The sequence below is a fragment of the Flavobacteriales bacterium genome (assembly GCA_029248105.1).
Taxonomy (GTDB): domain Bacteria; phylum Bacteroidota; class Bacteroidia; order Flavobacteriales; family UBA7312; genus UBA8444.
In genome coordinates this window covers 1-49,471 of the sequence record JAQWJZ010000009.1, presented here as the reverse complement: position 1 = coordinate 49,471, position 49,471 = coordinate 1, and the positions used below count along the sequence as shown (strand labels likewise).

The window sequence follows — 49,471 nt, the reverse complement described above, 5'->3', positions numbered from 1 at the left end:
TGGAAAAATCATAATCGATTCTCTACCTACCAACACTTCTTTAGTTGTAGAAGTATTAAAAAAGGAAACTGTAATTCTCAGAACAAAAGGTACATTTCCTACAATTATAGACTCTTTAGTTGCTGGCACTTATTATATTAGAGTTATTGAAGATGAAAATCAAAATGGTATTTGGGATAGCGGCATCCTTTCTGAAAAAAAACAAGCAGAACGAGTTAGGCTATACCCTAAGGAAATTGTTGTAAGAGAAAACTGGGACGTCTTAATAGAATGGGACACTAATTAATTGTGAAAGAATCCATGTCTTTTAAAAATGGCAATCTTAATCTGCCTTGAGCCAAATCATTTTTATCAATAACTAACGTTTTTACTTGCTCTTTTTCTATTCCCCTATATATAATGTGTCCATTATAGTCTATTAGCGAACTATGACCGCTAAACTCAATATCATTAATATCTTGTCCTACTCTATTTACACCAACAACGTAACATTGATTTTCTATTGCTCTAGCTACTAATAGCTTGTCCCAATGGTCAATTCTTTTGACTGGCCAGTTAGCAACGTAAAGCATAAGGTCAAAGTTTACATTATTTCTACTGAACACAGGAAATCGTAAGTCATAACATATAAGTGGACAAATTTTCCAACCATTAAAATCTACAATAAGCCTGTTTTGACCTGCTTTGAAATAGGACTCCTCTTGCATCATTCCAAATAAATGACGCTTATCGTAATACTGATATGTGCCGTCGGGATTCATCCATATTAAACGGTTGTACTTGTGGTTATTTTCTGAAATAATTAAAGAGCCTACAACACTCGCTTTCTTTTCTTTTGCTAACGAAGACATCCATTTCATAGAATCGCCATTCATAGGTTCTCCATTACAACTAACACTAAAGGCGGTGCTGAATAATTCTGGTAAGATAATAAGGTCAGTCTGTTGGGTAGCTGATAAAAGTAATTCGAGGTGTTCTCTGTTTTTTTTAGGATTTTCCCAATACAGATGACTTTGTACTAATGTTAGGCTTAGTTTAGTCATCTATTAAAACATAAAATTACTTTTTGGATTTTACTGAAGCTGATAAATACTCTCTATTCATTCGAGCAATATTTTCCAGAGATATCTCTTTAGGGCATTCCACTTCACAAGCTCCTGTATTGGTGCAATTACCAAAACCTTCTAAATCCATTTGGTTCACCATATTCACAACTCTTTCCTCACGTTCTACTTGACCTTGTGGCAAAAGTGCCAATTGAGATACTTTAGCTGAAACGAATAACATAGCAGAAGAGTTTTTACACGTTGCTACGCATGCTCCACAGCCAATACATGTAGCTGCACTAAACGCATCGTCAGCATCTTCTTTTGGTACAGGAATAGCGTTAGCATCAATGGTATTTCCTGAAGTATTTACAGAAACATAACCTCCTGACTGCATAACTCTATCGAAAGCGCTTCGATCAACTATCAAATCTTTTACCACAGGAAAGGCTTTGGCTCTCCATGGCTCGATATAAATTGTTTCGCCATCTTTAAACTCTCTTATGTGTAGCTGACAAGTTGTTACAGCTCTTGCTGGACCGTGAGCTTCTCCGTTGATATACATTGAGCAGCTTCCACAAATGCCTTCTCTACAATCGTGGTCGAAAGCGACAGGCTCTTCTCCTTTGTTGATGATATCCGTATTGACAACATCCATCATTTCTAAAAAGGACATATCTGGGCTGATATTTGTAGCCTTGTATTCTACAATTTTACCTTTATCGTTAGCGTTTTTTTGACGCCAAATTTTAAGCGTTAAATTCATATCGAATTATTTATAACTTCTTTGTTTTAATTCTATGTTTTCAAACTTCAGCATTTCCTTATGTAAAGTAGATTCAGAAGGTTTGTTGGCATATTCCCAAGCTGACACAAAAGTAAAATCTGCATCATTTCTTAGGGCCTCGCCTTCTTCTGTTTGTGATTCTTCTCTAAAATGACCACCACAAGATTCTGCTCTTTCCAAAGCATCTTTACACATTAGCTCACCTAACTCTAAAAAGTCTGCCACACGACCTGCCTTTTCAAGCTCTTGATTTAACTCTTTAGAATCACCAGGAATCATAACATCATTCCAAAACTCTTCTCGCAATGCAGTCACCTCATCAATGGCTTTCAACAAACCTTCTTTGTTTCGTGACATACCGCACTCATTCCAAATAATCTTTCCAAGTTTTTTATGGAAATAATCAACAGGCTTAGTGCCTTTATTATTGATTAATTTTTCTATTCTTTCTTTGGCATTATTTTCAGCCTCAACAAACTCAGGTAAATCCGTAGGAATTGAGCCCGTTCTAATATCATCAGCTAAATAATCTCCTATAGTATAAGGTAGTACGAAGTACCCATCTGCTAAACCTTGCATAAGAGCTGATGCGCCTAAACGGTTAGCGCCATGGTCAGAAAAGTTTGCTTCACCACAAGCGTATAAGCCAGGAACATTAGTCATTAGATTATAATCTACCCATAAACCACCCATAGTATAGTGAACGGCCGGATAAATTTTCATAGGCATCTCGTACGGATTGTCATCTGTAATTTTTTCATACATCTGAAAGAGATTACCATACTTAGCTTTGACGACTGCTTTACCTAAAGTATCAACCAATTTAGCGTCATTTTCATCAAGACCTTTTATGTTAGCTTGTTCTTTCCCGTAACGTTCTATAGCGGAAGCAAAATCTAAGAATACAGCTTCTCCTGTTTCGTTAACACCAAAACCGGCATCGCAACGTTCTTTAGCCGCTCTACTGGCTACATCTCTTGGCACTAGATTACCAAAGGCAGGGTATCGCCTTTCCAAATAATAATCCCTTTCATCTTCTTTTAAATCAACAGCTTTCTTTTTGCCTGAACGAATAGCATCTACATCTTCTTTATTTTTGGGCACCCATATACGACCGTCATTTCTCAAAGACTCTGACATCAGAGTCAATTTAGATTGGTATTCTCCAGAAACAGGAATACAGGTTGGGTGAATTTGAGTATAACAAGGATTGGCAAAAAATGCTCCTTTCTTGTGTGCCTTCCAGGCAGCGGTCACATTACTCCCCATAGCATTGGTAGAAAGGAAGAATACATTTCCATAACCCCCTGAAGCTAATACTACAGCATGAGCAGAATGACGCTCTACCTCTCCTGTTACCAAATTCCTAGCTATAATACCTCGAGCTTTCCCGTCAACGATAACAACATCCAACATTTCATGTCGATTGTACATGGTAATTTTACCCTTGTTAATTTGACGTGACATTGCTGAATATGCTCCTAATAAGAGTTGTTGTCCTGTTTGACCTTTGGCATAAAAGGTTCTAGAAACCTGAACCCCACCAAATGAACGGTTATCTAATAAGCCACCATATTCACGAGCAAACGGGACGCCTTGTGCAACGCATTGATCAATAATATTGGCACTAACCTCAGCTAATCGATATACATTAGCCTCTCTGGAGCGGTAATCTCCACCTTTTACAGTATCATAAAACAAACGATAAACAGAATCTCCATCGTTTTGATAATTTTTAGCGGCATTAATTCCACCTTGTGCAGCAATTGAATGAGCTCGTCGTGGTGAATCTTGAAAACAAAAAGACTTCACATTGTAACCCATTTCAGCTAAGGATGCAGCAGCAGATCCTCCTGCCAATCCTGTACCTACTACAATGACATCTATCAATCGCTTGTTAGCAGGGTTGACTAACTTAATGTCGTTTTTATGTTTAGTCCACTTATCTTTTAAAGGACCTTCAGGGATTTTAGCGTCTAATGTGCTCATATATATATGTCTTATCTAAAATAAAGGGCTAAGGGAATGATAGCAAATGCAAAAGGAATTAAAATTCCGAATGCGTAGCCTATCTTTTTAATAATAGGTGAATATTTTGGGTGACTAGCTCCAATGGTTTGGAATGCACTAGAAAAACCATGCGACAAATGGAAAGCGATAGCTATCATGCATAATACATAGAGCAAAACATACCATAACTCTTGAAAAGCAGAGGTAGTAATTGAATATAAATCTTTTACGTTTTCTCCGTCAATTAAAACTTTAGGAACTTCACCAAAATGCATCTCGTACCAAAAGCTTCGCATGTGAATGATAAGAAACAATAATAATACCGTTCCTAAAAGCCCCATATTTCTGGATGCCCAATTAGAATTTGCACTAGGCTTATTGTAAGCATACTGAACAGGTCGGGCTTTTTTATTTTGCACAACCAACAAAATACCGTCAATTGCATGAAACAAAATACTGAAATATGTGATGTATGAAAGTATTTTAACAACAGGATTTGTTGTCATAAACTGTGCATAAAGGTTAAAAGAATCCGATGCCGTTTCAGAAGGTAATAAAAGCTGTAAATTACCTAGTAAATGCCCCACTAAAAAAAGACAAAGAAAAAGACCTGTTCCGGCCATCCAATACTTTTTTGCTAGTGAAGATTTTATCAAAACCGATTTACTCATTTGGTGTGTTTTTTTAAGGAGGTACAAATTTAATACCCAAATTACTTAAAAACAACAGATTTGCAACTAAATGTGCCGAGTTTAAAATGATTCTAAATATATAAGGATAAGTGTATATCTTTACGCCAAATTTAAACGATATGAAATACCAGCCCATTTCTAAAAAATTATTCGAAAACAATAGAGCAAATTTTAACAAACAAGTCGTCACAAAGTCCTTGTCTGTTTTTTGCTCAAACGACCAAATGCCAACAAATGCAGACGGTACGATGCCTTTCAAACAAAATAGCGACTTGTTTTGGCTAAGCGGTGTAGACCAAGAGGAAAGTAAACTTATTCTATTTCCAGACTGCTCAAACCCCAATCACAGAGAGGTCTTGTTTTTGAAAGAAACCAATGATTTAATAGCAATATGGGAAGGTGAAAAACTCAGCAAGGATAAAGCGTTTGAAACATCAGGTGTTAAAACCGTTTATTGGAATTCTCAATTTGAAAGCATTTTTAAAGAATTAATGGAAGAGGCCACAAGCGTGTATTTGAATTCTAACGAACACGCCCGAGCAACATCGGAAGTCCAAACACAAACAGATAGATTTAATCAATGGTGTAAGGCTGAATTTTCAGGGAAGGAATATCTTAAATCTGCGCCAATAATGCACGATTTAAGAGCGGTAAAACACCAAATTGAAATTGACTTATTACAACACGCTTGTAACATTACAGAGAAAGGGTTTAGACGTGTGCTAAACTTTGTAAAGCCAGGCGTTATGGAGTATGAAATAGAAGCCGAATTTATGCACGAATTCCTTATTAATCGCTCTAAGGGCTTTGCCTATGAGCCTATCATTGCATCGGGAAGGAATGCCTGTGTTCTTCATTATATAGACAATAATAAGACTTGTAAGGATGGCGATGTCATTCTTATGGATGTAGGTGCAGAATATGCTAACTACGCCTCAGATATGACACGATGTATTCCTGTTAGCGGAAGGTTTACGCCAAGGCAAAAAGATGTTTATAATGCTGTTTTGAGAGTAATGAAGGAAGCAACATCTATGTTAAGACCTGGGGTCATGCTAAGCGAATACCACAAAGAAGTGGGCTTAGTCATGCAATCTGAACTACTAGGATTAGGGCTAATTGATCAGCACGATATCGACAAACAAGACCCTAAAAACCCAGCGTACAGAAAGTATTTTATGCATGGAACGAGTCACTTCTTAGGACTAGACGTTCACGATGTAGGTCACTTTGACAAACCCATTAAAGAAGGTATGGTTTTTACTTGTGAGCCTGGCATTTACATACTGGAAGAAAACTTAGGTATCCGATTAGAAAACGACTTAGTTATCACAAAAGACAAACCATTTGACCTAATGGACAACATTCCATTGGAAGCGAATGACATTGAGGATTTAATGAACTAGTCGTTACTGATAAATACACGACCTCTTTGAACTTCACCATCCTCAAATCTGATATGGAACACATAAATTCCATTAGATAAACCATAAGTAGGAATTTGCTTTTGATTACCTTTATAAACTAACTTTCCGTTGATGCCGTAAATGGAAACATTATCTAACGTCTTTAAGGACTGTATTTGTATGCTTTGACGTTGATAAAAAAGCCTAAAATCGATGTTTTGTTTGCTTTGCACACTTAAAGGCTCAAGAATATAAATATGTTTTACATACTGGTCAGAGGTAAACATAAAATCGCCTAAATTTTCATCATTGAGGACTGGCCATACAATTATCATATTATCACCAACATTGAAATTTCTTTCTTCATGAACTTCAATAAATAAGTCGTCTAGGATAATTTCGTAAGTGTTTGAATTAAAATAAAAGCTATCTTATGTAAGCACAAATATTGATGTTGAATTATTACTCAAAAAAAGAAAAAAGAACCGTAAAGAAACAAATAGAATACAAGAGGTAGATGATGTTCTTGCTGCATTGAACTACAGGCTAAAAAAATCTCAAAATTATAGCTCTAAAAACGATGAAGCATTGAGAATACTTGAAAAAACAGCAAATGAATTTGTAGAAGACGCTAAGTTGATGGAAAATGTGAAAATGAAAATCTATCAATCGATAAGTAGCATATTACTGCAGAAACATGACTTTAAGTCCTTAGAGTATTATCTAGACCACACCTATGATAATTTTCTCAAAAGCAATGTATTCAACAAAAAAAATCATAACGCAAAACTTCAAATGCTTACCTATCACATGAATTGTTTGTGTAAAAATGAAAAGTACAAACAATCTCTTCAAAAAGCAAAAGAGCTTAAAAAAGAAATGGAAAGGTTTGATAGAATTCATTATGACAAATATTTGTTTTACTATTATAACGGACTAGCCATTAATTACAATAAATTAGATAAAGAAAAGGCTATAGAAGTGTTAATGAAAGCTGAAAATGAAGAAGTAATAGCCAACTCCGATTACAATTACTTTTTTGTATGCTCTAATCTTGCGCTTCAATACTTTGATGTTCAAAAATTCAAGTCTGCAATCAAAACCTTAAGTCGAATAATTCTACACCAAAGTTTTTTGAATTTTAATTCTTCATTTCGTATAAAAATCATCGCTGCTGAACTGATTATTCGTTATGAAATTGGCGACTTCGATTACCTTGAGGAAAGAATAAAACAAGTGAAAAGAAGGTATAAAGACACCCTAAATAATACCAGAAATATAAGAGAGTTTTTACTATTAAAAATCATATAAAAACTTATTTATACTCAAAGAATAAAACAAGACCAAGAGTTAGTGGACGACATTATGTTACTATTGTCAAAAATACCTGTTGAACAAGCCGAAGATGATGACGTAGTCAACTATAACAGATGGTTATTAAAAAAATTAGCTTAACGCATTCCAACCTTGAGCAGTCAAAGGTTGTTGATTTTCATCTTTGGTAACCAATACAGAGCCCATACTATTATCTGTAATATGACCAATAATTGTTAAATCAGGATCATCTTTTATGGAGTCGTAATGGGATTGACAAATCGTAAATAACAATTCGTAATCTTCGCCACCATTTAAAGCACAAGTAGCTGCAGATATATTAAATTCTTCAGCAGTAGATATTGCCATAAAGTCAAGAGGTAATTTTTCTTCATAAATGGCGCATCCTACTTTAGAAGAACTACATAAGTGTAGTAACTCCGAAGAAAGGCCGTCAGAAACATCTATCATAGAAGTTGGTACAATTCCTTTAGAATGGAACAGCTCTACCATATCTTTTCTAGCCTCAGGCTTAAGTTGTCTTTGAAGGACATAGTCTTTGTTTTGTAAATCGGGTTGCGTATTGGGGTCAGCTTCAAACACTTGTTTTTCCCTATTGAGTAACTGTAAACCTAAATAAGCAGAACCCAAATCACCTGAAACAACGATTAAATCGTGTTCTTTAGCACCGCTTCTGTAAACTATTTTGTCTTTGTCAACCTCTCCAATAGCCGTAATACTTAAACATAAACCGCTAGTTGAGGAAGTGGTATCGCCACCCACCAAATCGACATTATATGCTACACAAGCTAAACGAATCCCTTCATAAAGCTCTTCGATAGCTTCTAATGGAAAACGATTGGACAAAGCTATACTTACTGTAATTTGCTTTGGCAAACCGTTCATTGCATAAATATCAGAAAGGTTAACAACCACAGATTTATAGCCCAGATGCTTCAAGGGAGTGTAAGTCAAATCAAAGTGAACCCCTTCAACCAACATATCTGTTGTAACGAGCTGAAAATGCTCGCCAGCATCAATAACGGCGCAGTCATCACCGATTCCGAAAGTCGAGGTATCGTTTTTTAACTCAAAATTTTTGCTAATATGCTCTATCAATCCGAATTCGCCAAGCTCAGACAAAGGCGTTCGTTTTGGGGTTTTATCTTCTAATAAACTCATGCTACAAATGTAAGGCGAAATATAACATAAACGATACGCAATAAATATATGATTTAACGCATATAATTTTGTAATTTTGTACTCTAATTTTGAAATATTATAAATAAGGTGATTCAGGTAACAGATGACGCAAAAACAAAATTGCTGTCTTTAATGAAAGAGGAAGGTAAAAATTCCGATGCTTTTGTTAGAGTAGGAGTTAATAGTGGAGGTTGTTCAGGTCTTTCATATGACTTGGGTTTTGACACTACTGAAAATGAAGACGATAAATCTTTTGAAGACAACGGTATAAAAATCGTAGTTAACAAGAAAAGCTATCTGTATTTGATAGGTACGGTTTTAGAATATTCTGGAGGATTAAATGGCAAGGGCTTTGTCTTTAACAACCCAAATGCATCACGAACATGTGGATGTGGTGAAAGTTTTGCAGTTTAAATTATAACAATTAGCATTGACTGAAGAAGATAAAATATTAGAAGAAGTAACAGGAGCAGAATATAAGTATGGCTTTACTACTAACGTAGAAAGTGATACCATTCAAAAAGGGCTTAACGAAGATGTTATTCGCCTTATTTCCAAGAAAAAAGAAGAGCCACAATGGTTACTAGAGCACCGTTTGAAGGCTTTCGAGTCGTGGAAAAAGATGGAAGAACCCAATTGGGCTAATATCAAATACCAAAAGCCTAATTATCAAGACATCATCTATTATGCTGCGCCCAAACAGAAGAAAGAACTTAAAAGTTTGGACGAGCTAGACCCCGAGATGAAAAAGACTTTTGACAAGCTTGGGATTTCTCTTGACGAGCAAAAAAAATTAGCTGGAGTAGCCGTTGACTTCGTTATGGATAGCGTTTCAGTAGCTACCAGTTTTAAAGATAAACTGGGCGAATTGGGAATCATTTTTTGTTCCATCAGCGAAGCCGTTAAAGAACACCCTGAACTCGTAAAAAAATACTTAGGAACCGTTGTTCCTACTACCGATAACTTCTTTTCAGCACTTAACTCGGCTGTATTTACCGATGGTTCGTTTTGCTACATTCCAAAGGGTGTCAAATGCCCTATGGAACTGTCCACATACTTTAGAATAAATCAGGCCGGAACAGGACAATTTGAAAGAACATTAGTCATTGCCGATGAAGGCAGTTATGTCAGCTATCTGGAAGGTTGTACTGCCCCTATGCGTGATGAAAATCAACTGCATGCTGCCGTAGTAGAATTAATCGCTATGGACGATGCAGAAATCAAATATTCTACTGTACAAAACTGGTATCCTGGTGATGCTAATGGTGTGGGTGGTGTTTTCAATTTTGTTACTAAAAGAGGCGTTTGTCATAACCGCTCTAAGATATCTTGGACGCAGGTAGAAACAGGCTCGGCAGTAACATGGAAATACCCTTCTTGTATTCTAAAAGGAGACAACTCAATCGGTGAATTTTATTCGGTGGCCGTAACCAACAATTACCAGCAAGCGGATACAGGAACAAAGATGATTCATCTTGGCAAAAACTCAAAAAGTACTATTATTTCAAAAGGTATATGTGCCGGTAAAAGTGAAGGTAGTTACAGAGGCTTGGTGAAGATACAAAAGGGTGCAGAAAACGCTAGAAATTTCTCGCAATGCGACTCCCTCTTAATGGGTGATAAATGCGGTTCGCATACTTTCCCCTACATAGAAGTAAAAAATAAAAGTGCTAAAATAGAGCACGAAGCAACCACCTCAAAAATTGGAGAAGACCAAATATTCTACTGCAATCAAAGAGGGATAGGAACGGAAGAAGCCATTGCACTGATTGTGAATGGCTATTGCAAAGATGTACTTAATCAATTACCAATGGAATTTGCCGTTGAGGCGCAAAAGCTACTAGCCATTAGTTTGGAAGGTAGTGTTGGATAAAAAAGAATTATGTTAGAAATAAAAAACTTAAAAGCCTCTGTAGAAGGCAATAAAATTTTAACAGGTATCAACCTAAAAGTTAATGCTGGAGAGGTTCACGCTATTATGGGTCCTAATGGCTCAGGAAAAAGCACCTTGTCTTCCGTTATTGCTGGAAGAGAAGAATACGAAATAGAGGACGGAACTATCGACTTCAATGGTAGCGATATTATGGAATTATCTCCTGAAGAGCGTTCGCACAAAGGGATATTTTTATCCTTTCAGTACCCTATTGAAATTCCCGGTGTATCGGTATCTAACTTCCTAAAAACATCGCTTAACGAAAGTAGAAAAGCGCAAGGACTTGAGCCTATGCCAGCTGGCGATTTGTTAAAGATGATGAGAGAGAAAATGGAGCTTCTTGAGATAAAGAAAGGCTTTCTTAGCCGTTCGCTGAACCAAGGGTTTTCTGGTGGTGAAAAGAAAAGAAATGAAATCTTTCAAATGGCGATGCTAGAGCCTAAATTAGCTATCCTCGATGAAACCGATTCAGGCTTAGATATCGATGCTCTACGTATCGTTGCTAATGGTGTAAACAAACTAAAGTCAAAAGAGAATGCTACTATCGTTATTACTCACTACCAACGTTTGCTAGACTATATAGTACCTGACTTTGTACACGTATTATACGATGGTAGAATTGTAAAATCTGGCAGTAAAGAATTAGCTTTAGAACTAGAAGAAAAGGGTTACGATTGGATCATTAAAGAAGCGGAAGGAAAGTGAATTTAAAAGACAAACTCATACAAGCATACAAAGACGGAGCTACACGAGGTCTTTCTTTTGAAACTGAAAGGGCAAAACACATTCAGCGATGGGACGAAATGGGTTTCCCTACAATAAAAGACGAGGAGTGGAAATACACCAATCTTTTACCTATTCTGAAAAACGACTATCAGCTGTCGGAATCCAAAAGTGAAATCACAGCAAAGTCTCTTGAAGAATATATTTTGACAGACACAGATACACATTTAATGGTATTTGTAAACGGTCAGTTTTCAGAAGAATTATCATCCATTGATGATAAGTATGCTACCGTCTGTTCACTTGCTGAGGCAGAACAAAAAGAATCAGAAATTTTAAAGAAATATTGGGGAACTTGCATTTCTGAAACGCCCGATACTTTAGTTTCTCTAAACTCTGCCTTATCTAAAGAAGGAGCATTTATTTATGTGCCCAAAAACAAAGTCGCTGAAAAGCCCATTCAGATTGTATATGTCACCAATGGAGTGTCTTCCGACTTATTTTTACAAACACGAAACTTAATTGTAGTTGAAGAAAATGCCCAAGTACAAATTACTGAAAGACATCAGAATTTTGACGGAAAAGAAGTCTTTACCAACGCCCTAACAGAAATTCATGCCGCCGATAATTCTGTAGTTGATTTTTATAAAGTTCAAAACGATAAACGCAGTTGCTCTTTGATAGACAACACTTGGGTAAAGCAAGGCAAAAACTGCAATTGCACCGTAGACACCTTTAGCTTTGGTGGTAAATTTATTCGCAACAACCTCAGCTTTTTGTTAGAAGGTGAACATTCTGAAAGTAATATGCGAGGTATAACACTTATCGGACAAGACCAATTAGTTGACCACCACACTATGGTGGACCATGCCGTACCCCATTGTCAAAGTAATGAAATGTACAAAGGTATTTTTGACGATAATGCTAAAGGCATTTTCAATGGAAAGGTTATGGTAAGGCCTCACGCTCAAAAGACCAATGCCTTTCAATCCAACAACAATTTATTGCTAACCGACTCAGCATCTATTGACACCAAACCTCAACTTGAGATATATGCCGACGATGTAGCTTGTAGTCACGGTTGTACTATCGGACAACTAGACGATGAAGCACTATTTTACCTGCGCTCAAGAGGTATTCCTTTCAAAGAGGCACAAGCTATGCTAATGTATGCCTTTGCTAATGACGTTCTTTCGAATGTTAAAATTCCCGAACTCAAAGAGAAATTAAACCGTATAATCGCTGAAAAACTAGGTGTTGAATTGAATATAGAAGTATAAATGATAGCTATTAATGACATACGCAATCAATTTCCTACACTTCACCAAGAAGTGAATGGTCATCCTTTGGTCTATTTGGATAATGGAGCAACCACTCACAAACCCCAAGTGGTCATAGATGCTATCAGTCATTATTACGAAAAACAAAACTCCAACATACATCGTGGCGTTCACTACCTTAGTCAATTAGCTACCGATGCTTACGAGGCCTCTAGGGAAACTATTCGCCAACATTTTAATGCCGAGCACCTTCACGAAATCATTTTTACTAAAGGCAATACCGAAGCTATTAATTTAGTAGCCAACGGTTTTAGACAAATCTTAAAACAAGGCGATGAAGTTCTTGTTTCAGCTATGGAGCACCACTCCAATATTGTGCCTTGGCAAATGACCTGTGAAAGTGCATCAGCAAGCTTAAAAGTTATCCCTATGGACGAAAAAGGCGTCCTAGATATAGAGGCCTACAAAAACCTTTTATCGAACAAAACAAAAGTCGTTGCTGTTAATCATATCTCAAACGCTTTGGGAACAATTAATCCTGTTAAGCAAATGATACAATGGGCTCATGAGGTCGGTGCTGCAGTCTTGATAGACGGGGCACAAGCGGGACCACATTGCAGCATTGACGTTCAAGATTTAGACGCTGACTTTTACTGTATTTCGGGACACAAAGTCTATGGTCCAACAGGTATTGGCGCACTGTATGGCAAAGAAGAATGGCTCAAGAAATTACCCCCCTATCAGGGTGGTGGCGAGATGATAGCTACCGTTAGTTTTGACAAAACAACCTATGCCGATTTACCACACAAATTTGAGGCAGGGACACCCAATATAGCAGGAGGGATTGCTCTCAAAACAGCCATTGATTGGCTCAACGAAATAGGCCTAGAGAATATCGTAGAATACGAAAAGGGATTAGTGGACTATGCCACAGAAGAACTCGGTAAAATCGAGGGTATTCGCTTCATTGGTCAAGCGCAAGAAAAAGCAGGGGTTATCTCCTTTTTAGTAGGCGATATTCACCCTTACGATATGGGTATGATTTTGGACAAATTAGGTATTGCTGTTCGTACTGGTCACCATTGCGCACAACCTGTTATGGATCAATTTTGCATACCGGGTACTGTAAGAGCCTCTTTTGCCGTTTACAATACCAAAGAAGACATTAACCGATTGATTGAGGGTGTTAAAAAAGCCCAAATGATGTTATCCTAATTATGGCAAGTATTCAAGACATACAACAAGATATCATTGACGAATTCGACATGTTCGAAGAGTGGATGGAGAAGTACGAGCACGTCATTGACTTGGGGAAATCATTACCCTTAATTGAAGAGCAATTCAAGACCGATGACAACCTCATTAAAGGCTGTCAATCTAGGGTATGGCTACACGCTCAACAAGAAAACAATACCGTTGTTTTTACTGCCGATAGCGACGCCATTATGACCAAAGGCATTATTGCCCTTTTGGTACGTACTTTTTCAGGACAAAAAGCTCAAGAAATTGTAGATGCCGACACCGAATTCATCAATCAAATCGGACTGAAAGAGCAACTATCGCCAACAAGAGCCAACGGACTCCTATCGATGGTTAAACAAATGAAACTTTACGCTTTAGCGTTCCAATCACAAAACTAAGTACTATGAAAACAGATGCTGAATTACAAGCCATAGGCGAAAAGATAGTAGAAAGAATTTGTCAAATATATGACCCTGAAATTCCTGTAAACATTTACGAACTTGGATTGATATACGACATTCAAGTTAGTGAAGAATGCGATGTGGAAATAGAGATGACTTTAACCTCGCCAAACTGCCCCGTTGCCGAAACCTTACCAGTAGAAGTAGAAGAAAAAGTTAAGGTAGTTGAAGAGGTTCGCAATGTCAAAGTAAACATCACATTTGATCCCCCTTGGGATAAAGATATGATGAGCGAAGAAGCCAAACTCGAATTGGGAATGCTGTAAGATGAGTGGTGAAATTGTCAATAAAGTAGCCAATAGCGGCTTAGTCAATTTTGACTTGGAAGAACATTATCCAAAAGGTCAACGCCTACTCATTGATCTCAAAGATTGGCTTTTTGAAGGCCTAATCCTAAAAGAAAAAGACTTCAGACAGGCCGTCAATGATTACGATTGGTCACAACACCAAGATCAGCACGTTACGATCGATTGTAGTGCTGACGCCATAGTGCCCGTATGGGCTTATATGCTAATCGCTTCATCACTAATGCCACATGCCAAAACCGTTGTAAGAGGCTCCTTAGAGCAATTAGAAAGTTTTCTTTTTCAGCCCATAATTATGAATCTAGATGTGACCCCTTACAAAGATAAAAGAGTTATCATCAAAGGGTGTAGCGATTTGAAAATTGTGGAGTATGCTTACATTGCTATTACCTACAAATTAAGACCTGTAGTAAAGAGTATCATGTATGGAGAAGCCTGTTCTTCCGTACCCATTTACAAGAAGAAATGAATCCAAAAATAAGCGATATAAAAGAAGGTATTTTACCCCTTAGACAGTTGTTATTAGAACATCCTGTTTACCAACAATTGCGCCACCTCAACGACCTTAACATTTTGATGGAACAACACGTTTTTGCGGTTTGGGACTTTATGGCTTTATTGAAAGCTCTTCAATTTGGATTGACCAGCACCAACGCCCCTTGGATGCCTATCGGCAACCCTAAGACGCGCCGACTCATCAACGAAATTGTACTTGAAGAAGAAAGCGATATGGACATTGAAGGTAATCCATCTAGCCATTACGAAATGTACTTACAATCCATGAAGCAATGCGGTGCTGACACCGAACAGGTGGAACGCTTTATTGCTCGTTTGATTTCAGGCTATTCGCACAAAGAATTGCTCAAATTCAATGTGGAACAGCTGAAAGACTACACCTTGGAATTTGTCAACACTACTTTTGAAATTATACACCGAGGCAAATTGCACGAAATAGCCGCCGCCTTTACCTTCGGTAGAGAAGACCTCATACCCGACATGTTCCGTTCTATTGTAAGTGATTTGGATAAGAATTTCCCCGGAAAATTGGACACCTTTCGCTACTATCTAGACAGACACATTGAGCTAGACGAAGAAGTGCATACTCCTTTAGCCCTTCAAATGATTGAAGAACTTTGTGGCGATGACGAAAACAAATGGCAAGAAGCCAAAATCGTAGCCATGGACTCTTTGAAAGCTCGTATTAAACTTTGGGACGGGATAGAGCAGAGCATTAAAGAACGAAAAATAGAAGAGGCCATTCAATAAATGTAGTCTGTTTCAAAGCTAAACAAGAATTGTAAGTTTTTCTACATTAAATTGTTCATTAGTTTATCAAAACATTTGCCTTTGAGAAAGTCTTTTTTTCTTTATTTGCATCAAACCCAATATCTCTAAATAAAACAATTATGTTCAAAAAACTATTTACCATTACAATGGCACTTTGCTTCGGTTTGCTTTCTGTCAAAGCAGACGAAGGTATGTGGTTGCCATTATTACTTTCTGACAACGAAGCCGATATGCAAGCCTTAGGCTTAACACTTACGGCTCAAGACATTTACGATATTAATAATTCTTCTTTAAAAGATGCCGTAGTTTCTTTAGGTGGTTTTTGTACCGCCGAAATGGTTTCTGACCAAGGTCTTTTATTAACCAACCACCACTGTGGGTTTGGACAAATACAATCGCATTCAACTGTGAGCAACGATTATTTGACCGATGGCTTTTGGGCTATGGATAAAAGCGAAGAATTAGAGAACGAAGGCTTATTCGTATCCTTTTTGGTAAAAATGGAAGACGTTACAGAACGAATCAACGCAGCTTTAGATTCTGTTTCTGACGAAGAACGTTCTGGTGTTATCCGCAAACTATCTGCCGAAATAGTGGCAGAAGCTACAGATAGCTCACATTACAACGCTAGAGTAAAATCATTCTTTGGTGGCAACGATTTCTATCTTATGGTATACGAAACGTTTAACGACGTTAGATTGGTAGGCGCACCCCCATCATCTGTAGGAAAATACGGTGGAGATACTGATAACTGGATGTGGCCAAGACACACTGGTGACTTTGCTTTGTTCAGAGTTTACAGTGGACCTGATGGTAAGCCTGCCGAGTATTCGGAAGACAATATTCCTTACACACCTAAGCACCACTTCCCTATTTCTTTGGACGGTGTGCAAGATGGTGACTTCTCAATGATTATGGGTTTCCCTGGTTCTACTGACCGTTACCTATCTTCTTGGGGTGTTCAACAAGCTATTGAGCAATACAACCCAACAGTAGTTAAGATTAGAGATAGAAAACTAGAGGTTATGCGTGCTCATATGGATGCTAAAGAAAAAGTGCGTATCCAATACGCTTCAAAATACGCTAGAACAGCAAACTATTGGAAGTACTACATCGGACAAACTAAAGGTCTAAAGCGCATGAAAGTTTATGACCAAAAGAAAGCCTTAGAAGATCAGTTTACTGCTTGGGTAAATGTTAACGATGAAAGACTAGAAAAATACGGTGAGGCCTTAGATTTATTAGCCGATGCTTATTACGATAATGAGAAAATCAACGAGGTACGTATCTTCTTTAACGAAGCTGTATTCCAAGGTGCCGATGTATTCTATTTTGTATATCAAGTACAAGACGCTATCAAAAATTTACCTGAAGACCCTAAAGCTAGACGTTTGGCTATCAACGAATTGAAAGATCTAGCTCGTGAGCACTTTAAGGATTACAACAAAGATTTGGATCAAGATTTGTTTGCAGAGCTAATGGAATTGTACAACGATAACGTACCTTACAGCAAACAACCAGACGCTTTTGAAAAGGTAAGAAAGCACAACTACACTAAAGGCGATTGGCACAAGTTTGCCGCTTACGTTTACAAAACCTCTCCATTTGTGAGTCAGAGTAAGTTCTTTGCATTCTTGGAAAGACCATCGGTCTACAAAATGGAAAAAGACTATGCCGTGCGTATGTTCAACTCCATTATGGACCATTACATGGACAAAATCAGCTCTAAAAGAAAAGATGTTAGAGCCAACCTTGCTAAAGGTGAGCGTTTATACATCGCAGGTTTGAGAGAGATGTTACCTAACAAGAAATTCTACCCCAACGCTAACTCAACCATGCGTTTGACTTACGGTCAAGTAGGCGATTATACCCCTGGTGATGCTATGCACTACGACTTTGTAACTACTTTCGATGGTCTTATGGATAAAATGGACAACTCAGACGATGAGTTTATGGTACCTGAGCGATTGGAAGAATTATACCAAGCTAAAGACTATGGCAGATATGCCGATGAAAACGGTGAGCTTATCATTAACTTCATCAGTGGCAACGACATTACGGGTGGTAACTCTGGTAGTCCGGTGCTGAATGCTTACGGTGAGCTTATAGGTACAGCTTTCGATGGCAACTGGGAAGCTATGAGTGGAGATATCGCTTTTGAAAACGATATTCAGCGCACTATATCGGTAGATGCTCGATACATACTGTTCATCATAGATAAGTTTGCTGGTGCATCTCACCTTATTGACGAGATGACTATTGCGCCGAACAGACCTCGACCATTGACTGCTGAGGAACAAGCCGCTAAAGATGCCGAGGACGCTATGAACGACCCGCTAACCATAGTAAATAAACTATCAACCATTAACTATTTAGGGCAAGATATCCCTGTGATAGTGATGCACTCATTCGGTTCAGCATTTGATTTGGCAGTAGCTCAATTTGGTAGCGACTCCAATACCTTATTCTACTGGAGAGGAACAGTTTATACCACAGAGAAAAGATAATTTACTTCCTCTAATACTTGTTAAAACCCTCGCCAAAATTGGCGGGGGTTTTTTATGTTCTGGATACATTTCACCAGACACACCCCTTGATTAGCTATGCTAATCTTACCCCCTCTCAAGAGGGGAGGATTGTGAAACCATCAGGGGTGTGTCAAATCCTAAATTTAATACGAGGCGAAAACACCATAAAATGCTGCCACCTTTGGGTTCTATAATGACTTGCCTTCCAAACAATATAATTGTCAATATGAGCCATGCCTATATTGAAACCCACTGACACTTTCTTTCCATAAAAAACGCCCACATAAGAAATAAAGCCTCCAAATGTGCTATCAATTATTGTAGTCGCACCCATGTCAAGATGAAAATTATAGTCTAACAAAATGGAATGAGAAATGTATGGGCCGAATTCAATTTCTTTTTCTGAATTTTCAGTTTGTAACACTGGAAACATCAAGTTTCCCATATTGGCACCCACATTCAAGTAATTGCCTTTTTGGTTTTTGTATTTTATGCCAATTGAAGGTAGCCCCACCCCTTGTTTAATTTCAAAAAATAGCTTTCTGGGTTTTTTGTCTTCTTGTGCCAATAATAGGCTTGGCAGTAGCAATAATAGAAGTAGTCTTTTCATTGCTTTAGTTTATTTAAGTTAATAATTAAACAAACTTGCTTTATAAGTATAACAAATATAATGTTTTTGTGTTATATGTCGCTTTTCTGTACTTTAGACCAATGAAACTTATAACCATAGATGACTTTATAGATGTCTATTCTAAAAGTAAACAAAGAGGAATAGATTATCTGATTTCTAAATTGACATTCAGTCAAATATCAAGAACTAAAAGTGCCTTCAATCAAAGCAAAATAATTCACTCCAATTGGTGGATTGTCCCTTTAGTCAGAAAGCGGTGGAACAAGCTTATAAGTGGCGATGAAAACAAAACTTACGAGGAGTATATGATGACTGAACTCCTTCATAAAGAAAAAAATCTGAAACTTTTATCCATCGGTAGCGGCGTATGCAGTCACGAATTAGCTCTAGCTGAATACCCTCAATTCAAAGAGATAGTATGTGTTGATTTAGCTCAAAATCGATTAAATGAAGCCAAATCAAAGCTATAAATGATGCATTGAAAATTATCCCTAAAAAATTTAAACCCCGTTTTAAAACTGGGCAACTGAAAAATAATTTTTACGGCTCTGGAATTATACGTATGATACTCGCCGACCCCTCAGAATGTATCGATTCAGCTAGTATTATTCCTAGCTTACACAAGGACTTTAATCCTATTGTTGAAAAAGGCTTTGGTGGGAATATTTTAATGAATGTTTTAAAGGATTTATCACACCATTTTGTAGATACAAATGAAGAAAAAATAGAAATACTAAATGCCTTGTTTGAATTTGAAGACGATTACTTAAAATCGAATTAATCCGACTTTGTTTTCGGAATATATCAGAAGAAATAGACTTTAATAAGCCCTTTCGTTTCTTCCCTCTACGTAATTAATAAAAGATTTATTGACGACCCTATTACCTCCTGCAGTAGGGTAATTTCCGGTAAAGTACCAATCGCCTTGGTGGTTAGGGCAAGAAGCGTGTAAGTCGCCAATCTTCTGATAAATAATATTGACCTTAGCGTTAAGGTTGTCTGGTGTCAATAATTCGGCTATCTTCTTAGAAATCTGAACTGCTGTAAAAGGAGAATAAATGGCTTGTACGTGATTTTCGACTTGTTCCTCATTCTCACTACTCTTCAAACATTTTTGGTAAACCTCATCAATAATGTGCTCTTGCCCACTTTCTTTGAGTAAAGTAATGGCGGCTTGAAAAGCGATGAAGTCGCCCAACTTAGCCATATCGATACCATAACAATCGGGATAACGTATTTGTGGTGCTGAAGATACAATGATGATTTGCTTAGGATTAAGCCTATCCAAAATGCGCAAAATACTTTGCTTGAGTGTCGTTCCTCTAACGATACTATCGTCTATCATTACTAGATTGTCATTAGCTTTAACAGTACCATAGGTAATGTCGTAAACGTGAGCGACCAAATCGTCTCTACTATCGTCTTGAGTAATGAAGGTTCTGAGCTTAGCATCTTTTATAGCAATCTTTTCGGCACGTATGCTGGTAGACATTATGCTTTTTATCTCTTCCTGATTGGGGTTTTCTAAAGCAAGTATAGCTTTGGTTTTCTCAATATTCAAAGCCTCATTCATCCCTTTCATCATACCATAAAAAGAAACTTCTGCCGTATTGGGGATAAAAGAAAACACCGTATTTTCTAAATCGTGGTTTATGGTTTTGAGAATAGTAGGACACAAACGCTTACCTAAATTCATACGCTCTTGGTAAATGTCTTTATCGTTACCTCTTGAAAAGTAAATACGCTCAAAAGAACAAGCCTTACGCTCCAATTGTGGTTTGACAGAAGCCATTGAATAACTGCCGTCTTTTTTAACAACAAGGGCGTGGCCTCGCTCAATTTCTTTTATGCTGTCTGCTGGTACATTAAAAGCGGTTTGTATTACTGGTCGCTCAGAAGTAGCCACTATAATTTCGTCATCGGCATAATAATAGGCTGGTCGAATTCCTGCCGGATCTCTGAGAACGAAAGCATCACCATGACCAAACATGCCACACATCACATAACCGCCATCCCAATATTTAGCTGAGTTGGTCAGTACCTCTTGAACGTCTAGTTCCTCGGCAATAACCTTAGAAATTTCTTTCTTGCTATACTCCTCTCGCTTATCGTAATAAATTCTGTCGTTTTCTTCATCTAAAAAATGACCTATCTTTTCTAAGATGGTCACGGTGTCGGCTTTTTCCTTAGGGTGCTGTCCTATCTCTACCAACTGATTGAAGAGTTCGTCTACATTGGTCATATTAAAATTACCTGCCAAGACCAAAGAGCGTGTTCTCCAATTGCTTTGACGTAAAAAAGGATGGCATTGCTCTATGCTATTACCACCATAAGTACCGTAGCGCAAATGCCCTAAAAGTAACTCGCCAGTAAAGGCTACATTTTCTTGCAACCATTTAACGTCATTCAACTTTTCTGGGTGCGTGTTGGCTAAATCTACAAATCTACTGTTGACGTATTCAAATAAATCTTGAATGGGTTTGTTGGCATTGGAACGGTGTCGGCTGATATAGCGACTACCTAAAGGAACGTCTAAATTTATAGTGGCTAGTCCTGCACCATCTTGTCCTCTGTTGTGCTGCTTTTCCATAAGCAAACACATTTTATTAATTCCGTAAAGGGGAGTGCCATACTTTTCAGCGTAATACTCAAGAGGTTTTCTTAACCTTAAAAAAGCTATTCCGCATTCGTGCTTGATGGCATCACTCATAGAGGTATATATTTGAAGGGCAAATGTAAGTCATTTCTTACAAAAAATCAGATTTTTTCATCCCCAACCAATCGAGCACATTTTTGTGCCAAATATCTTTTCCTTCCTGCTCACTTAGTACACCAATCTCTACGGCGTAATCTAGAACTCTTCCAGGGTATGAAGTTCCTACACCTTCCATTTCTCCTAATGGATAGGGGTCGTCTAAGCCCATCATAATTTGACTTGCTCCCACCCGTTTTTTTAGTAAATCGAGAGTGTAAGAATCGTGTACCAAAGTATCGAAAAATAAGTTTTTGTGTCCCAATGTTTTTCTAGGGTCTTCTAACTCTTCGAAGATATCCGGGCGGCCATCAAAACCTTGTATTCTTCTACCATAATTGGCGATACCTAACATACCACCATGAGCAAAACTTGTTCGTATATTGGGGTATTTATTGGGCAAATCTCGCAGAGTAAAAAGGTGCAAGGTGTCCGCACATTGCGCCATCATCCAAACTAAATGAAATCTCCAATACTGATTTTTTAAAGCAATCATTTTCTCACCATCGTAAGGGTGAATTTGAAGAGCTAAGCCGTATTTGTTAGCTAATTCGAATATAGGGTCAACATCCGATTCAGCAGTAGATAGCCATTCTCCTTGTGCGTTTAAAAAATGAGTAGGCAAACAAAGGACTTTTAAACCAAGTTCATTAACGCAGCGTTCAATCTCTTTGAGGGCATGATCCATATATAGGGGTTGAACCACAAATCCACACGTAAACTTATCGGGGTGTTCGCTCTGAACAGAAGCATTGAAGTCGTTTTGAAAACGAATACCATCAGCACAGTCTTGTTTTTCCCAACCGTTACAATATAGCTGCGACAAACACAACATCACGCTATGGTCAATGTTGTATTGATTCATCCATTCTATTTTGTCCTGTATAAAAAAACTAGGATCGTTTATTGGTCTTGACCAATCGCCTTGCCTCATGAACTTTTTGTTGTCATCAATCCAAAACAGTTTCTTGTCCTTCATAAACTTAGGAATCTGAGAAGGCTCCGGCAAGATATGTCCATGTCCGTTTATTCGCATCGTATAATTTTATAAGTACCTGTCATCTACTTCCATTACCTCGCCTGTGGCTGGGCATGTTCTTAGTTTTTCATTAGTGTAAAAGCGTTTAAACACAGGTAAAAAATCTTTCTCAATATTAGTCAAATGAAAGTATTCCTCGTACAGAAGTTCATTAGCAGTATCAGAAAACCACATTAAACCGTCTTTGTCATTTTCGCCCCTTTTTCTTTCAATAACTAAACCTACAGAACCTTCCGACCTAATAGGAGAGTGTGGAATTTTGCTTGGCAAAAGAAACATTTCTCCCTCTTTAATAGGGATTTCAACCGCCTTTCCTTCATGCTGAATTTTAACGATAATATCTCCTTCGATTTGATAAAATAACTCTTCTGTTTCGTTGTAATGATAATCTTTTCTGGCGTTTGGGCCTCCAACTACCATAACAATAAAATCTCCGGCTTCTACGTATAAATTTTTGTTCCCAACGGGTGGCTTAAGCAAATCTCTATTATCTGCTATCCACTGATGTAAGTTAAAAGGTGCTTTGAATGACATAAGTAATCGTTTTGTTTGTTCAGCAAGTTACACAAATTTGGCTATTTTTGGGGCTATGGATTTAGACTTATTAGGAAAAAACGCCCTTGTTTGTGGTAGCACTCAAGGAATCGGAAAAGCTACTGCTCAGGCACTTGCTAAAATGGGCGCTACTGTATTTCTTTTGGCTAGAAATGAAGAAAAACTCCAAAAAGTAAAGAGCGAACTAGATGCAAGTAAAGGTCAAAAACACGATTATTTATGCGCTGATTTTTCTGACGTGAATAGCGTAAGAGATGTGGCTCTAGAGCTAGAAAATAAAGACATACATATACTCATAAATAATACGGGTGGACCAGCTGGTGGACCTATCACCTCAGCCCAAAGCGATGATTTTGAAAAAGCATTTAAAATGCATGTGGTTTGTAACCAAATCTTATCTCAAGCTGTAGTAGAAAGTATGAAGAAAGCTTGTTTTGGCAGAATCGTAAATGTTATTTCTACATCTGTAAAAGTCCCCATTAACGGCTTGGGCGTTTCTAATACCATTAGAGGTGCTGTTGCCAGTTGGGCCAAAACAATGGCCAACGAATTGGGGCAATATGGCGTTACAGTCAATAATGTTTTGCCCGGTTTTACCAATACCAACCGACTCAAAACGCTGATTGGCAAAAAAGCACAAAACCAAAAGGTGAGCGAAGAAGAAATAGCCAACACGATGTTGTCTTCCATTCCTGCATCTCGCTTTGGTGAGGCCGATGAAGTGGCAAATGCTATTGCCTTTTTATGTTCTCCTGCTGCTGCCTACATCAACGGAATTAACGTCCCTGTAGATGGCGGACGTACTGGCACACTATAAAATTACTACTATGAAAAAAATACTCAACTACATTGATGGTCAGCTACAAGAGGCTCTATCCAAACAATTCATTGAAAATGAAAGCCCTGTAAATGGCCAGGTTTTTTCCCATATAGCTGATAGCGACAAGGAAGATGTTGAGTTAGCAGTTGAAGCTGCCAAAAGAGCCTTTCCGTATTGGAGTGGGTTAAGCAAACAAGAACGCCACGACCATATGATGCATTTAGCTGACGGAATTCAAGCTCGTTTTGATGAGATGGTAGCGGCTGAAAGTCAAGATAATGGTAAACCAGAATGGTTAGCCAAACAAGTGGACATCCCTCGTGCATCAGAAAATTTACGTTTTTATGCTACCGCATCCTTGCATTTTGCCTCGCAAATGCACGATATGGATGGCAAAGCCATAAACTATACTGCTCGTGAACCTATCGGAGTGGTAGGCTGTATATCCCCTTGGAATTTGCCTATCTATTTGTTTACTTGGAAAATAGCCCCTGCCCTAGCAGCAGGTAATACCGTTGTTGCAAAACCTTCAGAGGTAACCCCATATACCGCTTATCTACTTGGTGAAATTTGTCAAGAAGTAGGCTTCCCAAAAGGTGTGCTCAACATTGTTCATGGTTATGGCCATAAGGTTGGTGCGGCTATAAGTAGTCATCCCGATACACCCGTCATTTCATTCACAGGCGGAACAGTAACTGGCGCTAAGATTGCCGAGGTAGCAGCACCTATGTTTAAAAAGCTATCCCTAGAATTAGGTGGCAAAAACCCCAACATCGTCTTTGCGGATGCTAATTTTGAAGACGCTTTAGATATGGCCGTAAAAGCCTCTTTTAGAAATCAAGGGCAAATCTGTTTGTGTGGCTCTAGGCTATTTGTTGAGGAAAATATTTACGAAAAATTCAAAGCCGCTTTTGTAGAAAAAACCAAACAGCTGAAAGTGGGTAACCCTAAAGAAAATAACGACCTCGGTGCGGTAGTCTCCAAAGAACATATGCACAAAATTCTTGAGAAAATAGAACTCGCCAAAGAGGAAGGCGGTCAAATTTTATGTGGCGGTGAGCGTGTGATTTTAGATGGGGAATTAAGTCAAGGCTATTATATTGCTCCTACAATTATTGAGGGGTTAGACCATCTGTGTCGCACCAATCAAGAAGAAATATTTGGGCCTGTGGTAAGCATTATGCCTTTCAAAGATGAGGATCATGTAGTTGAGATGGCCAATAGTACACGTTACGGTTTAGCCGCTAGTATATTCACTCAAGACATTAGCAAAGGTCATAGAGTAGCCGCTAAGGTTAGCTCGGGCATAGTGTGGATAAATACGTGGATGATGCGTGACTTACGCATCCCATTTGGTGGTATGAAAGACTCAGGCGTAGGACGTGAGGGAGGCTTCAAATCCTTAGAGTTTTTTACTGAACCAAAAAATGTCTGTCTGAAACTATAAGATGATTTAAATCATATTCGTTTATCTCTGTGATTTCTTAACTTAGTTGCAGATACGCACCCCCTTAGCCTATCCATTTCATTTATGATTAACGCATTTATTAACTCATATTTAAAATTGAAAACAATGAAAAAAAGAACACCCATTTCAAAGATTATGTCTAACGACATCATTACTGTAAACAAAACTCAATCCATTCAAGAAGTAAGCAACATCATTAAAGATAGAAAAATCCGCCATGTACCTGTAGTGTCTGGGGAGAAAGTGATTGGTATGCTTAGTAAAGTAGATTTACAAAAAATCTCTTTCGTTAATACAGTAGATGGAGATGAGCTCACAACAGCCCTATATGATGGATTAAATATAGAGCAAGTCATGACTAAAAACGTTAAAGTGGTTCAAAAAAACGATACCATTTACGATGTGGCTACCATCCTATCCCAAAATGAATTTCATTCTCTACCTGTTTTAGAAGAAGATAAATTAGTAGGTATAGTTACCACTACTGACCTCATCAAATATTTAGTTGAACAGTACTAAAAGAATGCATAAGATAAGGGCTGTTTAGTTTAAACAGTCCTTATTTTAAATATGGATCTACGTATTTAATGTCTTTTTGACTTAATACCCACATACTATCATCAGAATTTCCAGAAGTTCTAAAGTGCAATTGCATGCCTTCATTAGTTTCTTCAATATCCAAAATAGTTCCTACCTGTCTTAGGTTGTTTCTTAATAATAATTCGACTTGGTTGCCTACTAATTCTTTCCAAAGTCGCTTCCCGTATGAGTTCTTTTGATACAGGGCATCGAGTTCATCTTTCCAATACATTTTTATAATTTTTTACATTACAAAAGTGTTTCAATAGTGTTACTAGAATGTTGAACCAAGATTAATAAATGGTTAAATAACTACTTGATGATAAGTTCATCGGCAAATAGCCAAGTGACACCTCCTGCTCCTAAATGCCAATCTGGACATACCCCATAATTGTTGGCCTTGACCTTTACATATCGAGCGGATACATTTACTTGAGTAGCAAAATCTTGATGAAAAGAACCGTATTCTTCATCCGAAAAAGTGTTGTTTATTATTCCAATAGAACGAAAATCTTGACCATCTTCAGAAACGAGAAACTCCACTTGAGGAGGGTAAAAAATCCAAGATTTAATATCTTGTAAAAAACCAATAGCCAAGTAATCAATAGGCTTGATCGTTCCCAAATCTACCGTAGCTTCCAAATTTTCTCTATACCCTTGCCAACTACCTGTTCTATAACTGCCCGTTCCTCGCAAATAATCGATTAAGGTCTTATCTCCTGCCGCAGCATACTGATTGGCGTATTCGCTTTGTATGCTTATACTTCTGCTACCATCAATTTTATAAAAAGGTGCCGACACCTCTTGACTTTCACCATTAGAAGAAAAGGCTTTTGACTTAATCAGAGCGTCTTTAAATAAAACAATAGGCGAACTGTATATAGGTGACTCCAAAGTAGGCTGACTGCCATCCAACGTATAACGAATAATGGCTTCTTGGGCTGTGCCTAATTCAACCACAAGACTATCCGTAAAGGTCTGACTCTCTGCCATAAAGAATGGCACAGGTGTTAAAGGGGTGTTGGTAATGGATGAGGGCGGAATACTTTGGCTACCCCAGTCGCTAGGCTCATCACCCATCAAGAAAATCAACTCACCACCAGTCATAATATCACTGTGTTGAATATAACTCATAGCATAATTCTGTCCGTTTAAAGTGGCCGACTGTATGTATTTATTTCTAGGACTAAGTTTATCGGCTCTCACTACAAAGGTTTGACCGTTTTCTAATTTAATTTGAGCTTGATCAAACATGGGTGTGCCTATTGTATAGTAATCTAATCCGGGCGTAACGCTATAAAAACCCATAGCACTCAACACATACCAAGACGACATCTGTCCACAATCTTCATTGCCTGAAAGTCCATCGGGATAGACGCTGTATTGCTCTTCCATAATCTGGCGCACTCTTTCTTGTGTTTTATGAGGCTTGCCTACATAATTGTACAAATAAGCCATGTGATGACTCGGCTCGTTGCCATGGGCATATTGTCCAATAAGTCCTGTTATATCTACTTGTTCTCGTCCTGAGGTTTGACTGTCGGCAGTAAATAAACTATCTAGGTGTTTTTCTAAATTTTGTGGTCCTCCCATCAGCTCAATATGCCCTTGAATATCTTGGGGTGAAAAAGTGGAATATTGCCAAGCATTAGCTTCGGTATAATTGAAATTTACCTCATCGGCTAAAAAAGGACCAAACCAATTGTTATTGACTTTAGCTCTTAAAAAACCTGTTGAAGGGTCGTATAAATTTTTATAATATTGACCTCTTTGATAAAAGTCATTAGCAACATCCGTTCTACCTAAAGAGTCTGCCATCATAGCAATACACCAATCGTCATAAGCATATTCAAGCGTTTTTGAAACAGATTCAGGTTCATCACTTGCAGCGATAAAGCCTTTGTTTTTATAAAATTCTAAGCCATCAGTATCCAAATTAGCGCTGTATATCATAGCATCCATAGCTCTTTCTACATCATAATCTCGAATGCCTTTAGCATAAGCATCGGCAATAACAGGTATAGCGTGATAGCCTATCATACAATTGGTGTAATTGGCTGCTAATTCCCAAATAGGTAATTTCCCCCCCTGCTGATATTGTCTTAAAAAAGTACGGATGAATTCATTCGTTTTCTCTTGTTCTATAAGTGTGAATAATGGGTGGGTAGCTCTAAAGGTGTCCCAAAGTGAAAAAATAGTGTAATGATTATCGGTAGAGTCTTGATGAATGTTCATATCCATGCCTCTATATCTTCCATCCACATCAATGTAAATATTAGGGTTCAGTAAAGAATGGTACAAGGCGGTATAAAAGACCGTTTTGTGATCTTCATCTCTTCCATGCACTTGTATTTTAGAAAGGTTGCTTTCCCATGCATTCTGTACAGTGTGCTTGGTTTTATCAAAATCCCAATGGGGTATTTCTTGCTCTACATTCTGTTGAGCCCCTAATATATCTACTGCCGAAATGCCCACTTTTACTAGTAGTGGATTGTCTAATTTGCCAAACTTCAAGCCTACAACTAAACTATCCGAACGGTATGTAACGTCTTGAATAGGTGAAGAAAATTGAGCGTAAAAATGAATGCGCTGATCGGTCGCCCATTCGTGCGAATAACGATACCCTTTAAACGTGACACTATCAACTTGTTCAAGGTAGACGTCTGTTAGCTTATCTCTATGGTCTAAGTCCAACACCACTTGTGCCTCGTCATCATTAGGAAAAGTATATCGATGAAAACCTGCTCTTGGGCTAACGGTTAGCTCAACCTCAACTCCGTAATCCTCCAAATGGACCTGATAAAAACCTGCTTGGGCAATCTCTTTGTCATGAGAAAAAGAGGAATTATACCCTTGACTTCCATCTGCGCCATTTGTAAGTAAAAGTTCTCCTGTAGTTGGCATCAATAGCACATCGGCATAATCTGAAATACCTGTACCGCTAAGATGGGTATGCGAAAAGCCGTAAATAACACTATCCGAATAATGATATCCGCCACATCCGTCCCAACCTTCTAGTCTTGAGTCAGGGCTTAACTGAACCATTCCAAATGGAGAGGCTGCTCCAGGATAAGTATGCCCATGCCCTCCTGTTCCAATAAAAGGGTTTACATAATCTATAAATCGTTTTTCTGTAGGCTGACAAGCTACAAATAGGACAAGGGTTAAAAAGTAAATTTTTTTCATCTTTTTAGTTGATTTCTTTCCACACTAAAGCACTAGCTCCCAAGATAGCAGCGTCAGCACCATCTAGTGAAGAGGGTAAAATTTGGACTTTGTTTTTATATATACTCAATAAATTATCTTCCATGTATTGTTTAGTAGGCTTGAACAAAATATCTCCTGCTTGAGCTAATCCACCAAAAAGATAGATTACTCTAGGACTAGTTATAGCCACAGCATTAGCTAATGCCATTCCAAGCTTTCTAGCCGTAAAATCAAAAGCCTCTAATGCCCATTGTTCTCCATTATTAGCCGCCTCAAATACTTGAGATGAACTGTACTCTTTAGACGTTAATTCTTGAGCGGTTCTGCTAATTGCCGTAGCAGAAGCATAGGTTTCCAAACAACCTTTGCGCCCACAACCACAGTTTCGTCCACCTTCCTCAACAATCACATGACCTAACTCACCTGCAAAAGCATCGTGTCCATATACTACTTGACCGTTAGTAACAATTCCACTTCCTAAACCTGTACCAAGAGTAACCATAATGAAGTTATTGACTCCTTTTGCACTTCCATAAACCATTTCTCCAATGGCCGTAGCGTTAGCGTCATTGGTGACAATAACAGGCATATCAAAATAGTCGTGGAAATAATCTTTAAGAGGTACGAAGTTAGGCCAATCCAAATTGGGGGCAAATTCTACAGTCCCTTTATAGTAATTGCCATTGGGCGCACCAATACCAATACCTATAGCTTCGTTTTCTGCCAAATTTTCTAGCAACTGTTTTGACACTTGCTTAACCAATTCTTGAGGGTCTTTATAATCTGTCGTTTTAATGCTTCCTCTCCATAGAAAATCACCGTTAGACTCCACCCAACCAAATACAGTGTTTGTTCCCCCAATATCTATTCCTGCGCTTACTTTTTTCATTATTGCGAATTTATCGAATCATTATTTCATCTACAAATAACCAGGCTTGTGAACCTGCTGCTGGATGCCAATCGGGCAAGATTCCAAAGTTTTCTGCTACAAGACGAATATATCTCGTTCTTGCCGAACACAATAGACTGTATTGGTGCCTAAACTGCCCCTCTTTTTGTGGCGAAATGGTATTTTGGAAACTTACTAATTTTTCAAAATTTATACCATCATCTGAAGAATAAATTCGGATACTTTTTGGCATTAAAATCCACGATAGGTTGTATTGAAAACAACCTACATCGATGGTATTAATAGTTTGTTCTTCTTCTAAATCTATTAGTACATCCAAAGACTCACCATAAAAACCTTGCCAACGCCCATCTCTGAATTTAGTATTACTACCTACTAGACCGTCGGTCAGAGTAAGCTCTTCTTTGGCTGGATAATTGGGGCTAAAAGGAACGGCATAACTCACCTTCTTACCATTAGCTATATGCTTGTTTACAGACTGTTTATATTCGCCATAAGGCTTTCCATTTTTAAAGCCTCTAGCTTCAACTAAAACACTGTTGGAAACAAAAAAGGATTCTGAATAACTTTTCCAATCCGAATTGTCGAGTCTATATTCTAAAGTTATGTCAGGTGTAGCCGAAAATAAACGGTATTCAAATTGCCCATTTTTGTATTCACAATGAGAGGTAATTGGCACACTTTCGTAACCATAATCTACTCCAAAAGCATCAAGGATATCGTAATGTTTTTGCACTTTTTTATAAAAATTAGGGTAGTCCTTGGGGGCTGTAGTCCATAAGACCTCAGACATAGCCAATAGCCTTGGAAAAACCTTACTGTCGACTAAATCTTGCGGAGCTCTTTCACTCCACATATTACATTCTCCACCTAAAATAAATTGAGCTTCTTCCTCTGATAAAACCGATGGAATTGGTTCAAAAGAATAGACCTTCTGTAAATCAATAGCGTCTAAATCGTAATCAAAATAAGCGTGTGAAGTGGGTGACATAATAGCGTAATGCCCACTTTTTGCGGCTGCTATCCCTCCGTCCATACCTCGCCAAGATTGAACTGTGGCAGATGGTGCTAAGCCGCCTTCCAAAATTTCATCCCAACCAATAATCTGACGACCTTTACTGTTTAAATAACGTTCTATCCTAGTAATGAAATAGCTTTGTAATTGATGAGAATCGTCTAAGCCTTCATTTCTCATTCTTGCTTTACATTTATTGCAATTATCCCACCTATATTTTGGGGCTTCATCACCTCCAATATGGATATACTTAGAGGGGAATAATTCCAAAACCTCATCTAGCACATTTTCCAAAAACATAAAGACAGAATCGTTACCTGCACAATAGATGTCTTTAAAAACACCCCAATCGTTTTCAACCTCAAAAGGTCCGCCTGTACAAGATAGCTGGGGGTATGATGCTAGAGCGGCAAGAGAGTGTCCGGGTAATTCTATTTCTGGCACAACTGTGATGTGCCTTTCCTTAGCATAAGCAACTATTTCTCTAATATCTTCTTTGGTGTAAAAACCACCATAAATGCTTCCATCTTTTTGAGTACGCCAAGCCCCTATTTCAGTTAGTTTAGGGTATTGCTCAATTTCTATTCGCCAACCTTGGTCTTCAGTCAAATGCCAATGCAAAACGTTCATTTTATGCAATGCCAATAAATCAATATAACGCTTGACAAAATCTTTTTCCATAAAGTGCCTTGAGCAATCTAATAACATCCCACGCCAAGAAAAACGAGGATAATCGTGGATGGATAAGGCTGGAATATATGCCGACTTTTTTTGAAGTGGCAAAAGCTGTCTTAATGTTTGTATGCCCCTTATAATTCCTTCTGAAGTAGTGGCAGAAATAGCTATAGTATCTTCACTAATGTCCAATATATATTCTTCATCTGAAAAAGCCCCTTCATAAAGCAAAGCTATAGTCGTTGACTCTCCGTTCAAAGGTTGAGAACTGATACTTTTTAAATAGGGTATTTGCTCGAAAAAAACGGAATCGGCAAATACACCTGTGGACGCATCAAATAAAAATTTTCCTTCTTTTAATTCGAATTGTTGTGGACTTGGCAGAATATTAACTCCTATATTTTCTGGAGGAATACAGGCGCACAAGAACAAAGAAAGTAAAAGTAAATACTTCATTATTTGAGATGAGATGGTGAGTCTATTAGCTCATTTTTTCCGCCCTGATGCAAGGCATAATTAAACTGAGGGTGAACTGCGAAGGCTCCGTGTTCTCCTTTTTTGTTGATGGCTAAATAACCAATTTGCATATCCTTATAATTTTGGTTTTTTACAATTCTAGCAATGGCTTCTTCACAAGCCTCTTGTGGGGATGCTCCTTGTCGCATCAACTCAACCACTAAAAAAGAACCTAAGGTTTTCATTACTGCCTCGCCCATTCCTGTAGCACAGCAACCACCTACTTCGTTGTCTACAAACATCCCTGCTCCTATAATGGGCGAATCGCCCACACGACCGTGCATCTTAAAGGATAGCCCAGAAGTCGTACAAGCTCCCGATATATCTCCATTTTTATCCAAGGCCAATAAGCCGATAGTGTCGTGATTTTCAACATTAACGATGGGTTTGTATTGAGAGTCTTTTTTCCATTCTTCCCATTTTTCTCTGGCTTTATAAGTCAATAAATCTTCTTTGGGAAAGCCCTGTTCAATAGCAAAATCAAAAGCACCTTTTCCTGAAAGCATAACGTGAGGGGTGTCGTCCATCACTTTTCTAGCTACAGAAATAGGGTGTTTGATATGTTCTAAAAAAGATACAGCACCGCAATTTCCGTTATGATCCATTATACAAGCATCTAAAGTAACATACCCATCTCTATCAGGCAATCCACCATAACCAACGCTCATAGATTCCGGATCGGCTTCTGGCACCATTACTCCTTTTTCAACGGCATCGATGACTTTTCCTCCGTTTTGTAAAACTGCCATAGCTGCGTCATTGGCTGGTAAACCGTGATTCCAGGTTGAAATAACCATAGGAAAACCAGATTGTGAATGAGGATTGGTCTTTTTCGATGTTGATGCAGTAAATACTTTTGGTAGTAATAAAGCACCCGTTGCTCCTAGCAAAGTGCCTTTCAGAAAGTGTCTTCTATTTTTCATTGTCTTGTAAATCGTATAGTGACCAAATTAATAATTTATTTTTTTCAGACTCCTTGCCTTTAAAGATAATGCGCTTTTCAGTATGTGGTAAAAGGGTGAAAAAGTTATCTGAAAAATGACCTTGTACATTATGCAAATACAGCTGATGAGCAGCCACGTCCGTACTAAGGGCAAGAGTATCCCCATGCCAAGAGAATTCTATGTTTGGCGACTTAAAATTACACTCCTTTGGCAAGGAGGTGAGTAGTTCTTTTGAGCTTGTTTTATTATCCACTAATCGAGCTATTACGATTTGATGCTCAGAAAAATTAGAAAGGCTTTTCAAGTCAGTTGAGGTATTGGCTTGAATGCTTACTCCTTCACGAGAAGTAGATAACAAAAGTCCGTCTAAATTGTAAATAGAAATTTCTAAAGTGTCGTCAATTTCATAGGCTAATTCAGACATAGCAGACACTTGAAGAAGATTGTTTTTGTCCAAACTCAAGGATAATGCTAATGGGGCAAAGACTTCTTTTACAGCATAATGTAGGGCTTTCCAATTGCCATAATAGTCTATACTGCTCCAAGATGCTACTGGCCAACAATCGTTCAGTTGCCAATACAATGTGCCCATACAATGGGGCTGACTACGGCGGTGAGCCTCAAGTCCAATTCGTATTCCCTCGGCTTGTAAAATTTGACTAGCATAAATTAATTTATCAAAAGAAGATGGCACATTGTATTCTCGTGCCATATATTCCAAAATAAGAGCATTGCCTCGTGGATGTTTTTGATGGGAACGCATTACTTGAGAATCCAGACTCCATTGGCTACTGTCTGCAAACTGTGCTATAGTTGAAAGTGTAGGGAAAGACTGAAAGCCAAATTCGCTCATAAAACGAGGCACTTTTTCTTCTAATATTTCAAACGGTTCAGCATCGTGCCATACACCCCAATAGTGGGCATCGCCTTCAAACTGATGTTGAGGGTCGCCTCTTCCTAACTGGGGTGAACTTTCCCAATAGGGCAAATTGGTATATTCATCAACAACTGAAGGTAAAATGGTATTGAATAAGGCATTGTATCCTTTTTCTATTTCTTCTTTCTGTGTATCATCAAAAACATCTTGCCAACCCCAACGTTGCCAACCCTCCGAATTTTCGTTATTGCCGCACCACAATACAATGGATGCATGATTACGTAAGCGTACAACATTGTCAATCGCTTCTTGTTTTACTGACTGTAAAAAGCTCGTGTCTGAAGGATACATAGCACAAGCAAACATAAAGTCTTGCCACACCAATATGCCCAGAGAATCGCATAGATCATAAAAGATGTCTTCCTCATAAATACCGCCCCCCCATACTCTAAGCATATTCATATTTGCAGTGCATACATCGTTAAGCAAGCTACGGTAGTGACTTTCAGAAACACGATTTTGGAGGTGGTCTTGTGGGATATAGTTGGCCCCTTTCATAAATAGAGCTTTGCCATTGACTTTGAAATAAAATTCCGAGCCTTGATCTTGCTTATCAGTAATTAATTCTACCTCTCTCAAACCAAATTTAGTGGTGTTTTCATCAATCAGATGACTTTCTTTCTTCACCGAGCAGGTAAAGGTATAGCGGTATTGCTCACCATAACCAATGGGCCACCACAGTTGAGGGTTCTTAATATGTATAGGTATGGAGACGGTCTGACTTCCTTGCTTCAAAAGGTGTGTATGATGACTACCATTAATTGACACTACATATTCGCCTGAACAGACAACATCCATTTCTACTTGGGCTTCAACAATAGCTAAGGTGTCGCTTAAAAATACTTGTTCATAAAAAACATCCTTGAGTTTAGCATCTGACCAGGCTTCAAGAGTTACATCTCTCCAAATTCCAGATGGTGTTATTTTTGCGCCCCAATCCCATCCGTAATGAAAACCTGCTTTGCGACTATATACTCTGCTACCACCAGGCAAGTCATAACCCAACGCATTAATTTTTTGGTTTTCTAGCTCACCGACAGGCTGAAAAATTACTTTCAATTGGTTGGCTTTCTCTTGGAGAATACCGTCTGCCATTATAGACCAAGTTCTGAACATATTATCGGCTTGCAAAATCAGTGAATCGTTGAGGTAAATGTCAGCGTAGGTGTCCAAACCCTTAAAGAGCAATTGTTTTTTAGTATGCTGAAATACTGAAGGCAAAACATCAAAGGTCGTTTGATACTCCCAAACTTGATTGGCTATCCATTGTATGGAGTCTTCATTAGAAGCTATAAAAGGGTCAAGAATAAGTCGGTTTGCTAATAAATCTGAAATGTTATTTGACGGTATGCTAACAGCAATTTCATTGCCATGGTGTAACATCTTCCAGTCCGATAGGTGTTGTGTATTTATGTTTTTTTGATCTTGGCAAGACCAAAGAAATAAAGACGCTATTAGGATTAGCCTAATCAAGCCCCTCTAGATTTTCAAGGACTTCTTCTATCTTTTCTACCTTAGTTTGTGTTATTTCTTTATCCTTTTTATTAGTCCCTGACAAATGAAATTCTCTGACACCAATAGGGTAAAATTGTAGCACATTACCAGCGTGTAAACCGCCTCCAGCCATAATAGAGATGCGCCCATCGGCCTTTGTCACTAATTCTTTTATTTGATTAATTCCCTCCGTAGCACTAGTGGCTTGTCCAGAGGTTAAAATACGTTGGCAACCACAAGCTATAATAGATTCCATAGCCGCGTATGGGTCGTTCGTTTTATCGAAAGCTCTATGAAAAGTCACTTGCATAGGATAAGCCGCTTTGACCAGGGCTTTGGTTTGTTTTTCATTAACTGTAGAGTCTGTATTTAAAGATCCTATAACGACCCCATCACAACCAATTTCTTTACAAAACTCAATGTCTTGTATCATTTCTTCCACTTCCAAATCGGTATATATAAAGTCTCCAGCTCGTGGTCTAATAAGAACAAATAAGTCCACTTCAAGGGCTTCTCTTGCCATACATATGGCTGCTGCTGAAGGTGTAGTGCCCTCCAGTTCTAAGTTTGAACATAGCTCAATACGTTGTGCGCCTCCTGCCTGACCGTTTATGGCAGATTGTACAGAGTTTGCACAGCATTCCACTGTTAATTTTGTCATAAGGTAAAAATAAAAAAACCCTCCATATTTGAAGGGTTTTAAATGTATTGTTTAGAATTCACCGCCGCCACCGCCGCCGTCTTTGATATCATCATTACGGATATTAGTACGGTCTTTTATAACATCAAACTTCAATTCACCGATAGTATATTTAAAGCTAATACCAATGGATCTAAAAACAGTATTTCTGTTACTATAAATATAAAAGTCATTGCCTTCTAGCTCTGTTTTAAAAGATTTGTACTTCTTGAATGGCTCAACAAAACGTAAACCGATGGATCCTTTTTTGTTTTTAAAGTCTTTCTTAAAGCCAAAAGAAAACATAGAGAATCCTGGCACATAACCTTGTGCCGTTTGATTAGGTGGTCGAAAAAAACCAAAGGTTTCGGCTTTATAGCCCTTGCCTATATCGTAATTACCGCCCATATTCCAATTGAATAATACTCTTCCCAAATCATCCGAAGTAGTCTGATAAGTGTAAAGGTTAAAACCTGCTCTCAAGTTAGCATCACCCAACTTAATAGAACCGTAGTAGTTGAAGCCGATAGATAAATTTTCTCCAATGTTATTATAAGAAGTTACGGTAGAATCTCCTAACAAACTAACGTTAGACTCTATGAGGTCGTAGGTTTGTTTAGCAAAGATATAGTAGCTGCCTTTGTATTTTCTAGCAAAGCTATTATAGCCTACTTCTAATTGATGCGTAATTTCAGGTTTTAAAAGCGGATTACCTTCTGACAAAGAAAGCGTATCTGTATAAGAAATATTTGGGTTGATATACCTCATCCCTGGTCGGTATATTCGTTTACTATAACTTGCCTTAAGCGACTTCATCATATCTATCTTTTTGGATAAAATGAAGCTTGGCAATAAGGTGGTGTATTCATTTTCAAAAGGATCATTGTCATTTTGAACCCATTCGTCGTTTTGTTTAGAATTCCACTGACCTTTGATGAGTGTATTTTCAGCTCTCAGTCCTACTACAGCTCCCCACTCTTTGCTTAATTGCCACTTTGTTGAAAGGTATAAGGCGGCTACATTTTGAATGTAATCGAATTGCTCTAAGGGCTGAAAAATAATAGGATTTGCGTTTTCTGTATTGTAATTGTTCAACAAATTTCTGTTGACGTATTTTGCTCCCACCTCTATGGTGTGTTTGTCTTTTACAGGGTGAGTATAGTCCAATTGATAGGTATATGTCAGTGGGCTTCCATCGTTTTTGTTAACAATAGTATCGGTGGGCCTGCCAAAAACATAGCCTTGATAAACGTAATTATCTTGATCCGATACATCGCCACCTAACTGAAATGCAATTCTCAATTCTCGGTCCTCATGGTCACTGAATTGCTTGACATAATCGGTGGTCCATTCGTAGCCTAAACTCAGATTTTTAGAGTCCGTATACCTTACGGTATCGTTAATCTGATAAGCTAGTTCTTCAATGAAGTTATCTGAAAGTATAGACGAATATAAATAATCGTCCGCCCATTCTTGATTGGTTTGTCGATTACCTCGCATTTGAAAACTAGTCACAATACTGTTGTAGGGGTTGATATCATAATACATTTCTGATGTACCACCAAAGCCTATCCATTGCCCTTTTGTTTGGGCGTTTTTTGTTAGTGTAGTAGAGTCGGCATAATTAAATCGGTGATAAGTCTGCTCTCCTGAAAGTGGCCATCCATAACGGACTCTACCTCGTACAGAAACACCAAACTTCCCTTTTCCATAATTTAGGTCTAAAGACTGCTTATTTACACGAGTACCTACCGAGCCATTTATAGTGCTTTTAAAGCCTGAAATTTGTTTTTGCTGTGTGATAATATTTATAATCCCTGAACCGCCTTCACCATCGTATTTAGCGGTAGGGCTAGTAATGACCTCAACGCTTTTAACTTGTTCGGCAGGTATCATTTGTAGGGCGTCCGCCGCCGAGCCTGAAAAGAAAGTAGACTCTTTACCGTTAACTAAAAACTTAATATTGGAAGACCCTCTAAGGTTTACATTGCCTTCCAAATCAACAGATAGTAAAGGTGTCTTACGCAAAACATCCGTTGCGTCATCAAGTCCTTCGTTCAAATCGTTTTCAGCATTGTAAACGATTTTCTCCATCTTACTTTCATAAACGGGTCTGTCCTCATTAATAGACACTTCTTTGAGATTAACAGCGCCCGGTTCTACTTTTACCTTTTTAAGGTATATAAAGGTTTTGTTTTTGTTCAAAGAAACCTCTACTCTTTTCTCTTCATAACCAATATAATTGACTAAAAAATAATAGTCGGCTAACCCCAACTTGTTGAATTGAAAAGCTCCTTTCTCGTCCGTTATAGTTCCTTCCATCAGAATATCGTTCTTTCTGAAAAGACGCACATTAGCAAAAGCTAATTCATCGCCGGATTTAGAATCTACCAATCTACCGCTTATTTGTCCATTATGAAGAGAGGCATTTTTTCCGCCAAAGCCACCCATGCCAGGAGGTTGGGCATATACCAATGTACTAATGAAAAGTATTAAAATTGTTAAGTTAGTTTTCATGGGTACAAAAATAGTCAATTTGTTGGTCCGTCAGAAGTAGGATAAAGCAAAAAAAAAAGACTTGTTTTCGTAAAAACAAGTCTTTAAATAAAATTAAACTAAGTAGTCGTTTTAGTGGTCGTGATCAGCGTGTTCTTCACAATGAATTTCATAACCGTTTGATGATCCGTATTCACCTGCTTGTAAGGTGTCATTTCCATCGGTAGAAATAAGAGGCGCTGAGACGTTGTGCATATAGCTTGGGTCCTCAACTGTTTCTAGTTCTGATCCGCAAAACTCATCATCACCAGAAGGTGCTTGAATTTCCCACATAGTTTCAGTTCCATCAACATTGTCAAATGCAATATGACATTCATGACATTCGTCACTGTCTGAGCAAGAAAACAAGAATAAAGCTAGAGCTGGTATAAACAATAATTTTTTCATCATTTTTTTTTAAAGTGTTAAACATAATTTGAAATAATACGAACGTCCTACACTAGGAATTTCGTAACTTTTTAATCTTGACAAATGAGGTATGTACGATTGATTTAGCACATTTTTAACTCCTATTGACAGATTTAAATTTTTATTTTTTGTCTCAAAATGTAGAGCCGTGTTAATTAAGCTGTAAGCCTCTGAAGGTGTTTCGTTTAAGGCAACATTATTCTGCGATGCATAATAAACATGGTCCAAAGAAATCTCCTTGCATCTGTACTTGTTTTCTTTAGTCAAATAATAACGTAATTTGCTTTGGAATTTGTTGGCTGGCATAAGAGGCAAAAACTGATTGTCAGAATTTCGACCTTCTATAATAGATATATTTTCTTCGAAATGAAGCTGATGTAAAAAATGAGGATGATAATGCAAGCTCATTTCAACACCCTTTAGATTAACACTTTCTTCCTGTTGGTATGCAAAAACAGGCATACCGCTTATTAAAGAGTCCTGTGGATTTAAGACAATAAAATCATTGATTTGATGATAAAACGGATTTATAATTAACCCTAAATGTTCGTTAGACCACTCGTAAGTAGCATCGATTTGATTACCTTTTTCTTCTTTCAAGTTGCGATCGCCTATTTCATAACGTTTTGTTCCGTGATGAGGTCCATTGGCCAATAACTCCGAAAAGTGTGGTGTTCTAAAAGCCGATGAATAAGTCAATCTAATACGGTGTCCGTCCCAACTTTTGGAAACGCCAAACGAGCTACTTAGCGCATTAAAATCGTTAGAATAGGATTGAGAAATTGTTTCAACTAGCCTATTGTCGAATCGAATTCCAAATAGCATTGACCAATTGTTTTTATGATAATCTATATTTGAAAAAACACCAAAATCTCTAATTTCAGCATCGGGTAATAACTCTGAACGTGCTGGTTTATTTTTATTGGTTTGGAAGGCGTTTTGGTTACCAACAGTCCACGTTAAATGCGTATTAAACGGTTTGGAAAAGGTGGTGTTTATTTGACTGGAGTTGAGCACTGCATCCATCTCGGCTACCGTCCAGGCTTCAAACTCTTCAAGTCGATTATTCGAATTGATTAAATCTACTTTTAAACTAGATGAATTAATGAAAAACGTGTTCTGGAAAAGCAATAAATGATTAGTCGCAAACTGAGTAGGGCGAGTAGGATAACGTTCTTGAGAAGAAGAAGATAATTGATTTAATGTAGGCTCAGCATCATGCGAATGTGCAGGAATACCAGATATATTGTAGTTGTACTGATATCGCACATTCATCAGCCATTTATTTTTGCTATAGCCTATTGCCGTTTTAAAGGCTAAATTTGAAAAACGAGAATTGAATAAGTACTTGCCTTGAGGCAATCTGTAGTCTGCCGCTGAGCCGTATTCAGCATAGGTATTCATTCTAAAGTTATTCTTTGCCCACTTGGCAACAAGTTGATTGTTGGAACGCATCATTGAAGATTCAAAATTCGACACCAATTTAAACTCCGACTGACCAGATGACACGTAACTATCGTCTACAAAATAAAGTGCACCGCCCAAAGCATCCGCACCAAACATGATAGAAGCAGGTCCTTTAACCAACTCTACTTTCCCTATTCCTAAATCTGTAAAACCGAGACCGTGGTCACCGCTCCATTGCTGATTTTCTATACGTGCACCATTTAAATAGGTAACTACTCGCATACCCGAAAGCCCTCGAACAACAACTTTGTTAATCCCAATACCAGTAGATAATTCCTCAACACCCGAAATATGACTTAAGCTTTCAATTAAAGACGATGAGTTATCGTTTATAGTACTCAAACTTTTAGATTGAAGATTGATAGACTGATTGGAAGATAATTGGTGATTAATGGCTGAAACTTCAACCTCATTGATTTCAATATGTAACTTTTCTAATTTTAGTGTAACGTATTCGTCCTCCAAATTTGTATTAAAAGATTGAGTTTTAAAACCTTCTTTGCTGATAATAATTTTTGAACTAGTAGGTAATGTAGACTCCAGATTAAATTGACCATCGGCATCGGTTTGAAGTGCAACTCCTAGGAAAACGAAAAAAACATCAGCCGTAGAAATAGCAGCCCCATCAGCATCTAAAACAATACCCTTTAATTGAGCAAAAGTGTTAGTACAGACTAAAAGTAGTGAGACGAATAAAGCTATTTTTTTCATATTTTCGCAACAGCATTGCAAATATAGTGTGTTTTTTAGTTTGCGCAACAATGTTGCATTAATTATGTTGGAAAAAAATCAAATACGTAAAACGCCATTTAGACTAGAGGTATTAAAGTTATTTACTACTTCTGAAAGCGCCTTGTCTCTAAAGGAGATTGAAAGTCAGCTTAATGATTTTGATAGGATTACTCTTTATCGAACGCTAAAACTGTTTAAGGAAAAGGGAATAATGCATGAAATTCTTCATTCCAAGGGCAAAAAATACGCTTTGTGCAAGGACGAATGTGACGAACATAAGCATCAACACGAACACCTTCATTTTCACTGCTCAAAATGTAAGGAATCTTTGTGTGTAGAAAATCAAATGAAGGAGTTAAACCTACCTGGGTATATTATAGAGCATAGCGATTTGAATGTGTACGGAGTCTGTAAAAAATGTAACGCATGACAAAAATTGACACCCAAATTTTTGACTTCTTAAAAAAGCTAGAAAAAAACAATAATAGAGAGTGGTTTGAAAAACACAAGCCACAGTTTAAAGCCTTAGAGCAAGGGTTTAAACAATTCAGCGAATCCCTTTTTAACGACCTTAATGCTCACGATTCTTTAGAAAAATGGAAAGTGTTTCGAATCTATAGGGATGTTCGTTTTTCAAAGAATAAAACGCCATATAAAACCCACTTTAGTATGGCATTTCACAGAACAAAACCGAACTATCGTGGAGGCTATTATCTTCATATTGCCCCTTCAAATAGCTTTTTGGCTTGTGGCTTTTGGGGGCCTGAGCCTAACGACCTGTTGCGAATTCGCAAAGAATTTGAAGTTTCTGCCAATGAGTTTAGAGCAATAATCAACGCAGATAAATTTAAAACCACTTGGGGTGAACTAAAAGGAGATGAGTTAAAAACAGCACCTAAGAATTTCGATAAAAACCATCCAAATATCGACTTGATAAGGAAGAAGCAATATATTTTCAGTATCCCATTTACAGATTTGGAAAGCAGTCAGGATGATTTTTCAGAGCGTATAAATTCGGCCTTAAAAAACGTTCGTCCTTTTGTTGACTTTATGTCGGAAGTACTAACGACTGACCTCAACGGAGAGTCCATCATTTAGCTGCTCCAATTGAGTTTGTAAACGCTGTATTACCATTGAAATAATACGCTTATTCAAAGCCGATAAATTCAAACTATAATAATGGTACTCTTCAATAGTAAATAAGCCTATAACCAAACCTGCAAGATTGCTCCTAAACCTTTGGTTGGTGTGTAATGCTTGATGAATATAATCCATCTGGTCTTGAGTTGATAATTTGAAAAACACGCCTTTATATTGTCTAGCATAGTTTATAAAGGAATGAAGTAATAGTTTGTTTTGAAATTTCAATATAGGGCGTAAAACCTCGTTTTGAAATACCTCAATTTCTTTGGTATTCAGACCCTTGTTAATGCTTTCAATGTTTGGGCGAAGTGCCAAAATCAACTGTTTTCTATCTTTCATTTTATAAGCTTTTATACATGGTATAGTGAGGACCTATTCCCTCTATTTCGTATATCAGTCCAATTTTTACAAAGCCAAGCGATTCATAAAATTCAATCGCTACCAAACGAGCTTTACACCATATCAAATCGCCATTCGCTGAAGTAATATCTGCCATAGCCTTTATCATCAAATCTCTTGCTAAACCCTGACGTCTAAAATTTGGATGCGTTGCCATACCTCTCAAACGATAAGCGTTTAAAGAAGGCACTTCTAACATAGGCTCAGGATAAAAGGTCGCTATGCAGACAACCGAATGATCTGATACAGAAGCATAATGTAAAGTTTGTTCGTCCTTGTCTCTATCATAATCCGTTGATTCAATGGGTTGTCCTGGACGAAGCACTAAATGCCTTAAAGGACGTATTTTATCTACTTCAACTTGTTGAATGGTCATGGTACAAAATTAAGGAATTATAGAATGAAAATGCGTATTTTTGTACCTGTATAAAACGTTAATATTATGGAAATTGTAATGATTAAAAAGTTGGGCTGTGGTCCTTGCAAAACATTTGAACCCATTGTTAAGGCTGAGGCTGAAAAACGCTCTCTAGGCTTTAGACACATCATGCAAGAAGATATGCCCGAAGAAATTAGACCTCCTTATTTCCCGTATTTCTATCTCTATAATGAGGGCGAAGTTATTGAGCATTGGGGCGGAACTAGCGACAGAAAGTTAGAAAAGGTTCTGGATAGAAACCTCAACAAATAGACTTTATTTGTTATAAAAAATATGCATCACAATAGCGTGAGGCAAAGTGATTACCGAAATGATAATAATGGATAAAAACGGAATTGAAATTCCGAGATATCCCAAGTGAGAAAGTACTAAAAGTACAGAGGTAAAAAATATACTCAATAACGAATAAGGTAATAGTAGTTTTAAAAACTTTAGAAAGCTAAAACTGGTATCTTCTGCCTTAAAAAACAGATACTCTTGATTCATCACACGAATAGAATGCAATACCACGAAGTATAAGGTAAAGCCAATAGTAAAGGGAAAAAGGAAAAAGGTAAGGTGAATAAGCGCTATCAAAAATAACTCTGAAGAAAGACGCTTTATATTGATGTACTTAGTGACATACAAATAGATAAGCAAAGCTAAGGTAACTATGTTAGTACTTGCAAAAAAAGTAAAGATTAAGTCGGGATTATACACTACGGCTAAGTCTTGAGTATCTTTGAAATAAGCCGTAATGGATACAAGCTCTCCCATATTATAATATACTAAAGTCGCCAATAAGGCTAAGCCCCAAAAAAGAAATAACAAAGGATTAAACTTCCATAAAGATAATTTGGCATCAACAAATTGCGATTCGCCAAAATGAAAAGCGGAAAGAACAAGAAAAAATACAAAACTGAGTATCGGAAAATAAAACCAAGCTGCAACAAATAAAACAATCAGCCCTAAATATAAAGCATAAAACTGGAGCTGTGACATGCTTCTTTTTCTAAAAAATAAAATGTGATCTATTGCTCCATGAGGTATTCCAAATAGTAGAATAAAAAAGGAAGAATAGAGTAACTGCTGCTCTATATTAAGCTCGGTAAATGCCTGATATATTAGAAAAAGAGCATAAAGACAAATTACAAATATGAAGGTAAAGCGGTTCATTAGTCTGAAAAAAATAAAAGCAGACTAACTTTCGTTGAGTCTGCTTTTACAATTAATCAAATACGGAACAAATTATTTTGATTCAGTAATAGCGATATTATATACCACTAAACCAAATCCAATTTTGTTGATAGCATCTGCTATGTTGTACCATAAATCAACATTTGTTGATTCCCAACCCAAAGCAGTATTTAACCATCCACCTTCCATACACATGTATCCAATTGGATAGATTGCCCATCCAACCAATACAAACCATGCTAGTGTACGAACACCTTTTTTGACTACGTCAGAATTGCTCTTCTCAGCCAATTGTGCTACTTCACCAAACCATGCTGTGTACAAAATGTAGATATAACCTATTGTAGATAATACACCCCATTTTACAGAGTGAGCTGTTGAACCATCCGTAAATGCTTCACCAATGTAACCCGCAATCAACATCCATGCTGATGCAATAATTAATTTCCACAATAAACTTTTAGTAGCTCCGGCAGCCCTTGTAAGTAGATAAAATTCTACGCACATCAATGGCACTGTTAATGTCCAGTCTACATACCTAAAGAAGGTTGGATTATCTCCTGTTGCCATGTAATAATCACGCATGTAGAAGTAATGCACTGCGGCAATACCTGTGATTAAACCTGAAATGAGAAGAGATAACTTCCACTTATCGTCTACACTGCCTCTTTCAAAGAAAAAGAATACAGATGCGGCAAACATTGCCATGTAGCCGATAAAAAACGTGAAGCCAACATAATCGTCTGGCCTCATAACTTGAATGTCTAATAGCATAACTTGTTAATTTTAATTAGTTAGTGGTACAAACATATATAATTTTGTATAACTTTTTGTATTTTTTTCTATACATTTTGTGTTATTTTAAGTTTTTTTTCTTTTTTAATCTAGTAATTTGTTCGCTAAAAAAATTTATAAAAAATCATTCTTTTTGGTGTTTTTAGGCTAATTTTAGGCTTCAATTGACCCTAACAATGAAATTTAAGTTCCTAAATACCAACGATAAGTTGAATTTTTATACCATTGAAGACTCTTCACTTGGAGACGTTCCTTTGTATGGCGATGCAGTCCCCGCAGGCTTTCCCTCACCTGCCGACGATTACCTCGATATGGACTTGAATTTGCACGATTATTTGGTGCAACACCCTTCGGCTACATTCTGTGTTAAAGCTATCGGCGATTCCATGGTAGATGCGGGTATTCAAAGCTCAGATGTTATGGTAGTGGATAGAGCTCTGACCCCTAAAAATAACGATATCGTATTGGCTGTAGTGAATGGAGAATTCACCGTTAAGCGCATCAAGAAAAACGATAACGAACTGTACCTTATGCCAGCTAATGAAAACTACCGACCCATGAAAATCACAGAAGACATGGACTTTCAAGTCTGGGGAGTAGTTACTTTTATTATACATAAGGCAAATGCTAGCACTGGCGGATTGTAATAACTTTTATGCCTCTTGCGAACGTGTATTCCAACCGCATTTAGAAGGCAAACCCATAGTAGTCCTGTCTAATAACGACGGCTGTGTGATTGCTCGTAGCAACGAAAGTAAGGCTCTAGGCATAAAAATGGGAGTGCCTGTTTTTCAAGTCAAAACAATCATAGAACAACACAACATACAGGTATTTTCGTCCAACTTTACCTTATATGGCGATTTGTCCAAACGAGTGATGAGCAGCATGCGCCAAGAAGTCAAAGCCATGGAGGTCTATTCCATAGATGAAGCATTTATGGACTTTAGCGGAGAGGGCAGTCCTTTAGAAAAAGGCATTGCTCTGAAGAAAAAAGTACAACAGCATGTGGGTATTCCTATATCCATAGGTATTGCCCCCACCAAAACCCTATGCAAGGTAGCTGGACTTATTGCTAAAAAACATACCAAAACAGGCGTTTTCGTATTGCAAGACAAAGCCCTTATAGAACGGGCTTTAAAATGGTTGCCCGTAGCAGAACTCTGGGGGGTAGGTCGAAGGCACGCCCGTATGCTAGATAGCGTTGGTATAAAAACCGCTTACGATTTGTGCCGTGCCGATGACAGTTGGATAAGAAGACGACTATCGGTCGTAGGCCTAAGAATGGTTAAAGAATTAAGAGGTATACCTTGTTTTCCTTTAGAAGAAAGTGCCAGTAGAAAAAAGAACATTTGCACCTCACGTTCGTTTGGAAAAGCGGTCAAGCAGATGGAAGACCTTAAGGAAGCTCTCAGCACTTATGCCAGTACTTGCGCCTACAAACTGCGCAAACAAAAAAGCTGTGCCTCACGAATTAGCATATTTATACACACCAACCCTTTCAAGCCGACCGATAAACAGTACAAAGGCTTCACTTCTTTTGTGTTGGACACACCCACTAACGACTCCATAGAACTCGTCCGCTTGGCTTTGGAGGGTTTGGAAAAAATATACCGTTCGGACTGCACTTACAAAAAGGCAGGGGTTATTGTCAGCGACATCAGCCCTCAGCAACAACAGCAACTCAGTTTGTTTGATACCCTAGACCGTAAAAAGCACCAATCCATTATGACGGCTCTAGACAACATCAACGATAAAATAGGGAAAGATAAGGTGCGACTGGCCGTACAAGGCAACGGCAGGCAATGGAAAATGAAACAAGAACAACTATCCCCGTGCTACTCTACACGCATAGAGGATGCTTTGAAAGTGTATGTATAAAGCAAGAGCAAGTTACTCGGATTGGCAGGGGAGTATTTGCCGATAAAAAATTTACAATTTAGTCAATCGCTGGCGCAAGTTTTCTCTGATGTTTAGCCAAAACAAATTAATGTCAGCAACGTGATAGTCGTCACGTTTGTACTGGCGTAAAATAATACCTTTAGGACGCTCTACCCAAAGCATACCTTGGTGATTTTTGACCGAGATGGATTGGTCAAACTTCAACTTGCCCGAAGGGAATAATATTCCTCTATGGTCGGCATATTCAGAGATAGAATTGGATCTTGTCCAATGAATGGGGTTAACACTTACGATGGAATCGCCAATGGGGTTGGTCGGATAAAATCCAGATCTAAAACTGCGCCACGACACAAAGCAATTGATTTGTGTTTGGTCTTCACAAGGTAAAAAGTTATCCGATATAGTGGTAATAGGCATGCCTAATAAATAGGCCATTTTTAAATGCTCAGACATCGTATCATCATTTAAAATAAGCTCTTTTATTAAGCGTTCGCCGTGGTTGGTACCTTGGCTATGCCCCGCAATAATGAATGGTCTGCCCTTATTCCAATGTTTCCAATAGTGTAAAAAAGCCGCTCGTACATCCGAAAATGCCAAATGATAAGCCGGATAACCGTTGCTTAAATCGGTATAAGAATCGATGTGCATTTGTCGGTAATGAGGCGCATACAAACGAGCAACACCCGCAAAAACAGAGGCTTGATTTCTCAATAAAACATCTGTTCTCTCCACATTGACAAGGGAGTCTTTTAGACTAGCGTTCCAATTATCGCCAGAATGATAAGAGGTAGGATGAATGTAAAACACATCAACAAGAGGGTTGTTGTCAAATAAGGGGTCTATATAGTTTTTGGGTAACAATTCCTTGGGTTTGTCTCTATCGGGATGAAAAGCCCAATAAAACAACGAGTCGTATTGAGGTGCTGGTGGGACTATACTAACATCAAAAGTAGTTGTAGGCGATTGCAAACGGGGTGAACACGATAGCAAAAAGAAGTAAAGAAAAAAAGATAAATACCTTAAATACATCGACCTCAAATAGTTGGCGCAAAAATAGGTTAAATATTACCTCTTTTGTTAGGTAATAGGGGTAATCTTCAAAAAAATTCAGTAATTTTGTTAGCCTTAGAACTGAAACAATGAAAAAACATTCCTACATACTTTTTATACTTTTACTTTTATGCATTTCCAATTCTTTTGCTCAGCAAAACTGGCAAGAGATGATGTACGATACCACCAAAAACTTTTACGACATTCAAGCCGCTTTTTATGAAGGGTGTGGCGATCTACCTTGTGACTCTGCCCCTATGTTCAAACAATTTAAACGATGGGAATCACACATGGAGCCACGGGTATATCCAACAGGAGTATTTGATGCAGAAACAGTCTTTAATGAATTCCTTGAAGTGTATAATGAGAACAATAATCGCCATAATCCGCCACAGATGATGGCTCCTTCAATGGCAGCGCCTGCAGCAGCAGCATCAACTACAGATTGGGAATTTGTTGGCCCTATCGATAACCCCAAAGTATACGACCATCCAAGTATCACTACAAGAAATGGAATCGGACGTGTAAATGCCATTGCATTCCATCCCACAAATACCAATATCATTTATGTAGGTTCTCCTACAGGAGGCATATGGAAAACAACAGATGGAGGAAGTACCTGGGCAGTTCATTCCGATTTTATCACCAACCTAGGCGTTTCGGATATTGCAATACAAAACTCCAACCCAAATGTTATTTGCTGGGTAACAGGAGATTACGATGGGGGAGATACTTTCTTTAGTAAAATAATGAAATCTACTAATGGGGGAACAACATGGGCTCCATTAGCAGGTGCTGGTCTTCCTACTGGAAATAATAGAGTAATATCTAGATTAGCTATAAAACCCAACAATGCCAATATTTTAATTGCCGCAACATCAAGCAGAGTGTATCTGTCAACAAATGGTGGTATTAGTTGGGGTATTGCTCACCAAAGTGGAGGATATAGAACAGCTTTAGCGGTTACTC

49 protein-coding genes are annotated in these 49,471 nt (G+C 37.9%); 24 read left to right on the top strand and 25 right to left on the bottom strand.

Features of this window, described 5'->3' with window-relative positions; translation table 11 throughout:
* The coding region (locus P8I29_01380; GenBank protein ID MDG1916447.1) for a hypothetical protein at nt 1-286 on the top strand (286 nt) is incomplete at its 5' end.
* Here P8I29_01380 and P8I29_01375 read toward each other — a convergent pair.
* The 4 genes from P8I29_01375 to P8I29_01360 are packed head-to-tail and all read right to left on the bottom strand — an operon-like array spanning nt 279 to nt 4,514.
* Nucleotides 279-1,043, bottom strand: coding sequence for an amidohydrolase (locus tag P8I29_01375; GenBank protein MDG1916446.1), 765 nt, complete (start codon nt 1,041-1,043; stop codon nt 279-281). The genes P8I29_01380 and P8I29_01375 overlap by 8 nt on opposite strands.
* A gap of 16 nt (nt 1,044-1,059) precedes the next feature.
* A complete protein-coding gene (locus P8I29_01370) occupies nt 1,060-1,812 on the bottom strand; it encodes a succinate dehydrogenase/fumarate reductase iron-sulfur subunit (protein ID MDG1916445.1) in 753 nt (250 codons plus the stop codon).
* A gap of 6 nt (nt 1,813-1,818) precedes the next feature.
* A complete protein-coding gene (locus P8I29_01365) occupies nt 1,819-3,822 on the bottom strand; it encodes a fumarate reductase/succinate dehydrogenase flavoprotein subunit (protein MDG1916444.1) in 2,004 nt (667 codons plus the stop codon).
* 11 nt (nt 3,823-3,833) lie between these two features.
* A complete protein-coding gene (locus P8I29_01360; protein MDG1916443.1) occupies nt 3,834-4,514 on the bottom strand; it encodes a succinate dehydrogenase cytochrome b subunit in 681 nt (226 codons plus the stop codon).
* Nucleotides 4,515-4,654: 140 nt separating this feature from the next.
* Between P8I29_01360 and P8I29_01355 the strand changes: the two genes are divergently transcribed.
* On the top strand, nt 4,655-5,941 hold the full coding sequence (locus P8I29_01355) for an aminopeptidase P family protein (protein ID MDG1916442.1): 1,287 nt from the start codon (nt 4,655-4,657) through the stop codon (nt 5,939-5,941).
* On the opposite strand, the gene P8I29_01350 is transcribed toward P8I29_01355, so the two are convergent.
* A complete protein-coding gene (locus P8I29_01350; GenBank protein MDG1916441.1) occupies nt 5,938-6,276 on the bottom strand; it encodes a T9SS type A sorting domain-containing protein in 339 nt (112 codons plus the stop codon). The two genes, P8I29_01355 and P8I29_01350, sit on opposite strands and share 4 nt — an antisense overlap.
* A gap of 199 nt (nt 6,277-6,475) precedes the next feature.
* Between P8I29_01350 and P8I29_01345 the strand changes: the two genes are divergently transcribed.
* Nucleotides 6,476-7,252: a hypothetical protein gene (locus tag P8I29_01345; protein MDG1916440.1), complete on the top strand. Its 777-nt coding sequence runs from the start codon at nt 6,476-6,478 to the stop codon at nt 7,250-7,252.
* Between the two features lie 135 nt (nt 7,253-7,387).
* Here P8I29_01345 and thiL read toward each other — a convergent pair whose 3' ends face one another.
* Nucleotides 7,388-8,437 carry a thiamine-phosphate kinase gene (gene thiL / locus P8I29_01340; GenBank protein MDG1916439.1) on the bottom strand — a complete coding sequence of 350 codons (1,050 nt, stop codon included), beginning with the start codon at nt 8,435-8,437 and terminating at the stop codon, nt 7,388-7,390.
* A gap of 108 nt (nt 8,438-8,545) precedes the next feature.
* Here thiL and P8I29_01335 point away from each other — a divergent pair, with 108 nt between their 5' ends.
* The 10 genes from P8I29_01335 (at nt 8,546) to P8I29_01290 (ending at nt 18,196) form a co-directional block, all read left to right on the top strand.
* Nucleotides 8,546-8,872 carry an iron-sulfur cluster assembly accessory protein gene (locus P8I29_01335; protein MDG1916438.1) on the top strand — a complete coding sequence of 109 codons (327 nt, stop codon included), beginning with the start codon at nt 8,546-8,548 and terminating at the stop codon, nt 8,870-8,872.
* Nucleotides 8,873-8,888: 16 nt separating this feature from the next.
* Nucleotides 8,889-10,331 carry a Fe-S cluster assembly protein SufB gene (gene sufB / locus P8I29_01330; protein MDG1916437.1) on the top strand — a complete coding sequence of 481 codons (1,443 nt, stop codon included), beginning with the start codon at nt 8,889-8,891 and terminating at the stop codon, nt 10,329-10,331.
* Nucleotides 10,332-10,340: 9 nt separating this feature from the next.
* Entirely contained in the window at nt 10,341-11,096 is a 756-nt protein-coding gene (gene sufC / locus P8I29_01325) for a Fe-S cluster assembly ATPase SufC (GenBank protein MDG1916436.1), read from the top strand.
* A complete protein-coding gene (sufD, locus tag P8I29_01320; protein MDG1916435.1) occupies nt 11,093-12,394 on the top strand; it encodes a Fe-S cluster assembly protein SufD in 1,302 nt (433 codons plus the stop codon). The genes sufC and sufD overlap by 4 nt, the downstream gene beginning before the upstream one ends.
* Nucleotides 12,395-13,609: a cysteine desulfurase gene (locus tag P8I29_01315; protein ID MDG1916434.1), complete on the top strand. Its 1,215-nt coding sequence runs from the start codon at nt 12,395-12,397 to the stop codon at nt 13,607-13,609.
* A 2-nt stretch (nt 13,610-13,611) separates the two neighbouring features.
* Entirely contained in the window at nt 13,612-14,034 is a 423-nt protein-coding gene (locus P8I29_01310; GenBank protein MDG1916433.1) for a SufE family protein, read from the top strand.
* A 5-nt stretch (nt 14,035-14,039) separates the two neighbouring features.
* Nucleotides 14,040-14,363 carry an SUF system Fe-S cluster assembly protein gene (locus P8I29_01305; protein MDG1916432.1) on the top strand — a complete coding sequence of 108 codons (324 nt, stop codon included), beginning with the start codon at nt 14,040-14,042 and terminating at the stop codon, nt 14,361-14,363.
* A gap of 1 nt (nt 14,364) precedes the next feature.
* A complete protein-coding gene (locus P8I29_01300) occupies nt 14,365-14,871 on the top strand; it encodes a DUF2480 family protein (protein MDG1916431.1) in 507 nt (168 codons plus the stop codon).
* Nucleotides 14,868-15,668 (top strand): DUF3050 domain-containing protein, encoded by an 801-nt coding sequence (locus P8I29_01295; GenBank protein ID MDG1916430.1) that lies wholly within the window; start codon nt 14,868-14,870, stop codon nt 15,666-15,668. Before P8I29_01300 ends, P8I29_01295 begins: the two co-directional genes overlap by 4 nt.
* A 140-nt stretch (nt 15,669-15,808) precedes the next feature.
* On the top strand, nt 15,809-18,196 hold the full coding sequence (locus P8I29_01290) for a S46 family peptidase (GenBank protein ID MDG1916429.1): 2,388 nt from the start codon (nt 15,809-15,811) through the stop codon (nt 18,194-18,196).
* Nucleotides 18,197-18,347: 151 nt separating this feature from the next.
* On the opposite strand, the gene P8I29_01285 is transcribed toward P8I29_01290, so the two are convergent.
* Nucleotides 18,348-18,827: a hypothetical protein gene (locus tag P8I29_01285; GenBank protein MDG1916428.1), complete on the bottom strand. Its 480-nt coding sequence runs from the start codon at nt 18,825-18,827 to the stop codon at nt 18,348-18,350.
* A 101-nt stretch (nt 18,828-18,928) separates the two neighbouring features.
* Between P8I29_01285 and P8I29_01280 the strand changes: the two genes are divergently transcribed.
* Together P8I29_01280 and P8I29_01275 are read left to right on the top strand one after the other, a co-directional pair.
* Entirely contained in the window at nt 18,929-19,318 is a 390-nt protein-coding gene (locus P8I29_01280; GenBank protein ID MDG1916427.1) for a hypothetical protein, read from the top strand.
* A 92-nt stretch (nt 19,319-19,410) separates the two neighbouring features.
* Nucleotides 19,411-19,629, top strand: coding sequence for a hypothetical protein (locus P8I29_01275; protein MDG1916426.1), 219 nt, complete (start codon nt 19,411-19,413; stop codon nt 19,627-19,629).
* A gap of 39 nt (nt 19,630-19,668) precedes the next feature.
* Here P8I29_01275 and P8I29_01270 read toward each other — a convergent pair whose 3' ends face one another.
* From P8I29_01270 to P8I29_01260, 3 genes are read right to left on the bottom strand one after another with little or no spacing between them, the layout of a single operon-like run.
* A complete protein-coding gene (locus P8I29_01270) occupies nt 19,669-21,558 on the bottom strand; it encodes an amidophosphoribosyltransferase (GenBank protein ID MDG1916425.1) in 1,890 nt (629 codons plus the stop codon).
* A 37-nt stretch (nt 21,559-21,595) separates the two neighbouring features.
* Nucleotides 21,596-22,636 (bottom strand): amidohydrolase family protein, encoded by a 1,041-nt coding sequence (locus P8I29_01265; GenBank protein MDG1916424.1) that lies wholly within the window; start codon nt 22,634-22,636, stop codon nt 21,596-21,598.
* Between the two features lie 9 nt (nt 22,637-22,645).
* Complete coding sequence (locus P8I29_01260) at nt 22,646-23,173, bottom strand: 3-hydroxyanthranilate 3,4-dioxygenase (GenBank protein ID MDG1916423.1); 528 nt, start codon at nt 23,171-23,173, stop codon at nt 22,646-22,648.
* Nucleotides 23,174-23,228: 55 nt separating this feature from the next.
* On the opposite strand from P8I29_01260, the gene P8I29_01255 reads away from it, so the two are divergent.
* The 3 genes from P8I29_01255 to P8I29_01245 all read left to right on the top strand — a co-directional run bounded on the left by P8I29_01255 (nt 23,229) and on the right by P8I29_01245 (nt 26,001).
* On the top strand, nt 23,229-24,011 hold the full coding sequence (locus P8I29_01255) for an SDR family oxidoreductase (protein ID MDG1916422.1): 783 nt from the start codon (nt 23,229-23,231) through the stop codon (nt 24,009-24,011).
* Between the two features lie 10 nt (nt 24,012-24,021).
* Entirely contained in the window at nt 24,022-25,461 is a 1,440-nt protein-coding gene (locus P8I29_01250) for an aldehyde dehydrogenase (GenBank protein ID MDG1916421.1), read from the top strand.
* 126 nt (nt 25,462-25,587) lie between these two features.
* Entirely contained in the window at nt 25,588-26,001 is a 414-nt protein-coding gene (locus tag P8I29_01245) for a CBS domain-containing protein (protein ID MDG1916420.1), read from the top strand.
* 40 nt (nt 26,002-26,041) lie between these two features.
* Here P8I29_01245 and P8I29_01240 read toward each other — a convergent pair whose 3' ends face one another.
* From P8I29_01240 to P8I29_01195, 10 genes are all read right to left on the bottom strand, one after another.
* Entirely contained in the window at nt 26,042-26,293 is a 252-nt protein-coding gene (locus P8I29_01240) for a hypothetical protein (protein ID MDG1916419.1), read from the bottom strand.
* Between the two features lie 80 nt (nt 26,294-26,373).
* Complete coding sequence (locus tag P8I29_01235; protein ID MDG1916418.1) at nt 26,374-29,247, bottom strand: GH92 family glycosyl hydrolase; 2,874 nt, start codon at nt 29,245-29,247, stop codon at nt 26,374-26,376.
* Between the two features lie 4 nt (nt 29,248-29,251).
* Entirely contained in the window at nt 29,252-30,157 is a 906-nt protein-coding gene (locus P8I29_01230) for an ROK family protein (GenBank protein MDG1916417.1), read from the bottom strand.
* A 10-nt stretch (nt 30,158-30,167) separates the two neighbouring features.
* Entirely contained in the window at nt 30,168-32,324 is a 2,157-nt protein-coding gene (locus tag P8I29_01225; GenBank protein ID MDG1916416.1) for a family 20 glycosylhydrolase, read from the bottom strand.
* Complete coding sequence (locus P8I29_01220) at nt 32,324-33,307, bottom strand: N(4)-(beta-N-acetylglucosaminyl)-L-asparaginase (protein ID MDG1916415.1); 984 nt, start codon at nt 33,305-33,307, stop codon at nt 32,324-32,326. The genes P8I29_01225 and P8I29_01220 overlap by 1 nt, the downstream gene beginning before the upstream one ends.
* Nucleotides 33,297-35,738: a glycoside hydrolase family 2 TIM barrel-domain containing protein gene (locus P8I29_01215; protein MDG1916414.1), complete on the bottom strand. Its 2,442-nt coding sequence runs from the start codon at nt 35,736-35,738 to the stop codon at nt 33,297-33,299. The genes P8I29_01220 and P8I29_01215 overlap by 11 nt, the downstream gene beginning before the upstream one ends.
* Nucleotides 35,731-36,420 carry a copper homeostasis protein CutC gene (locus tag P8I29_01210; GenBank protein ID MDG1916413.1) on the bottom strand — a complete coding sequence of 230 codons (690 nt, stop codon included), beginning with the start codon at nt 36,418-36,420 and terminating at the stop codon, nt 35,731-35,733. The genes P8I29_01215 and P8I29_01210 overlap by 8 nt, the downstream gene beginning before the upstream one ends.
* 51 nt (nt 36,421-36,471) lie before the next feature.
* Nucleotides 36,472-38,955, bottom strand: a complete 2,484-nt coding sequence (locus P8I29_01205) for a TonB-dependent receptor (GenBank protein ID MDG1916412.1) — start codon at nt 38,953-38,955, stop codon at nt 36,472-36,474.
* A 111-nt stretch (nt 38,956-39,066) separates the two neighbouring features.
* Complete coding sequence (locus P8I29_01200) at nt 39,067-39,384, bottom strand: hypothetical protein (protein MDG1916411.1); 318 nt, start codon at nt 39,382-39,384, stop codon at nt 39,067-39,069.
* A 6-nt stretch (nt 39,385-39,390) separates the two neighbouring features.
* Nucleotides 39,391-41,580, bottom strand: coding sequence for a TonB-dependent receptor (locus P8I29_01195; GenBank protein ID MDG1916410.1), 2,190 nt, complete (start codon nt 41,578-41,580; stop codon nt 39,391-39,393).
* Nucleotides 41,581-41,644: 64 nt separating this feature from the next.
* Here P8I29_01195 and P8I29_01190 point away from each other — a divergent pair, with 64 nt between their 5' ends.
* Both P8I29_01190 and P8I29_01185 read left to right on the top strand, forming a co-directional pair.
* Nucleotides 41,645-42,031: a transcriptional repressor gene (locus tag P8I29_01190; protein MDG1916409.1), complete on the top strand. Its 387-nt coding sequence runs from the start codon at nt 41,645-41,647 to the stop codon at nt 42,029-42,031.
* Nucleotides 42,028-42,699 carry a DUF2461 domain-containing protein gene (locus P8I29_01185; GenBank protein ID MDG1916408.1) on the top strand — a complete coding sequence of 224 codons (672 nt, stop codon included), beginning with the start codon at nt 42,028-42,030 and terminating at the stop codon, nt 42,697-42,699. The genes P8I29_01190 and P8I29_01185 overlap by 4 nt, the downstream gene beginning before the upstream one ends.
* Here the strand turns inward: P8I29_01185 and P8I29_01180 are convergent.
* On the bottom strand, nt 42,664-43,083 hold the full coding sequence (locus P8I29_01180; GenBank protein ID MDG1916407.1) for a glyoxalase: 420 nt from the start codon (nt 43,081-43,083) through the stop codon (nt 42,664-42,666). The genes P8I29_01185 and P8I29_01180 overlap by 36 nt on opposite strands.
* Before the next feature lies 1 nt (nt 43,084).
* A complete protein-coding gene (locus P8I29_01175) occupies nt 43,085-43,519 on the bottom strand; it encodes a GNAT family N-acetyltransferase (protein ID MDG1916406.1) in 435 nt (144 codons plus the stop codon).
* Nucleotides 43,520-43,597: 78 nt separating this feature from the next.
* Here P8I29_01175 and P8I29_01170 point away from each other — a divergent pair, with 78 nt between their 5' ends.
* Nucleotides 43,598-43,834: a hypothetical protein gene (locus P8I29_01170; protein MDG1916405.1), complete on the top strand. Its 237-nt coding sequence runs from the start codon at nt 43,598-43,600 to the stop codon at nt 43,832-43,834.
* Between the two features lie 3 nt (nt 43,835-43,837).
* Here the strand turns inward: P8I29_01170 and P8I29_01165 are convergent, their stop codons facing one another.
* Together P8I29_01165 and P8I29_01160 are read right to left on the bottom strand one after the other, a co-directional pair.
* The gene (locus P8I29_01165) at nt 43,838-44,737 is read right to left on the bottom strand and encodes a Brp/Blh family beta-carotene 15,15'-dioxygenase (protein ID MDG1916404.1); all 900 of its coding nucleotides are present in this window, start codon (nt 44,735-44,737) and stop codon (nt 43,838-43,840) included.
* A gap of 72 nt (nt 44,738-44,809) precedes the next feature.
* A complete protein-coding gene (locus tag P8I29_01160; GenBank protein ID MDG1916403.1) occupies nt 44,810-45,532 on the bottom strand; it encodes a bacteriorhodopsin-like in 723 nt (240 codons plus the stop codon).
* A gap of 197 nt (nt 45,533-45,729) precedes the next feature.
* On the opposite strand from P8I29_01160, the gene umuD reads away from it, so the two are divergent.
* Complete coding sequence (umuD, locus tag P8I29_01155; protein ID MDG1916402.1) at nt 45,730-46,200, top strand: translesion error-prone DNA polymerase V autoproteolytic subunit; 471 nt, start codon at nt 45,730-45,732, stop codon at nt 46,198-46,200.
* Nucleotides 46,178-47,431: a Y-family DNA polymerase gene (locus P8I29_01150; protein MDG1916401.1), complete on the top strand. Its 1,254-nt coding sequence runs from the start codon at nt 46,178-46,180 to the stop codon at nt 47,429-47,431. The genes umuD and P8I29_01150 overlap by 23 nt, the downstream gene beginning before the upstream one ends.
* Before the next feature lie 51 nt (nt 47,432-47,482).
* Here the strand turns inward: P8I29_01150 and P8I29_01145 are convergent, their stop codons facing one another.
* On the bottom strand, nt 47,483-48,421 hold the full coding sequence (locus tag P8I29_01145; GenBank protein ID MDG1916400.1) for a DUF3089 domain-containing protein: 939 nt from the start codon (nt 48,419-48,421) through the stop codon (nt 47,483-47,485).
* A gap of 170 nt (nt 48,422-48,591) precedes the next feature.
* Here P8I29_01145 and P8I29_01140 point away from each other — a divergent pair.
* Nucleotides 48,592-49,471 (top strand): hypothetical protein (locus P8I29_01140; GenBank protein ID MDG1916399.1); only part of this gene is annotated, 880 nt, incomplete at its 3' end.

Bases quoted from the DNA above. Each gene is read 5' to 3' on its own strand.
- P8I29_01375 (MDG1916446.1), bottom strand. From the start codon at position 1,043: ATGACTAAACTAAGCCTAACATTAGTACAAAGTCATCTGTATTGGGAA.
- P8I29_01370 (MDG1916445.1), bottom strand. From the start codon at position 1,812: ATGAATTTAACGCTTAAAATTTGGCGTCAAAAAAACGCTAACGATAAA.
- P8I29_01365 (MDG1916444.1), bottom strand. From the start codon at position 3,822: ATGAGCACATTAGACGCTAAAATCCCTGAAGGTCCTTTAAAAGATAAG.
- P8I29_01360 (MDG1916443.1), bottom strand. From the start codon at position 4,514: ATGAGTAAATCGGTTTTGATAAAATCTTCACTAGCAAAAAAGTATTGG.
- P8I29_01355 (MDG1916442.1), top strand. From the start codon at position 4,655: ATGAAATACCAGCCCATTTCTAAAAAATTATTCGAAAACAATAGAGCA.
- P8I29_01350 (MDG1916441.1), bottom strand. From the start codon at position 6,276: ATGATAATTGTATGGCCAGTCCTCAATGATGAAAATTTAGGCGATTTT.
- thiL (MDG1916439.1), bottom strand. From the start codon at position 8,437: ATGAGTTTATTAGAAGATAAAACCCCAAAACGAACGCCTTTGTCTGAG.
- sufC (MDG1916436.1), top strand. From the start codon at position 10,341: ATGTTAGAAATAAAAAACTTAAAAGCCTCTGTAGAAGGCAATAAAATT.
- P8I29_01315 (MDG1916434.1), top strand. From the start codon at position 12,395: ATGATAGCTATTAATGACATACGCAATCAATTTCCTACACTTCACCAA.
- P8I29_01310 (MDG1916433.1), top strand. From the start codon at position 13,612: ATGGCAAGTATTCAAGACATACAACAAGATATCATTGACGAATTCGAC.
- P8I29_01305 (MDG1916432.1), top strand. From the start codon at position 14,040: ATGAAAACAGATGCTGAATTACAAGCCATAGGCGAAAAGATAGTAGAA.
- P8I29_01300 (MDG1916431.1), top strand. From the start codon at position 14,365: ATGAGTGGTGAAATTGTCAATAAAGTAGCCAATAGCGGCTTAGTCAAT.
- P8I29_01295 (MDG1916430.1), top strand. From the start codon at position 14,868: ATGAATCCAAAAATAAGCGATATAAAAGAAGGTATTTTACCCCTTAGA.
- P8I29_01290 (MDG1916429.1), top strand. From the start codon at position 15,809: ATGTTCAAAAAACTATTTACCATTACAATGGCACTTTGCTTCGGTTTG.
- P8I29_01285 (MDG1916428.1), bottom strand. From the start codon at position 18,827: ATGAAAAGACTACTTCTATTATTGCTACTGCCAAGCCTATTATTGGCA.
- P8I29_01280 (MDG1916427.1), top strand. From the start codon at position 18,929: ATGAAACTTATAACCATAGATGACTTTATAGATGTCTATTCTAAAAGT.
- P8I29_01275 (MDG1916426.1), top strand. From the start codon at position 19,411: ATGATACTCGCCGACCCCTCAGAATGTATCGATTCAGCTAGTATTATT.
- P8I29_01270 (MDG1916425.1), bottom strand. From the start codon at position 21,558: ATGAGTGATGCCATCAAGCACGAATGCGGAATAGCTTTTTTAAGGTTA.
- P8I29_01265 (MDG1916424.1), bottom strand. From the start codon at position 22,636: ATGCGAATAAACGGACATGGACATATCTTGCCGGAGCCTTCTCAGATT.
- P8I29_01260 (MDG1916423.1), bottom strand. From the start codon at position 23,173: ATGTCATTCAAAGCACCTTTTAACTTACATCAGTGGATAGCAGATAAT.
- P8I29_01255 (MDG1916422.1), top strand. From the start codon at position 23,229: ATGGATTTAGACTTATTAGGAAAAAACGCCCTTGTTTGTGGTAGCACT.
- P8I29_01250 (MDG1916421.1), top strand. From the start codon at position 24,022: ATGAAAAAAATACTCAACTACATTGATGGTCAGCTACAAGAGGCTCTA.
- P8I29_01245 (MDG1916420.1), top strand. From the start codon at position 25,588: ATGAAAAAAAGAACACCCATTTCAAAGATTATGTCTAACGACATCATT.
- P8I29_01240 (MDG1916419.1), bottom strand. From the start codon at position 26,293: ATGTATTGGAAAGATGAACTCGATGCCCTGTATCAAAAGAACTCATAC.
- P8I29_01235 (MDG1916418.1), bottom strand. From the start codon at position 29,247: ATGAAAAAAATTTACTTTTTAACCCTTGTCCTATTTGTAGCTTGTCAG.
- P8I29_01230 (MDG1916417.1), bottom strand. From the start codon at position 30,157: ATGAAAAAAGTAAGCGCAGGAATAGATATTGGGGGAACAAACACTGTA.
- P8I29_01225 (MDG1916416.1), bottom strand. From the start codon at position 32,324: ATGAAGTATTTACTTTTACTTTCTTTGTTCTTGTGCGCCTGTATTCCT.
- P8I29_01220 (MDG1916415.1), bottom strand. From the start codon at position 33,307: ATGAAAAATAGAAGACACTTTCTGAAAGGCACTTTGCTAGGAGCAACG.
- P8I29_01210 (MDG1916413.1), bottom strand. From the start codon at position 36,420: ATGACAAAATTAACAGTGGAATGCTGTGCAAACTCTGTACAATCTGCC.
- P8I29_01205 (MDG1916412.1), bottom strand. From the start codon at position 38,955: ATGAAAACTAACTTAACAATTTTAATACTTTTCATTAGTACATTGGTA.
- P8I29_01200 (MDG1916411.1), bottom strand. From the start codon at position 39,384: ATGATGAAAAAATTATTGTTTATACCAGCTCTAGCTTTATTCTTGTTT.
- P8I29_01195 (MDG1916410.1), bottom strand. From the start codon at position 41,580: ATGAAAAAAATAGCTTTATTCGTCTCACTACTTTTAGTCTGTACTAAC.
- P8I29_01190 (MDG1916409.1), top strand. From the start codon at position 41,645: ATGTTGGAAAAAAATCAAATACGTAAAACGCCATTTAGACTAGAGGTA.
- P8I29_01185 (MDG1916408.1), top strand. From the start codon at position 42,028: ATGACAAAAATTGACACCCAAATTTTTGACTTCTTAAAAAAGCTAGAA.
- P8I29_01180 (MDG1916407.1), bottom strand. From the start codon at position 43,083: ATGAAAGATAGAAAACAGTTGATTTTGGCACTTCGCCCAAACATTGAA.
- P8I29_01175 (MDG1916406.1), bottom strand. From the start codon at position 43,519: ATGACCATTCAACAAGTTGAAGTAGATAAAATACGTCCTTTAAGGCAT.
- P8I29_01170 (MDG1916405.1), top strand. From the start codon at position 43,598: ATGATTAAAAAGTTGGGCTGTGGTCCTTGCAAAACATTTGAACCCATT.
- P8I29_01165 (MDG1916404.1), bottom strand. From the start codon at position 44,737: ATGAACCGCTTTACCTTCATATTTGTAATTTGTCTTTATGCTCTTTTT.
- P8I29_01160 (MDG1916403.1), bottom strand. From the start codon at position 45,532: ATGCTATTAGACATTCAAGTTATGAGGCCAGACGATTATGTTGGCTTC.
- umuD (MDG1916402.1), top strand. From the start codon at position 45,730: ATGAAATTTAAGTTCCTAAATACCAACGATAAGTTGAATTTTTATACC.
- P8I29_01150 (MDG1916401.1), top strand. From the start codon at position 46,178: ATGCTAGCACTGGCGGATTGTAATAACTTTTATGCCTCTTGCGAACGT.